General features: G+C 49.2%; 39 protein-coding genes (1 of these 39 running past the window's edge). 16 read left to right on the forward strand and 23 right to left on the reverse strand.

The window, feature by feature from the left end:
• Both QNJ26_05100 and dinB read right to left on the reverse strand, forming a co-directional pair.
• A protein-coding gene (locus tag QNJ26_05100) for a PAS domain S-box protein (protein ID MDJ0984901.1) crosses the window boundary here: on the reverse strand, positions 1-235 show its 5' portion. The gene continues 1,325 nt to the left of window position 1, outside the view; the window shows 235 of its 1,560 coding nt (coding positions 1-235); its start codon is at positions 233-235; its stop codon lies off the left edge, out of view.
• Positions 236-849: 614 nt separating this feature from the next.
• Positions 850-2,004, reverse strand: coding sequence for a DNA polymerase IV (dinB, locus tag QNJ26_05105; GenBank protein MDJ0984902.1), 1,155 nt, complete (start codon positions 2,002-2,004; stop codon positions 850-852).
• 141 nt (positions 2,005-2,145) lie between these two features.
• Here dinB and QNJ26_05110 point away from each other — a divergent pair, with 141 nt between their 5' ends.
• The gene (locus tag QNJ26_05110; protein ID MDJ0984903.1) at positions 2,146-3,669 is read left to right on the forward strand and encodes a sigma 54-interacting transcriptional regulator; all 1,524 of its coding nucleotides are present in this window, start codon (positions 2,146-2,148) and stop codon (positions 3,667-3,669) included.
• Positions 3,670-3,975: 306 nt separating this feature from the next.
• On the opposite strand, the gene glnA is transcribed toward QNJ26_05110, so the two are convergent.
• The 6 genes from glnA to QNJ26_05140 all read right to left on the reverse strand — a co-directional run bounded on the left by glnA (position 3,976) and on the right by QNJ26_05140 (position 11,068).
• Positions 3,976-5,388, reverse strand: a complete 1,413-nt coding sequence (glnA, locus tag QNJ26_05115) for a type I glutamate--ammonia ligase (protein ID MDJ0984904.1) — start codon at positions 5,386-5,388, stop codon at positions 3,976-3,978.
• A 263-nt stretch (positions 5,389-5,651) separates the two neighbouring features.
• Entirely contained in the window at positions 5,652-5,990 is a 339-nt protein-coding gene (locus tag QNJ26_05120) for a P-II family nitrogen regulator (protein MDJ0984905.1), read from the reverse strand.
• Positions 5,991-6,048: 58 nt separating this feature from the next.
• On the reverse strand, positions 6,049-7,341 hold the full coding sequence (locus QNJ26_05125; protein MDJ0984906.1) for an ammonium transporter: 1,293 nt from the start codon (positions 7,339-7,341) through the stop codon (positions 6,049-6,051).
• 80 nt (positions 7,342-7,421) lie between these two features.
• A complete protein-coding gene (gene glnD, locus QNJ26_05130) occupies positions 7,422-10,064 on the reverse strand; it encodes a [protein-PII] uridylyltransferase (GenBank protein MDJ0984907.1) in 2,643 nt (880 codons plus the stop codon).
• 321 nt (positions 10,065-10,385) lie between these two features.
• Entirely contained in the window at positions 10,386-10,718 is a 333-nt protein-coding gene (locus QNJ26_05135) for a hypothetical protein (GenBank protein MDJ0984908.1), read from the reverse strand.
• Positions 10,719-10,735: 17 nt separating this feature from the next.
• The gene (locus tag QNJ26_05140; protein MDJ0984909.1) at positions 10,736-11,068 is read right to left on the reverse strand and encodes a hypothetical protein; all 333 of its coding nucleotides are present in this window, start codon (positions 11,066-11,068) and stop codon (positions 10,736-10,738) included.
• 201 nt (positions 11,069-11,269) lie between these two features.
• Between QNJ26_05140 and QNJ26_05145 the strand changes: the two genes are divergently transcribed.
• Both QNJ26_05145 and QNJ26_05150 read left to right on the forward strand, forming a co-directional pair.
• Positions 11,270-12,727: a DegQ family serine endoprotease gene (locus QNJ26_05145; protein ID MDJ0984910.1), complete on the forward strand. Its 1,458-nt coding sequence runs from the start codon at positions 11,270-11,272 to the stop codon at positions 12,725-12,727.
• Positions 12,728-13,024: 297 nt separating this feature from the next.
• Complete coding sequence (locus tag QNJ26_05150; GenBank protein MDJ0984911.1) at positions 13,025-14,494, forward strand: sigma-70 family RNA polymerase sigma factor; 1,470 nt, start codon at positions 13,025-13,027, stop codon at positions 14,492-14,494.
• 6 nt (positions 14,495-14,500) lie between these two features.
• Here the strand turns inward: QNJ26_05150 and glnE are convergent, their stop codons facing one another.
• The 4 genes from glnE to QNJ26_05170 form a co-directional block, all read right to left on the reverse strand.
• The gene (glnE, locus tag QNJ26_05155) at positions 14,501-17,374 is read right to left on the reverse strand and encodes a bifunctional [glutamate--ammonia ligase]-adenylyl-L-tyrosine phosphorylase/[glutamate--ammonia-ligase] adenylyltransferase (GenBank protein MDJ0984912.1); all 2,874 of its coding nucleotides are present in this window, start codon (positions 17,372-17,374) and stop codon (positions 14,501-14,503) included.
• Positions 17,375-17,896: 522 nt separating this feature from the next.
• Positions 17,897-19,234 (reverse strand): M48 family metalloprotease, encoded by a 1,338-nt coding sequence (locus QNJ26_05160; GenBank protein MDJ0984913.1) that lies wholly within the window; start codon positions 19,232-19,234, stop codon positions 17,897-17,899.
• A gap of 238 nt (positions 19,235-19,472) precedes the next feature.
• Positions 19,473-19,913: a cyclic nucleotide-binding domain-containing protein gene (locus QNJ26_05165; GenBank protein ID MDJ0984914.1), complete on the reverse strand. Its 441-nt coding sequence runs from the start codon at positions 19,911-19,913 to the stop codon at positions 19,473-19,475.
• Between the two features lie 314 nt (positions 19,914-20,227).
• The gene (locus tag QNJ26_05170; protein ID MDJ0984915.1) at positions 20,228-22,747 is read right to left on the reverse strand and encodes a hypothetical protein; all 2,520 of its coding nucleotides are present in this window, start codon (positions 22,745-22,747) and stop codon (positions 20,228-20,230) included.
• 211 nt (positions 22,748-22,958) lie between these two features.
• Here QNJ26_05170 and QNJ26_05175 point away from each other — a divergent pair, with 211 nt between their 5' ends.
• The 11 genes from QNJ26_05175 to QNJ26_05225 all read left to right on the forward strand — a co-directional run bounded on the left by QNJ26_05175 (position 22,959) and on the right by QNJ26_05225 (position 38,197).
• The gene (locus tag QNJ26_05175) at positions 22,959-23,234 is read left to right on the forward strand and encodes a hypothetical protein (GenBank protein MDJ0984916.1); all 276 of its coding nucleotides are present in this window, start codon (positions 22,959-22,961) and stop codon (positions 23,232-23,234) included.
• 585 nt (positions 23,235-23,819) lie between these two features.
• Positions 23,820-24,950 carry a glutamate synthase gene (locus QNJ26_05180; GenBank protein ID MDJ0984917.1) on the forward strand — a complete coding sequence of 377 codons (1,131 nt, stop codon included), beginning with the start codon at positions 23,820-23,822 and terminating at the stop codon, positions 24,948-24,950.
• Positions 24,914-26,548: a glutamate synthase-related protein gene (locus QNJ26_05185; GenBank protein ID MDJ0984918.1), complete on the forward strand. Its 1,635-nt coding sequence runs from the start codon at positions 24,914-24,916 to the stop codon at positions 26,546-26,548. The genes QNJ26_05180 and QNJ26_05185 overlap by 37 nt, the downstream gene beginning before the upstream one ends.
• Positions 26,549-26,748: 200 nt before the next feature.
• Positions 26,749-29,097, forward strand: a complete 2,349-nt coding sequence (locus QNJ26_05190; GenBank protein MDJ0984919.1) for an FAD-dependent oxidoreductase — start codon at positions 26,749-26,751, stop codon at positions 29,095-29,097.
• A gap of 239 nt (positions 29,098-29,336) precedes the next feature.
• Positions 29,337-30,470, forward strand: coding sequence for a glutamine-hydrolyzing carbamoyl-phosphate synthase small subunit (carA, locus tag QNJ26_05195; protein MDJ0984920.1), 1,134 nt, complete (start codon positions 29,337-29,339; stop codon positions 30,468-30,470).
• 233 nt (positions 30,471-30,703) lie between these two features.
• On the forward strand, positions 30,704-33,943 hold the full coding sequence (gene carB, locus QNJ26_05200; protein ID MDJ0984921.1) for a carbamoyl-phosphate synthase large subunit: 3,240 nt from the start codon (positions 30,704-30,706) through the stop codon (positions 33,941-33,943).
• Positions 33,944-33,978: 35 nt separating this feature from the next.
• Entirely contained in the window at positions 33,979-34,341 is a 363-nt protein-coding gene (locus QNJ26_05205; GenBank protein MDJ0984922.1) for a four helix bundle protein, read from the forward strand.
• Positions 34,331-35,785: an amidophosphoribosyltransferase gene (purF, locus tag QNJ26_05210; GenBank protein ID MDJ0984923.1), complete on the forward strand. Its 1,455-nt coding sequence runs from the start codon at positions 34,331-34,333 to the stop codon at positions 35,783-35,785. The genes QNJ26_05205 and purF overlap by 11 nt, the downstream gene beginning before the upstream one ends.
• Positions 35,786-36,133: 348 nt before the next feature.
• Positions 36,134-36,643, forward strand: coding sequence for a cyclic nucleotide-binding domain-containing protein (locus QNJ26_05215; protein ID MDJ0984924.1), 510 nt, complete (start codon positions 36,134-36,136; stop codon positions 36,641-36,643).
• Positions 36,640-37,647, forward strand: coding sequence for a radical SAM protein (locus QNJ26_05220; protein MDJ0984925.1), 1,008 nt, complete (start codon positions 36,640-36,642; stop codon positions 37,645-37,647). Before QNJ26_05215 ends, QNJ26_05220 begins: the two co-directional genes overlap by 4 nt.
• A 268-nt stretch (positions 37,648-37,915) precedes the next feature.
• Complete coding sequence (locus QNJ26_05225; protein ID MDJ0984926.1) at positions 37,916-38,197, forward strand: ArsR family transcriptional regulator; 282 nt, start codon at positions 37,916-37,918, stop codon at positions 38,195-38,197.
• Between the two features lie 397 nt (positions 38,198-38,594).
• Here the strand turns inward: QNJ26_05225 and QNJ26_05230 are convergent, their stop codons facing one another.
• The 9 genes from QNJ26_05230 to QNJ26_05270 all read right to left on the reverse strand — a co-directional run bounded on the left by QNJ26_05230 (position 38,595) and on the right by QNJ26_05270 (position 51,379).
• Entirely contained in the window at positions 38,595-39,593 is a 999-nt protein-coding gene (locus QNJ26_05230; protein ID MDJ0984927.1) for a metal-dependent hydrolase, read from the reverse strand.
• A 601-nt stretch (positions 39,594-40,194) separates the two neighbouring features.
• Positions 40,195-40,566: a YdbL family protein gene (locus tag QNJ26_05235; GenBank protein MDJ0984928.1), complete on the reverse strand. Its 372-nt coding sequence runs from the start codon at positions 40,564-40,566 to the stop codon at positions 40,195-40,197.
• Positions 40,567-40,633: 67 nt separating this feature from the next.
• On the reverse strand, positions 40,634-40,828 hold the full coding sequence (locus QNJ26_05240) for a YnbE family lipoprotein (GenBank protein ID MDJ0984929.1): 195 nt from the start codon (positions 40,826-40,828) through the stop codon (positions 40,634-40,636).
• A gap of 3 nt (positions 40,829-40,831) precedes the next feature.
• On the reverse strand, positions 40,832-43,492 hold the full coding sequence (locus QNJ26_05245) for a YdbH domain-containing protein (protein ID MDJ0984930.1): 2,661 nt from the start codon (positions 43,490-43,492) through the stop codon (positions 40,832-40,834).
• A gap of 252 nt (positions 43,493-43,744) precedes the next feature.
• On the reverse strand, positions 43,745-45,286 hold the full coding sequence (locus QNJ26_05250; GenBank protein MDJ0984931.1) for a hypothetical protein: 1,542 nt from the start codon (positions 45,284-45,286) through the stop codon (positions 43,745-43,747).
• 417 nt (positions 45,287-45,703) lie between these two features.
• A complete protein-coding gene (locus QNJ26_05255; GenBank protein MDJ0984932.1) occupies positions 45,704-46,729 on the reverse strand; it encodes a DUF933 domain-containing protein in 1,026 nt (341 codons plus the stop codon).
• Between the two features lie 99 nt (positions 46,730-46,828).
• Positions 46,829-48,466, reverse strand: a complete 1,638-nt coding sequence (locus QNJ26_05260; GenBank protein MDJ0984933.1) for a hypothetical protein — start codon at positions 48,464-48,466, stop codon at positions 46,829-46,831.
• Between the two features lie 439 nt (positions 48,467-48,905).
• Complete coding sequence (locus tag QNJ26_05265) at positions 48,906-49,415, reverse strand: LEA type 2 family protein (GenBank protein ID MDJ0984934.1); 510 nt, start codon at positions 49,413-49,415, stop codon at positions 48,906-48,908.
• A complete protein-coding gene (locus QNJ26_05270; protein ID MDJ0984935.1) occupies positions 49,412-51,379 on the reverse strand; it encodes an AsmA family protein in 1,968 nt (655 codons plus the stop codon). Before QNJ26_05270 ends, QNJ26_05265 begins: the two co-directional genes overlap by 4 nt.
• A gap of 577 nt (positions 51,380-51,956) precedes the next feature.
• On the opposite strand from QNJ26_05270, the gene QNJ26_05275 reads away from it, so the two are divergent.
• The gene (locus QNJ26_05275) at positions 51,957-52,766 is read left to right on the forward strand and encodes a methyltransferase domain-containing protein (GenBank protein MDJ0984936.1); all 810 of its coding nucleotides are present in this window, start codon (positions 51,957-51,959) and stop codon (positions 52,764-52,766) included.
• An 8-nt stretch (positions 52,767-52,774) separates the two neighbouring features.
• Here QNJ26_05275 and QNJ26_05280 read toward each other — a convergent pair whose 3' ends face one another.
• Positions 52,775-54,931, reverse strand: a complete 2,157-nt coding sequence (locus tag QNJ26_05280) for a hypothetical protein (GenBank protein ID MDJ0984937.1) — start codon at positions 54,929-54,931, stop codon at positions 52,775-52,777.
• 448 nt (positions 54,932-55,379) lie between these two features.
• On the opposite strand from QNJ26_05280, the gene htpX reads away from it, so the two are divergent.
• On the forward strand, positions 55,380-56,306 hold the full coding sequence (gene htpX / locus QNJ26_05285; protein ID MDJ0984938.1) for a zinc metalloprotease HtpX: 927 nt from the start codon (positions 55,380-55,382) through the stop codon (positions 56,304-56,306).
• Between the two features lie 164 nt (positions 56,307-56,470).
• Here htpX and hgcB read toward each other — a convergent pair whose 3' ends face one another.
• Positions 56,471-56,752 carry a mercury methylation ferredoxin HgcB gene (gene hgcB, locus QNJ26_05290; protein MDJ0984939.1) on the reverse strand — a complete coding sequence of 94 codons (282 nt, stop codon included), beginning with the start codon at positions 56,750-56,752 and terminating at the stop codon, positions 56,471-56,473.
• Between the last annotated feature and the right edge of the window lie 146 nt (positions 56,753-56,898).

The raw sequence follows: 56,898 nt of genomic DNA on the forward strand, positions 1-56,898 counted from the left end.
TATCCCGTTTCCCGGATTTCAAAACTTTTTTGAAGTGCTGTTGGAAACCGTCCTGGAAGCCATCGACAATAAATTTAACAAACTTCTGATTTAATAAATCCAAGCGGTCTTCGCCAAGAAGCCTTGCCCCGGTCGAGCAAACATCCAGGATCTGCCCCTCTTGATCAAAGGTAAAAAAGCCGATGGGAACGAATTCAAACATATCCTCATACCGTCTGTTGACTTCTGTCTTCATCAATCCCCTCCTATGAATTGACATCTTAAACGCCTGCTGGGCGCAATCTGTTTCTGAACCAACTGTCAGGACTCAAATAAGATCGCCGCCTTTAACCACGTCCATTCCCTTCTGGATGGCTAAAAAATAAAAAGGCAGTCAAAAAGATCTGTCACGGATCTGTTTTGCCTGCCTTTTCATCTCTACCGTCAAATTCCTCTGCCCGTAGGTCACCAAACAAACAAATATTATCGAAAATCAGTGGAACAAGTCGGAGCGGCTAGCTGAGATATGACACACCATCTCAATGGACGACATGATGATAAGCCAATCCGCATGCCATTGATATCAAATGAAATTAATTTGTTTTATGTACTTCTGCAGCCTGGAAAGCAATATATTGAATGACATATGGCCATCGAAATAGCCAAGTTGCACAGGAAATGCTAGAGAAAAGTTAAATTTATATGTGTAAAAAATTTATGTGATATGAAGGACGTAAAATTAAAACGGCTTGTTTTATTTGCTAATATACCTCAAATTGGATTATTTTGGCAAACATTTTATTTGGATTGCCAAAATTTTAAGCACGCTTTTATAGCATTTATCCTCAAATACAGTTCAAACATTTATCGCTAATCTTTAAGGGTGGCGCGCCCGATGGCGTCTCTGCCAAACTTCTGACTGATCGAGTCTACGGCCTGATCGACTTTTTCCCAATTGTCAGAGGGTTTGGCGTTTTCGTCAAAAAGTCCCATTTGGACCGATGCGGTTACTGCTGAAAATCCGGTCGTGCCAACACCAATCAGCCGGATTTTTTCAGTAATTTTAAAATCATCCAGTAATTGGGCAGCGTGTTTGTAGATGGTTTTAGACGATTGGGTGGGAATGGCGATGGTCGTTCTCCGGGTGACTGTTTTAAAGTCGGCATTTTTTATTTTAATGACAATCGTTCTGGCACGCACCCCGGCTTGCCTGAGCTGTCGGGCCACCTCTGCCGATTGACTGAGAAGGTACCGTTTCAGCAGTTTGACATCATGGGTGTCAGCCGCCAGTGTGCGCTCACTGCTGATGGACTTATGGGGCGCATGCGGTGTTACCGGAGAATCGTCGCTGCCCAAAGAAAGCGTGCGCAGTTTCCGGCCGAATTTTCCCAAGTGCTTTAGCAGGGATTTTTCCGGCAGCCGCTGAACATCCCCCAGGGTTCGAATGCCCATTGACGCCAACTGGCCCACCATTTTTTTGCCGACACCCGGAACTTTTTTGATCGCCAGCCCTTCAATAAACTGCGCCACCTGATCCGGTAAAATCAGTGTCAGCCCGTCGGGCTTTTCAAGGTCGGAAGCGATCTTGGCTATAAATTTATTGGGTGCCACCCCCACAGAGCAGGTTAAATACAAGCTGTCGTAGATTTTTCTTTTGATTTCCCGGGCGATTTCCTCAGGCGTGCCGAACAGGCGCTGGCTGCCGGTGATATCCACATAGGCTTCATCAATAGACACCGGCTCCACTAACGGAGAAAATTCCCTGAGCAGGGTCATCACCTTTTTTGATACTTCTTTATAGCGGCCCATGCGCGGCGGCAGGAAAACACCATGGGGGCATTTCTGTTTAGCCTGGTAGATGGGCATGGCCGAATGAACCCCGAAGCGTCGGGCTTCATAGCTGGCGGCTGAAACCACACCGCGGTTGGAAGTCCCGCCGACAATGACACATTTATGCTTTAACCGAGGGTCATCCAGTTTTTCCACGGAAGCATAAAAGGCATCCATGTCGATGTGTAATATCATGGGTGTCGTGTTTCGGGTTGCGTGCTACGAGTTTAAAAAATTTTAGGTATCAGAAAAGGGTTGCTATTTATTACAAAATTGTATTATTTAAATTTGGCCTATACAAAATCGTAATATCAAAACATTGAAAAGTGCTGAGCCATGAAACCGATTGAAGAAGTTACTTTGCTGTATGAAATTACCAAGACGCTCAATGAACATCTGGAATTGAGAACGTCGCTTTACAAGGTGCTTGACATCTTGTCCAGTTCCATGAAGATGGTGCGGGGAACTATAACAATTTTAAACCCGCTGCGCAACGAGATTAACATTGAGGTGGCGCACGGTTTGACGCAAAGCACCATGAATCGTGTTAAATACAAACTGGGCGAGGGGATCACCGGCAAAGTGATTGAGACCGGAAAACCGGTTTCGATCCCTAAAATCAGCGAAGAACCGCATTTTTTGGACCGCACCGCCAGCCACAAAAAGAAACAGGGTCGCGAGCATTCTTTCATTTGTGTTCCCATCAAAAAGGGCAAACAGGTCATCGGTGCCCTCTCAGCTGATCGGCCTTACCAGAAATCATACGCGCTCAAAAGCGGCCAGAAACTGCTTGAGGTTATTGCCACCATGATCGCCAGCCATGTGATCAAGTTGGAAACTATCCGCTTGGAAAAGGAACGGTTGCACGAGGAGAACCGTCGGCTCCAAAGTGTGCTCAAAGACAAATACAGTATCGGCAACATTGTCGGCAACAGCAATAAAATGCGGGAGGTCTTTCAAATGATCTCTCAGGTCTGCAAGAGCAACGCCACCGTTCTAATTCGAGGTGAAAGCGGAACCGGAAAGGAGCTGGTGGCCAATTCCATCCACTATAACAGTCACCGGTCCAAAGCACCATTTGTCAAAGTCAACTGTGCCGCTTTGCCGGTAAATCTAATTGAAAGTGAACTGTTTGGTCATGAAAAAGGTGCCTTTACGGGTGCCATCAAACTAAAAATCGGCAAATTCGAACTGGCCCACAAAGGCACCATCTTTCTGGATGAAATTGGATCTCTGGGTTTGGATGTGCAGGCCAATTTGTTGAGAATACTGCAGGAAAAGGAATTTGAGCGCGTTGGCGGACATCGGACGTTGAAAACGGATGTGCGCATCATTGCCGCCACCAATAAAAACCTGGAAGATGCGGTTGAGGAGGAGACCTTCAGGGGTGATCTCTACTATCGCTTAAATGTGTTTCCAATTTATCTGCCACCGCTGCGCGAGCGCAAAACCGATATCTTGCTGTTGGCGGATTATTTTCTAGAAAGATATGCTAAGGAAAATCATAAAAATATCAAAAGGCTGTCGACACCGGCAATTGACATGCTCATGGAATACCACTGGCCGGGAAATGTCAGAGAGCTTGAAAACTGCATTGAGCGGGCGGTGCTGCTGTGTGAAGAGGGGGTGATTCACAGCTACCACCTGCCACCGACCCTGCAAACCGGCAAAGAATCGGGAACAGTGCCGGCTTTGTCTTTGGAAGATGCTGTTGCCCGCCTGGAAAAAGAGATGATCATCGATGCCCTCAAAAACACCCGGGGCAACATCACCACGGCTGCTGAAATTCTAAAAACGACCGTCAGAAAATTTGCTTATAAGGCTCAAAAATACGGCGTCGATTATAAATCCTATAGGTAAAATCGCCTGCCTAAAAGCCATTTCAAAAAACCTCTTATCCGCCGGTTTGCGGCTTTTGCAAAGCGCTAAGCTCGTTACGCTAATCCGCCTGAGGCGGAGAAAACTCGGGCTAGCGCCTCAGACAGTTCAAGATTTTGCGCTCCACATCGCTAAGCGCTTTTGGGCAAAAGTCCGCAAAATGGACTTCAAAGAGGTTTTGAAATGGCCTCTAACTATCAGAGTTTTCCGCTAAAAAGCCCCGCTTATTAAAGCGGGGCTTCATTTTTAACCGACAACGGGATAGCCGGCCCACGGGTCAACCGGATTTTAAATATCATAATACAGGAAAAATTCGTGGGGATGCGGCCGCAGTTTGACATCGTTGATTTCGTTCTCGGTTTTGTATTCGATCCACATGTCAATTGCATCCTGCGTAAACACATCACCCTTTAACAAAAATTCCTGATCGGCCTTCAATGCATCAATGGCTTCTTCCAGCGAGCCGGGTGCAGACGGAATTTCGGCCAGTTCTTCGGGCGGCAGATTGTAGATATCTTTATCGAGCGGATCACCCGGGTCGATTTTATTCTGGATGCCGTCTATGACAGCCATCAGCATCGCTGAAAACGCCAGGTAGCCGTTGCAGGAAGGATCCGGGGTTCTAAACTCGATGCGTTTGGCCTTTGGTGATTCCGAATACATCGGGATGCGAACCGCGGCACTGCGGTTGCGGCTGGAGTATGCCAGGTTCACAGGTGCCTCAAAACCCGGCACCAATCTTTTGTATGAGTTGGTGGTGGGGTTGGTAAAGGCGGTCAATGCGCGGCAGTGCTTGAGGATGCCACCGATGCCGTACAACGCTTCCTGGGATATGCCGGCATATTTATCACCGGCAAACAGCGGTTGATTATCTTTCCAGATGCTGATGTGGGTATGCATTCCGGTGCCGTTGTCCTCGAACAGGGGTTTGGGCATAAATGTAACGGTATGATTGTGGCGGTAGGCCACATTTTTGAGCACATATTTAAACCACATGAGCTGATCCGACATCTGCATCAGGGGTTTGAAGCGCATGTCAATTTCGGCCTGACCGGCGGTGGCCACTTCATGATGCTGGGCTTCGACCTCGATACCCAGATTCTCAAGTGTCAGCAGCATCTCGGTGCGCAGATCCTGGAATTTATCCATGGGCGGTACTGGAAAATAGCCTTCTTTGTGGCGCGGTTTGTAACCCAGGTTGGGGCCTTCATCCCGGCCGGTGTTCCAGTTGCCTTCTACCGAATCGATTTCATAAAAAGCGGCATAGCGGGTGGATTCGAACCGAATATCATCAAAGATAAAAAATTCGGCCTCCGGGCCAAAATAAGCCACATCGCCAATACCGCTGCTTTTTAGATAGGCGTCTGCTTTTTGGGCGATGTTGCGGGGATCGCGGGTATAGGCTTCCCGGGTGACCGGATCCACGATGTTGCAGATTAATACCAGGGTCGGCGCCTCATAAAATGGGTCCATTTTGGCGGTCGCCGGATCAGGGACGACCAGCATGTCGCTGGCATGAATCGGCTGCCAGCCGCGAATACTGGAGCCGTCAAAACCGTATCCATCATCAAAACTGGATTCTTCCAGCTCACTGATCGGAACCGTAAAATGCTGCCACAATCCCGGAAAATCCATAAACCGCAGATCAACGACTTTCGCGCCGTTTTCCTTTGCCATGTCCAATACTTCTTTGGGTGTCATTAGACCATTCCTCCTTTGTATTTTGGTTATATATTTTTAGTTTAAATTCATGGAACCTATGGGCTGATTGAAAGTTATTCGCTATCATTTTCAGGTTGTCCGGTTAGGCCGGTTGTGCCCGTTCAAATCGGAAACCCTGTCTGTTCTTATTTTTCGCCGGCTAACGGGCAAACGGGCAACGGGCTTAACCTGTATCGTGTTAGCATCCAGAATACATCCACCAATACAGCTTCGGATATGGGGGCATTCTGTTGTGATGGAAACTAGAGGGCGTCTGAACCGGTCTCGCCGGTTCGCACCCTCAACGCCTGCTCTACTGGGATCACAAAAATCTTACCGTCTCCGATTTTACCGGTGTTGGCGGCCTCCCGGATGGTTTCAACGACCTGATCGGCCTGGTCGGCATCGGTGACGATTTCGATTTTGATTTTGGGTATAAAATCAACCGCGTATTCGGCGCCGCGGTAGATTTCCTTGTGGCCTTTCTGACGCCCGTATCCTTTGACCTCGGACACGGTCATCCCCTGAATGCCGATTTTATTCAGGGCCTCTTTGACGTCATCGAGTTTAAAGGGCTTGATGATCGCCTCAACTTTTTTCATGTTTTGATCTCCTCTTTGGCGTTAATGAATTATTCTTTTCTGAGTGCATCAATGCGGTTTATAGAATTTCAAAACCTCTTTCTCCATGGATGGAGCTGTCGAGCCCGGCCACCTCTGTCTCTTCGGTGACACGCAAACCGCCGGTTAATAATTTGGTGACATAAATCACAATCAGGGTGCCGATGGCGCTGAATGCAGCAGTGCCGACGATGGAAACAAACTGGATCCAGAGTTGGCCGGGATTGCCATAAAATAACCCCTTGCCAGCCTCGTTTACCGCTGGATTGGCAAACAGACCGGTGGCCAGCGCACCCCAGAGACCGCACATGCCATGAACCCCGAATGCATCCAGGGAATCATCATAGCCCAGTTTGTGCTTGACTTTAGCCACAAAATAAAAGCCCAGGAGGCCGGCCACAAGCCCGATAATCAGCGCAGCCGGCAGGTTAACGAACCCAGCAGCCGGGGTAATGGCCACCAGCCCGGCCACAATTCCCGAAGCCAGCCCCAGAACCGTGGGTTTTTTGTCGATCATCCATTCGGCAAACATCCAGGCCAGTGCGCCCATGGCCGCTGACGTATTGGTCACCAGAAAAGCCGAGCCGGCCAGGCCATCGGCGGCCAGCTGGCTGCCGGCATTAAAGCCGAACCAGCCAAACCATAACAGTGCCGCCCCGATGGCGGTAAACGAGATGCTGGAAGGAAACATGGCCTCTTTGCCGTAGCCGATGCGTTTACCAAGCACCAGCGCCAGCACCAGGCCGGCCACCCCGGCGTTGATATGAACCACGGTTCCCCCCGCAAAGTCTAAAGCGCCCATGTTTCCCATCCAACCGCCCCCCCAGGCCCAATGGGCGACAGGGCAATAGATGAACGTGACCCACAAAACCGTAAAAATGATCCACGAAGAAAATTTCATGCGATCAACCACCGAGCCCAGAACCAGGGCAACCGTGATGCCGGCAAAGGTCATCTGAAAGAGTGCAAACACATAAGTGGGAATGCTTCCCGAAAGGCTGCCCACCTCGATACCGGACAGAAAAAGATGGCTCAACCCCCCGACAATGCCGGCTTTGCTGGGTCCAAAGGCCAGGCTGTAGCCCCACACCATCCAGACAATGCTGGCCAGGCAATACGCCACAAAGGTCATGGCAAAGGTATTGAGCAGGTTTTTATACCTGGACATACCCCCATAAAACAGGGCCAGGCCCGCCGGCGTCATCATCATGACCAGCGCTGTTGAGACGATCATCCAGGCCGTGTCCCCTGAATTGAGGCCCTCTGACGCAAATGCCGAGGAAAAGGGAATTGTGAGTAAAATTACAGTTGTCAGCAGACTTTTTGATTTCATCTTTAAGTATTATCCTCCTTATCCGTATTCATTCTGAATATAACCTGTTTCTGAAGTCGTTGCGGGATCTGCATTTTTAATTATGGGTGGGCCAAGTCCGGTTGTGTCGCCGGCAGCCGTTCCATTAGGGCGGCTTTGATAGCCTCGACCTGTTCCGGCAGATCGACTTTCTGCCCGTTGATATCTCTGACATAAAAAACGTCCACCACTTGATCGGCTTTGGTGGCGATTTTAGCGACCCAGATGTTCAGATCGCAGCGATAAATGGCATCGGTGATACTGTACAGCAACCCTGGAAAATCATAGGTAAACACTTCAATAATGGTAAAAAAACTGGAACTGGTATTATCCAACGTCACGCGATGGGGTTTTGTCGCCAGGCCGGCGTTCCCGTTGCGATAGGTCCGCACTTTTTTTTTCAGGGCGACGGTCAGATCCAGTTCGCCAGCCAGTGCGGCTGAAAGGTTCTCGGCAGTTCGGTTCCATTTTTCATCTTCCAGGATCGGATCGGGCGGGGGCTTGACCTTAAAAATATCCAGGGCGATATTATTGCGCCAGGTGAACACCTGCACGTCCAGAATGTCGATGTTGTTAAGAGTAAAAACACCGGCAATTTTGGAAATTAGACCAGGACGATCAGGGGCGCAAATTGTTACCGCACGGGTGTTGGCATCAGGTGCCTGATCGATTTTCCACAGAAAGTCAGAATTGTTCCGGGACAGCTTCCGGTATAATTTCATATGCCGTTGAATTTCATCGGCCGGCATATATAGCAGATAGCGCGGTGACATGACCTCCAGCAGGGCTGTCATCTTTTTTTCGGCTTTTGAACCGGCGGCAGATGTGACGATATCCTTCTTTTTCTGTGATACGACCTCAACGGCCTCAGCGGTGGCCAATTCGCCTTTTTCAAGCACATTATATACCTTGAGGAAAAAATCTCTCAACAGCGCTGCCGTCCAATCATTCCATGCTTTTGGACCCGTCGCAATTGAATCGCCGACGGTCAGCAAATACAACATTTTGAGCCGCTCAATATCTTTGACCTTGCGGGCGCAGGAAATGGCCGTCTCCTCATCATAGATGTCTCTGCGGGTGGCGGTCTTTATCAGCATAAGGTGTTCCTGCACCAGGAACATGACCGTTTTTACATCGGCAGGCTTCATCTTTTTCTCGTTGAGAATGGTCTGGACGACCTCGGCGCCTTTGGCAGAATGATCTTCAACAGATTGACCCTTGCCGATATCATGCAGCAAAGCCGCCCACAGCAATACTTTTTTCTTTTTGAGCTTACGGTACAGTTGCGCGCACAATGGCTCCAGGCTGCTGTCTTTAGCGCTACCGAACTTTTTAACCGTTTGCACAGTGCGCAGCAGGTGCTTGTCCACCGGGTAAAGATGGTATTCATCATACTGGATGCGATTGCGCACCACGCGCATTTCAGGGAGAAATTTTTCCAAAAATCCTGTATTGAGCATTTCGTTAAGGACATTAAATTTTGGCGCCGGGGCTACCAAGATGCGCTCAAATGATTTAACGACCGGCTCAGAAACACGGTAAGCCTTGGTGACCAGATGTGAAAACTCCTTGACCAATCGCTTGGCCTCCGCACTCAGTGGGATTTTCAAGCGCGCGCTTTCTTCAAATATTTTCATCAGAAGATCCGGCGACTGCAAAATCTTTTCAGGCCCTTCAAAATTCAGCATTCCCCAATCGATAACGTTGAGGCCCTCGACACCGCTTTTTTTATTTGATTTTCGTTTGCGTTTACGGGGTTTCTCGTAGCCGAGCTCATGCAAAAATACCAGATGCTGTTGTTTTAAGGCTTCCATTTGGCCGTGAAGGTCACCCATGAATCTTTCAACCGGCTCCTGCCCATTGTCGTTTTTATAGTTAAGCGCCCGGGCCAGCTTGACCTGGTTTTCAAAGTGCAGTTGGTCGCATTTGCGACCGCAAATGTGATGGATACGGTTGCGCACATTCCAGACAAAGGATACAGATTGGCTTAATGCCTGAAACTCTTCATGTGAAAGCAGGCCCAGATATTCGAGGTCTCTGAATTGTTTGGCGTTAAAAGCGATACGCGCAATCCACAACATGGTATGATAATCTCTTAATCCTCCCTGTCCCTCCTTCAGGTTTGGCTCCAGCAGGTAGGCCGAGTCCCCGAATTGGGCGTGCCGCAATTCATTGCGCTCAACAAGCCAGTTGATGATGCGGCGGGATTTAGGCATGATGATTTTGGTGCGCAACTCATCTAGTATATTGGCGTGGAGCATTGACCAACCGCAAATAAACCTCGCATCCAATATTGGCGTCAGGATTTCATAATCCTTGCCGGCCAGTGTCAGACACTCTTTCAATGACCGAGTGGCATAACCGACATCCAGACCAATGTCCCAGAGCGGATAAATGATTTCCTGGACTAAATTTTCAGCCTCCTTAGGGACTCTTTTTTTAAATAAAAACAGCAAATCAACATCAGAACGGATGCATTGTTCTTCTCGGCCGTAACCGCCCAGCGCTATGATGGCGTAAGGATTTTTGCCGATATCCATGCGGGGACCGACGCTGCTGGTTTCAAATGCCTGGAGAAAATAGTCATCCAGCAATCGGGTATGCTGCGTTAAAAAGTTGGGTTCCTTGCCCTTTAAAAGGCGTTCAATTAACCTTTCCGTTTTTTTCTGCAGCTGCTTGGCGGTTTCTTGGTGCATTGATGTCATCGTGTCGTCATCCTGATTTGAATAAACAGATCAGTTTCTATTGAGCAACTTGCATGCCACAACACAAAAATCATAAAATTTATAATAATTACAAGGTCTTTTCTGGTAGACAATTTAGATTGCGACTGTCTTGTTGTTACAAATTTGGCAGAAAACAGGGAAAATAATTACAAAAATGTAACATTCATTTTTTAAGTTTTATTCCAATATTGGAATTGAGAAACCAGGTCGGCAATCAAATGGATTGAAATTACAATACGCAGGCAATGGTGAGTTCGATTTCGCTGGAATTCAGAATAATGGTATCGGATGCATTGATGATCAGGGAACGGCCACAACGTCGAGATCATCACAACGTTTATCCTCACCGCTTCTGAACGGCTGCTCAACACCCGGTTCGGCATTATAAAAAAAGCGAAAACGGGCGTGGGTTGTTTTAATTCGTGCGGTCTGACTTTGATGTATTCTGCCTTGCCAGATGAGCGCGCCCATGTTGCCGTTGCTGTCCACATCAAAGACCTTAAGATAAACATCGTGGTCGCTGGCCTTGAGGTAGCAGGCACCTTCTTTGGTTTCAACATCGGTGGTAGCTGCACAACCGGCGGCCAGCGCGACCCAAACGACAATAGCCAAGTGTCGAAAGATTTTGTTCATATCGATTCCATTCTGTTCTATGGCACCAGGATAGTGTTCAAATTATTGCACCAGCGATCATGTCCGCCACTAAGGGGCTGGTCCTCTTCTGGCTGGTCATTATAATCATAGCGAAAACGCCCGTGGGGTGCTGTGATCTTAACTTTTTCGTTATGATTAATTCTGCCCTGCCAGATCTGCGCGCCTTGATTACCCTCATCGTCGATATCAAAGACAATCACAAAAACGTCTTGGGTTTTGGCCCTAAGGTAACATGAGCCCTCTGCGGCTGTCGCATCCTGGGCAGTCCACCAGCAGACCATGAAAAAGGCAGAAACGATCAAAAATATAATCGGTGATCTTTTTCTCATTTTCCTTCCTTTCCAAACAGTCACTTCGTATTGCAGGCCCATCCTGCCGGGCACAGCACCCCATGATAATCCAGCACAGATAAGTTGTCAAAGATAACTTTTTGGTCATATTCGCGTCATCTTGTGGCTAAACAGTTGTCCTATGATCCACGACAACAACATGAGACCAAATTTGCAAAAAAGAAAGAGGAGGTAAACACAATGAAAACCCGTAAAGCAATTCGTCAATCAATTGCAGCTATCGTAACGGCCCTTCTGGTTATGGGATCCGGTCTGCAGATAGCAGCAGCAGCCAAAAACGCTCCGGTACGGATGATTCCGGAAAATTTTAGTGAGCTTGCCAAAGATGTCAGCCCGGCTGTAGTCCACATCCGTGTGGAAAAGACCGTCAAGGGCGGCGGCGCTGAACTTCATCATTTTGGCAGCTCGCCGTTTCAGGGAGATGATCGGTCCAAAGACTTTTTTGATGAATTTTTCGGTCGGAGAAATCCCCATGAATTCAAACAGCGAAATCCGCATGAATTTAAACAAAAGGGTCTGGGCACCGGGTTTATCATCGACACCGATGGTTTTATCGTCACCAACAATCACGTGGTCAAAGATGCGGATCAGATCAAAGTGATGCTCAAAGACAAGCGTGAATTCGATGCTGACATTGTTGGGCGCGACCCGCAAACGGATCTGGCTTTGATCAAAATCGATGCCGACAGGGACCTGCCTTCGGCACAGCTTGGCAGCTCCGACAAGCTACAGGTGGGTGAATGGGTGGCTGCCATTGGCAGTCCGTTCGGTCTGGAACAGACCGTTACCGCGGGTATTGTCAGTGCCAAAGGACGCGTGATCGGTTCCGGCCCCTATGATGATTTCATTCAAACCGATGCCTCCATCAATCCCGGCAATAGCGGCGGTCCCCTGATCAATATGAACGGAGAGGTTGTCGGCATCAATACTGCCATTATCGCCAGTGGGCAGGGTATCGGATTTGCCATTCCCATCGATCTGGCAACCGGAATCATTAAACAACTCAAATCCGATGGCGAAGTGACCCGTGGCTGGTTGGGGATAACCATTCAGGATCTGAAAAAAGAGCTGGCAGAATATTACGGCGCCAAAGATGCGACTGGCGTGCTGGTGGCCAGTGTGATCCCCGGTGATCCGGCGGATGAGGCCGGTATCAAACCCCATGATATTATCGTTGACCTCAACGGTGAAAAGGTCGAAAGCAGTCGGGGCTTAACGGCTAAATCTGCTAATCTGATCGTCGGTCAGAAGGCGACTGTTAAGGTGTTGCGTGACGGTAAGGAAAAGACGATTACCGTAAAAGTAGGCAAAAGGCCATTAACCCTCGCTGCGGCTGACGCACCTCAGCAGAAAAAAGAGACCGAATACGGGTTTCAGGTAGCGGAGCTGACTCCGGAGATGGCCCGCCGGTTTAATATACCAGATGACAAAGGTGTTGTGGTTGTCGGTGTGAATGCCAACAGCAAAGCCGATAAAGCCGGTATCCAAAAAGGGGATCTTATTCTAGAGGTCAACCGTCAGGACGTCGAATCCGTCAGCACGTTTAATAAATTGATTCAAAAAGATAAAGGCACCAACGGAATTGACTTGCTGGTAAAACGCATGCAGTCCGGTTACGTGGTGATCCATCTGGCATAATGGCCAAACATGAATCCGAACCGGGCCTGTCCTTTTCAGGCCCGGTCGGATTTGTTCGACAGGCAACTGTTGGTGGAATTTTAAAATTTTCCCACTCCCTTTTATTCGCTTTGGCGCACAGGGGGAAGCTCATCTCCTCCTTCTAGTCGTGAAGCCAAACCCCTGTCGATTTGGTGGCGAATAGGGGAGTTGGGAATCCATTTGTAACATCAAGCACATATAAGGAGCCACATAGGTTAGGCAGCAATGAGCGATCGGCTGCCAGGGCCCCTGTGATGTTCAAGAAGGGGTATCATTATGAGCAATGCTTATTCCCTAAAACCCGAATTTAACGCTTATGTTGATCCGCATGTGCCTTTTACCGGGTCATCGGAATTTTCGGCTATGAAGATCGACCTGGATTTTTCCTCATCAGCCGGACGGCACGCCGCGCCAGAGTGGATGTGGCGGACAAAGACAACCGATGATTCCAGTGAATCTGGCGAGCCGGATTGGGTGACAAAACCTTTAGCCCGTTACTATCAACACATCGGTTGTTTTAAGCGTATTAATCCAGAAGAGGAGCTTGCCATTGCCAAAGCCATCGAACAGGCGGAATTAGATCTGATGCGCGTTATCTTGCAATCAGAAATCGCTGTGGACCATTTGATTAACTTTGGCCGTCAGATTGAAGACAGTCAAAGAGCACCCAGCAAGATTTTGATCAACGTTCATAAACGAGGAGATCGGCTGAGCGATAAGGAGAAGATTGATTCTTTTCGCAAGACGATCCGAAAGCTTGAGCAGATACATATTGCCGTTAAGGCAAATCGGTCCCATTTGCTTGTCACAGGCTTTAAAGCAGTTCGGCAAAAGCCGCTGCAAGCGCTGTTAAACAGCCAGCTTAATCAAATGTTTGATGTCTTAACGGAATGGCGTTTTGAACCGCCTGTATTTGATGATATCGAGACAAGCATTCGTGAGCAGCACCGTGAACCGGATTCTCAGGATTCAAAGCCGGATCGCTCCTTAACCCAAATTGGACTTTGCCGAGAACGGCTTAGTGCGCTTCGCAGCAAACTGATAAATGCCAATTTGCGTCTTGTGGTCAGCATTGCCAGACGCTATGCTCAGCGTGGACTGTCTTTGATTGACTTGATCCAGGAGGGCAACATCGGCTTGATTCGGGCAGCCAATCGCTATGATTATCGGCGTGGTACGCGTTTCAGTACCTGTGCTGTTTGGTGGATCCGGCAGGCGATTTTGCGGGCCATCTACAACCAGGCCAGAACGATTCGACTTCCGATTCATATCAGGGAACGGTACCGCAAAATTCAAAAAGCAGCAAGCAGTCTGACGGACGGAAACAATGGAGAGGAAAACCTAGCAGAACTAGCTGACCGCAGCGGGATACCTTTTGATGAAGTGGACCGAATATTGGCCATTGCCGGAGAGCCGCTTTCATTGGATGCGCCTTTGAATTCCCAGGCCACACGTTTTCTGGGTGATGTCGTTGAAGTTTGTGATGAAAGGGATCCCTTCACCTATGCGGCCAAGCGCAACCTGGCCGAGAAAACGCGCAAAGTTTTGTCTGTGCTGACACCGCGGGAAGAAAAGATTTTGCGAATGCGGTTTGGCATTGGTGAAAAGACCGATCACACCCTGGATGAGATCAGCCTGGAGTTTGATATTACGCGCGAACGTATCCGCCAGATCGAGGCGCGGGCGCTTCAAAAACTGCAACGGTCAAAATACAGCCGCAGCCTAAAAACGTTTATTGTGCGCTGACCCATATCAATGGGTTCCTAAAAAGGAGTCCCAGATTTTTCTAACTCGCTTGCGCAGGTAGCCAAACTTTTGCTCAGAAACCCTGGCCGGCTTTTCCTGCAGGCTGGCTTGATGTGCTGCGGCCCGATAAATCAGATAGGCATGTTTTAAAACATGGGCCGTATATTCATCGATAGCGCCGGTTGAGATCAACGTCTGGATCAGACGGACATTATCGGTCCAATCGAGTAATGCCGGATATTCGTGCGATTTTAGCAATACCAGATACTGTACTAAAAATTCGATATCGACCATACCGCCCGTATCCTGCTTGATATCAAACTCTCCCGCTTTGGGTTGTAACAGTTCCTGTCGCATGCGGTTGCGCATGCGGGTCACCTCCTGTTGCAGCTTGGCCTTTTTTCGTTGCCGGGCCAGAACCGACTTGCGCGTGTTTTGGAAATTATCGGTGAGCAGCGGATCTCCCAGAATGGGACGCGCTTTGATTAGGGCCTGGTGTTCCCAGGTCCAGGCCTGGTTTTGCTGATAATCACGAAATCCTTCCGCGTGGCTGACCAGCACCCCGGCACCTCCGCTGGGTCGGAGGCGCATGTCGATTTCATATAATTTGCCCGCGCGGGTATGGGCGGTCAGGATATGAATAACTCGCTGACCGAGACGGTTAAAAAATTGGGCGCTGTCGATGGGTTGTTGGCCACCCTGCGTTGGTTCACGGCTACCGGAATGCAAAAATACCAGATCCAAATCGGACCCATAGCCTAATTCCAAACCACCGAGCTTGCCATAGGCAATGACTGCAAAGCCGCTATCGCCAAGTTCGGCGTCCAATTTGCAGCTTGGCGAACCGTGCTTGGCCAGCAAATGCGCATAGGCGATTTGAACGACTTCAGATAGCACTGTTTCGGCGATATCCGACAAATGGTCGCTGACGCGCATCAAGGGCAGCGCTCCGGTGACATCAGCTGCCGCAACCCGCAGCACGTTTATTTCTTTAAAAATGCACATCTGCTCGATTTGATGTTCAAGGTCATCCGCGGAGCCGCTGCGCATTTTTCGTTCTATGTCGGCCCTTATCTGGTTGACATCAGGCGGTAAATACAATGTGCGCGGGTCCAAAAGTTCATCTAAAAGAACCGGATGTAAGGCCAGAAAAGAAGCGATCCAGGGACTGGCCTCTGTCAGCTGAACCAGATGCGTAAGTACATCCGGATTTTCAAGCAGCAGTGCAAAATAGCTGATTCGCCCGCCGATCGATTTTAACAGGTCCACAATTCGCCCCAACACCCTTTCGGGTTGTTTAGCGCGGCCAACTGTTTTGAGGACTTGAGGAATTAATCTTTCAAGTCGTTGCTGCCCCTTTGATCCGATTTGAGCCGGTCCCAGGGCATTGCCTAAATAGCTGAGGTGTCGCAAGACTTCCTGTGGTTGTCTGAAACCGGCATCCTTGAGCACGGTTTCAGCCTGTGTATCGCTGACCAGACCCTGCCAGACGCCCAGTAGCTGTTCATCGGTTTTTTGTGTATCGGTTTCAGATTCTTTAGCTTCCAGCAACATCTGAAATTGACGATGAACGTTGCGGCGATGTGCTTCCAGCTGCTGTCTAAATTGGGCGGTATCGCTATATCCCATGGCGGCTGCCAGACGGGCCTGGTCAGCAGGCGCTGAGGGTAAATCGTGGGTCTGTTGATCGGCAAATTCTTGCAGGCGGTGTTCGGTGTCTCTGAGAAAAATGTAAGCGCTTGCGAGTTCATGACCCACTTCTGGCGGGATATGGTTTTCTTGCACCAAAATACGGAGCACTTTTTGAATACTGCGCTCTTGAAGTTCAGGCGTGACGCCGCCGCGAATCAGCTGAAACATGTGGCCGAAAAATTCAATTTCGCGAATACCGCCCCAACCCAGCTTAATATTGTGCTTCATCCCTTTGCGCTGCACCTCGAGGGAAATCATTTGCTTCATTTCGCGCAGGGAATCAAAGGCGCCATAATCCAAATAACGACGGTAAATGAAGGGATTTAATTGTCTGAGCAGTTGCCGGCCGGCTTTTTTATCACCGGCCACCGCCCGTGCGCGAATCAAGGCATAGCGTTCCCATTCCCGCCCTTGCTCCTGATAATAGTTTTCCAGCGCTTCAAAATGCATGACGAGGGGGCCATTTTCACCGTAAGGCCGCAATCTCAGATCTGCACGGAACACAAACCCATCAACAGTGGGTTGGCTGAGAACCCGGATCAGCTGGCGGCCCAGGCGGGTAAAAAAATCATCGTTTGTTATGGGTTTTGATTTCCCCTGTGTTTGGCCGGCTTTTGGGTAGGTAAAGATTAAATCGATATCGGAAGAGAAGTTTAACTCACAGGCCCCCAGTTTACCAAGACCCAGAACCACCAGGCGCTGGCGGGAGCCATCCTTGGCGGTCGGCTTGCCGTATTGATCAATTAACCAACGGGTCAGGGTCGCAGCGGTCTGTTCAAGACAGGTATCTGCCATGCTGGAAAGATCGGTGACGGTTTCGGCAAGGTCGCTCCAGCCACAGAGATCCCTGAATGCAATTCGCAGCATTTCCCTGAGCCGGAAGATACGCAAGTGTCGGCTCAACGCCGCCTCATCTTCTACATTGACAAGGGACGATTTTAATTTTTGATCATAGTCTTTTGAAGCATAGCGACGCTGAAGATCGCCGCTGTCGATCAGATCGGAAATTAAAGCAGGATCGCGTGTGCAGCTATCGGCAACGAAATTGCTGAATGCAAACACGCGCTGCAGGGCGCTTAAGATTTGCGGATCTCGTGAAAGGTGGACACCGGCTTTTTTGGATGAATCTCTAAACGCCTCCCATTTTTGTCCCAGGTCCTTTTGGAGTATGTCGGGAAGGTCGTTCATATTGGGTCATGTTATACCATATCCGGCTTTGGTTCCCAAATCAATTGTATCGCCAATGGGGTCTTGCATTGGAGTGATGGCGCACTGGAGTAATGGCATACTGGAAGGCTGAATGGGTGAGCATAAGATTAGATGAATTATACAATACGCCAGCACTCCCCAAAATTGAGCTGAACGTAAGCTCCATCAGAGATATATTGACTGATAATACCTGAATCTTGCATGAAAATTAATGAGAAGTTGAGATTGCATTAAATTACAGCCAGCTAGACAAATTATAGAACTTATTCAAAATACTAAAAAGGTATAAAGGATGAAAATCATTTTATCTCATTAATCTTCACCCAGCGGGCGAGTCCGTCATAGGCGGACAAGCCTCAGGCATCCATCGGTCCGCCTCAGGCGGATTATTAAGGCCGAGGCATCCGCCTGAGGCGGATAGCCTCGGCCTTAAATGACTTGCATATGAAAGAATCCGGCTCGTGCAAAATTCAGGTAATAATTAGACAGCACCCGTATGAACTACTTGATATACCCCCAATCAACCAGGCGGCGGTAGGCGTGCTGGGCATTTGGGCCCTGCTGTACGACCTGTAGAAAACGATAATAGTAGTTGGCCGCTTGCTCCTTGTTGCCCATACCCTCCTGGCAGTATCCCTTAAAGTAGATCGTGTTCGGATTTCCCGGCAGCAATCGATCGTAGGTGCTAAATTCTTCGTAGGCGCCGGCGAATTTTTTCAGGCGGATTTTGGCAATTCCGCTCAGGTGATAGGCCTGGGCTTCCTGGGGGTAGGCTTTTTGGGCCATTTCAGCATATTGGCGGCCGACTGCATTGTTATTCTGAACCAAATTGACAATAGAGGTCATACACAGGGTAACATAATCACCGGGCGCTTTCTTCAATGCTTTGCGGAAGTGCTTGCTGGCATTGTCGTATTTGCGCTGAGCCAGCAGCTTTTGCCCCTTTTGAATCTCAATGATCGCTTTTTTCTTTGCCCGCAGGCGTGCGGTGCGGTCCATATATCGTTCGCGGCCAAGCGGTCCTTTCAAAGAAGACTGATATTGGGTATTGGCCATCTGAACAGCCGTATCATAGCGCTCCTGGCTCATCGGGTGGGTGGCAAATAAGAGGTCGACAGTCGTGGATTTATGCTTTGACATGCTGTTGAGCATATCCATTAGGCCGACAAACCCCTGGGAACCATATCCTGCGCCCACCATATACTTCATTCCGAGGGCATCGGCTTCGCGTTCATTGTCGCGGCTGTAAGATGCGAGCAATGCACCGGCACCGACTTGACCCAGCTGGTTGGCCAGATCTCCCAGGGCTGAGCTCTGTGTACCGGCGAGCACCGAAACACCGCCGACAGCTGCCTGAGCCAGCTTTCCTTTTGACATCTGCTCGGCGGAATGGCGGGCGTTCACATGACCCAACTCGTGACCCAGCAGGGCCGCCAGTTCAGCTTCGTTATCCATTGAGAGCATAATACCGCGCGTTGCGGCAATGGTACCGCCGGGAAAGGCATAGGCATTAACATAGGTGGCATTGACCACCCGAAATGAATAGGGCATGTGGGGTCGATGGGATTTAGCCGCCATTTTATTGCCCACCTCGCTGACATAGCTGTTTAATTGGCTATCCTGCACAGCACCGAAATCACTGGAAATCTGCATGGGTGCATACTGCTGGTCAATTTTAATTTCAGTGTTTTCAGATACGAGCATAAACTGCTTTTTCCCGGTGACTGGGTCTGTGGCACATCCAAACACATAGCCGGCGGCGGCCATTGAGGTTAACCACATGAATTGGCGTCGGGTTAAAGTGCCCTTCTTTGCTGTAGTTAAATGATGATTTGGCATACAGCCTCCCTTTTATAGTGTAGCTGTAAAATTCAATAGGTTTCAGGTGTTCCGCCGTAGGCGGATTCAGGTGTCAGGTTTTCTATCAGAGGACAGAGGTCAGATGACAGAAGACAGATGATAATACTGTAAGCTGAGATAGCTTATCTGTCCTCTGTTCTCTGTCTTCTGTGTACTGACACCCGACAGCTGAAACCATTTAGCAAATGTCAGCTGGACGCTCGGTTATACTGATATATTATTTTGAATCGCCCTTGCTGGACTCCAGCATCTTATATGTCTGCAGCAAGCGCTTGCCGAGCGTGGCGGCAAGCTGTTTGAAAAAGATGATCCCGTTTTCAGCATCTTCCTCTAACATGCGGGACAGCTTATCACGATCGGTTTTGAGTAATTTTGAGGCTTCCAAACATTCGGCCGAAGCCGAGTAGACGTCACCGCCGATCAGACTGGACCAGCCAAAGGCTTCGCCGTTTAGCTTGGCTTTGTAAACTACCTGCTCCGGCACACCGACGCTTAATTTGACACACCCGTTTAACAAAATAAAAAAGAATTTGGCCGGATCATTTTCTCTGAAGAGGATCTCACCTTTTTGGTGTGAGGAGGTTTCACAGATATCCATGAATTTTTTGACAAAATCCATGCTCGTGCCCGTAAAAAGCTCAGATTGTTTGATATACATGGTGGTTCCTATCTTGACGTGCGTGCAGCTGAAGAACACCAGCCAATGACTTCAAAAACAGCGTGACGATTTTTATCAATCCGTTTATGACCCGAGCAATTTTTGCCATCAGATGAATTTTCAAAGGACAGTCGCCGGTCTGATAGCAGGGCTGATGATTGGGTTGCTAGATGAGGTTTATATAAAATAAAGACGCGGACTTGTCAAAAATAATAGCGGTTCTGCAAAATTTTGCTGCCTGGTGCCAGCTATAAGCAAAAAAGCCACAACCGGCAAGGCGGTTGTGGCTTTCTGAGGCGCGTGCAATTGGCGAACTAAGTTCGTTTGCGGCGGGCAAAATAGACGATCACCAGCAGAATCAAGATGATACCGATCAACACACCGAAGATTTCCACATTGGCAGCAATAAACATGGCACGGCCGATCAATTTTTGATGTTCGGCATCGGTCGCAGGTGCCAGTCCGGTCATGCTGCCGACCTTGGAAATAATGCGATAGACAAAACGGCCGGATGGAATATCTTTATGGCAGGACAGGCACACGCCCACCCGTTCCATGTTATCACGGGCTTCTTTGGTCAACGGTCCTGATAGCGGCCAATGCGATCCCACTGTTTGCATCTGCTCGCCTTCACGCGTGATGATTTGATCCAGATCCATGGGCAGATCCGGGATCGGGCTGATTTGATATTTGGCGGTTTTGGTAACCAGCTGACCTTTTTCATTGGAAATGTCCACATAAATGCCTTTGGTGTATTGTTGCAAATAGCGGCCGTCATGGGTCCCGTAGCCCAACGCTTTGGAAGTCGCATGGCAGGATGTGCAGGTGCGGGCTTGGCGCCCGGTGGTATGCGGCATGGCCGGGGACATATCGATACCGCGCTGGCCCTTGTCGCCGCCGCCTTCGGTTCCGGGGGCTGTGCGCCAGATCTTGTTATGGATCAGGGTTTCGCCGTCAGGTGCAATAACGCTGGTGATCTGTTGACATCCGGGAATTAACGGGCTGACGCGGCCTTCACCGTTTATGCCCAGAACCGGGTTTTCCCAGCGCAGATACGAGCGGTTTTCAGAGGTCTTGCCGAAAGCCACCCCGGCGGCTTTAGGGGGCTCCACCTTGCGCCAGGATTCTGCGGTGTGGCCATTGGCAAAATGGGTGTTGCCGGCTGCGACCCAATCGGTGGCCTTTTTGTCACCTGAAAAATCCACCTTGACATGGCATCCATAACACTGCGGCGCCCAGGCTGAATGGCAGCCATAGCACTCAATTTTTTCAATATGCTCTGGAGTAGTGATTTTGGCGGCGATGGCTGCATCCTTGTTTTGCCATTTGTCTTGCAGGTGAATCGATTTGAGGGTTGGGACTTCAAAATCCAGCCCGCTGGCCGAATGCACGATGACCTTGTCGCCATCCCGCACGACATTACCAAAGGGATTGCCGCGGGCCGTTAGCATAAAACCGTCCTTGCCCGAATAAACGGTGGCAAAATCGCTCTGATTCATAAGCAATTCGGCAGTGGTGCCACGCGGTTTTGCGTTGCTCAGATCTTGGTCAAATTCATCACCCCATCCCAGCGGCAATTCCCAGGGATACTGGGTGGCGGTGCCATGGCAATCGGAGCATTCGATCTCCACATTGGCCAGCAATGTCCCGGTGATATTACCGTTGCCGTGCATGGAGGTGGTGGTGTGGCAATCCTGACACAGCAAACCGCCTTCGGGATTGCCCTCGCGCGATTTGACCTGGTGGTGGACATCGTCTTTGATAAACTGATAAAATTTGGTATGCAGCTTGGGCTGTTTTTTTCCGTCGGCGGTAAACGGGCTGCCATACGGAAATTCCATCAAACCCAAAAAGGAGACGCCAATGCGTTTGCCGCGGTTGTGGCAGGACACACAGGTCTCATGCGGGATCCCCGAATAGACAATGCCATTGGCCACCACTTTGGTCTTGCGCGTGGACTGGATCGAATGCACCATGGCATGTCCGGTCTCATCGCGTTTGACAGTCTGGTCACCGCCTTCGTACAAACCGGCATTGTTATAAGGGATGTGGCAGGCAGCACAGCCCATGCCCCGAAAATCGCCGCGTTTGTTGCGGCCTTTGACCCCCACATGGCAGCGCTGACAATCGGTGCGCAGATATGTAAAAATGGCCGTTGCCGGATTCTCTTTCAACTGTGACACATCCGTCTTGGGTACTTTTTGCAGTTTGGTGGGAAAATTGTCCGGATACTTTTTCATTAACGCCTGGGTATAGTCTTTGTATTTTTGGCTGCCGAACACCGGTTCGGGGCCATCAGGATCGTCCACATCGTAATTGCCGTATTTGGTGGCGTATCCCGTTGACACCGGTCCCCAGCCCCAGAGGGCCCCTTGTATCTTGCCGGCCTCGGTCTGCATGATCGAGCGGTATTGCGCATACGTCCAATCCTTATGGCATTGTCCGCAGATTTTTTCATTGACCCACACTGAAGCCGAATGTAGCACAAAGGTGTCCAGCGGGCTTCCCGGTGGAGCACCCGTATGTGCAATTTTAGCATCCTTTTCTTCCGCTGGATTACCGCCATGGCAGACGACACAACCATTGGGATCCCCCAGTTTGGCACCCATCTGATAAATCTGTTTGGCCATCTGTGAATTGTGCGCCCGGATGGGCTCGATACCCATATGGCATTTGCCGGCCGCCAGGCAGCCGGTATTGGGGGCCGGATACCCGGCAGGGTCCATTTCGGGCAGCGGGCTTGCAGCCAATGCCAATAGGGGTGGAACGGTCAGCAACAGAGAGGCAAAAACAAATAAAAACCGGACACTTTTTATCCATCTGTGGCAGCTCATCTTCTCCTCCTTAACGCGCAAGATTTGTACAATGAATGGATATCTTGTCTTTACCGAATATGGAAAAGCCCTTTATGGGCGCGATAACGTGAGCTGTTGACTCGAAAAAAAGGTCCGGCCTTTATAGCCCTATATGTATTGACAACTTGATAACCACATATCCATATCTAAGTCAAGATGCAATTCGACCCTTTTAGTTGCATGTATTCGCTTGGAAAACATTGCTGAATTGGGTCTGGCGGCACAAACGATTGCTATCGATTTGAGCGGCCAGGCGTCAAAAAATGTCTGCCATCGTAAACGCCAAAACTTACATTTTTGTAAAATTTTCAGACTAAATGCGACATTTATGTATGATTTGACTCGATTGACTTTTGCCCATGCGCGTCGATATTGGCATGATGGGCATTTGCAATTATATGAATCTGGCACGATCATTGCGATAGAAAAGCGTTTGAGCGGACCGCCTGGGCGCCAATTTTTTTGATACCATCTTGATTTATATCAATTTATTGTTTTTCATATTGAATTTATATGATATAAGCGATGGGTTGAAAAAGCCCGGCGGTTTAGCAGGAAGGGGGGCTTTGAGCAATTTCTAAAAGGAGGGAGACGCCACATCTAACTGTTCCCAATTGGGGTTACAATAAGGTGCTGGCTGGCATTGTAACAAACTAAAATATTCTTCTCGACCAATGATCGGGAACCAATCCAATATAATGCCCCGCATGTTGTATCGCATGTCCTGAGTTTTTGTCGTTCTGTGGGGGACATGCTGCACACCTCCGATAAACTCCCATAAAATGTCTGACTATGAAACGATTAACAACCATAACTTGAATCTATCTCAAAAATGCATCTAATCCGCCGCAGGCGGACCCGTGGACGTGATCCACTATTTTTGAGATAGGTTCTTGCAGCTTATCCTGCCCGAAGCGATAACCAGACTGCTCCGAACATTATGTCGATAACGCGCCGAATCCATCGCTAGGGCGATTTTATCCCTGTCAGGCTTTTCCCTGACAGGATTTTTCATCTTTATAATGACACCACAAAAAGGAGATGGTTTCTCATGTGTCGCTTATTTGCCATTACCAGCCAAGAGCCGTTATCACCAATGGTCGCGTTGAATGCGCTCGATGTGATGCGCGAAGGTCATGATTGCTCGGGTGTCGGGATCTTTTTGCGGGATCTGGCGGGCCCTTTTGAGGAAATCAAGGACGCACCCATATTATCGGGGATATTCAGCGATAAAGGCCTAAAGCGGTTAGACACGTTCATGATGGATATTGGCTTTATGACTAAATATAAGATTTCAGTCAAGTTACCGAAGACGCCGCCGCCCGGCGTTCCAAAGCGCGATGTCTATTTGATTCGGGCATATGAATATCCAGAAGAGTGGGAGGATATGAGCCAGCCCCAGCTTTACGAGCAATTGCTTAAAATCAGGCTTCAGCTAAGAGCGATGGGGGAAGAGAAAAAGGATATGATCGTTTTTTCCTTCTGGCCGGATGTCATTATGATCAAAGAAATTGGAGATCCGATGCTGGTTGCCGAGCATCTGAGTCTGGACCGCAAAGAGCTTTTTGCCAGAGTCATCATGGCCCAGGGACGGCAAAACACCAACTATGCCATAACCCTGTATGCTTGCCACCCATTTTTCATCCAGGGCTATGCGACTATGACCAACGGTGAAAATACCGCGTTTATACCTATCCGGTCATTTTTGGAATCCAGAGGATTTGATGGCTATACCGGCTATCAATCGGATTCAGAGGTGTTTACCCATATCCTGCATTATGCAGTCACAAAACTCGGGCTCGGCATCGAGGCCTATAAACACATCATTACGCCGCTGCAGGATGAAGATTTGCTGGATCATCCCAATAGCCATTTTTTGAAAAATCTTAAGCAAACCTGTCGCCCATTGATCACCGACGGTCCCAACTGCGTCATCGGTTGTCTTCCGGACCACAGTGTATTCATGGTGCAGGATCGCAAGAAGCTTCGGCCGGGCGTGGTTGGCGGTAAACCCGGTGTCTATGCCTTTTCTTCAGAACTTTGCGGCCTGGATGCCGCCATCCCAAATCGGGACAAGAGCAAAGATTTTCAACCGATGCATCTGGACACGGCTTTTGTCGGTCCGGGGCGTCAGGAGGTTACGTTATGGAACCAGAAAGACCCATTGCCCCTTCCACGCTGAGTGTTAAGGATTTGCCGTGGCAGATTCTATGGGACTTGGATAAATGTACCCTGTGTGGCAAGTGTACCGCGGTCTGTCCGGTCAATGCCATTGAATTGGGAGTCTTTCGTAAACGCAGTTTAGAGCCCCCGACGGATATTACCCTGGAGACGGCCACAGCATTCAAAAGCTATTACGGTATCCGGCAAAAAACAGATCCGGCTTATCGATGTATCGGCTGTGCCATGTGCACCATGGTCTGCCCCAATGATGCCATTGTGCCCTGCCGAACCGATGAGTCTGATAAGCTCAAGTTTCACATTGACCAGGGCGGCCAACCCCGCAGACGGGGCGGTCGGCGCAACATGGCCGGGGGCGTGTTGGACCGCTTAAAATTTATCCGCATATCGATGCTGACCGACCCGGCTCTGGACGCCGGGCGGCATGAATTTGAATTGCGCACTTTGCTGGGACGGGTTTTACCGCCCGAAGAAAATTTGAAGTTTCTAAGCGTCAATGGCTGGATACCACCGGTACGTGAAATTTATCCCCTGATTATCGGCGCCATGTCCTTTGGTGCGCTGTCACCAACCATGTGGGAAGGGCTGCAGATGGGGGTGGCCTACTTAAATGAAGAATTGAAAATGCCCGTACGGATTTGTACCGGCGAAGGTGGTTGCCCGCCACGTCTGCTGCGATCCCGTTTTTTAAAATATGTCATTTTACAGATTGCCAGCGGCTATTTTGGTTGGGATGAAATTATTCATGCGATCCCAGAAATGAAAGAAGATCCCTGCGCAATCGAAATCAAATACGGTCAGGGAGCCAAGCCCGGAGACGGCGGATTGCTGATGTGGTACAAGGTCAATAAGCTGATTGCTGCCATTCGCGGTGTGCCCACTGGTGTAAATTTGCCAAGTCCGCCAACCCACCAGACCAAATACTCGATTGAAGAATCGGTGGCCAAAATGATCCAGTCCATGTACATGGCCTGGGGTTTCCGCGTACCGGTCTATCCGAAAATATCCGGTACCTCGACCGCACTGGCGGTTTTAAACAACTTAACCCGTAATCCCTATGCCGCCGGACTGGCTATTGACGGCGAGGATGGGGGGACCGGTGCCGCCTATAATGTGTCCATGAACCACATGGGGCATCCGATTGCCAGTAATATTCGTGACAGCTATCTGACGCTTGTTGAGCTGGGAATGCAAAACCAGGTGCCTTTGCTGGCTGGCGGAGGCGTCGGTAAAACCGGAAATCTGGCGGCCAATGCGGCGGCCCTAATTATGCTGGGCGCCAGCGGAGTGCAGATCGGCAAGTATGTCATGCAGGCAGCCGCGGGGTGTCTGGGATCCGAATCCGACCGCTGCAACATTTGTAACATCGGTCTGTGCCCCAAAGGTATCACTTCTCAAGACCCGCGGTTGTACCGGCGGCTTGATGCCGAGCAGGTGGCCCAAAGACTGGTTGATCTTTATTTGAGCTTTGATACCGAACTGAAAAAAATTGTAGCCCCGCTTGGACGCTCGACCTCGCTGCCCATCGGTATGTCTGATGCATTGGGCATCGATGATCCCAATATAGCGGAGCGGTTAAAAGTTAAGTATGTTGTTTAACCAAAGTTGGCGAAGCTTATGGCTAACTGAGCGTTAGGCTTTATATCATCAACAAGACTAAAACCACGTAATTCAAAGTGAGCTAAAGTGACTAGAGGGACTAAAGTGATTCTAAGTTCAAATCGAATCTTTACCTTATTGAAATTTTAGGCATTTTAGGCACTTCCAACTTTAGGCACTATTCATTTTGGAGACCTCAAATGGATAACCAACAGGTTGATAAAAACAAAACGCCGCGAGTCATCGTAGGAAATCTCGGTGGTAAGCGGTTGGAATCCAGGCTTCTGGAAGAACAGATACAGGATGCAGTATCGCAGGGCCAACGCTCACTTGAAATTCAAGCCTTTGGGCAGCACGGGATCGGCGGCCGGCTCTGGCGTGTGGGTGCGGATGCCGTTCAAATCAAAATATCCGGCCATCCTGGACAGCGGGTGGGATCCATGGGTTTTCCCAACACCTTTATCGAAGTGTTGGGGCCGGCATCAGATGATGTGGGCTGGTTAAATGCCGGGGCCGAGATTGTCGTGCATGGAAATGCGGGCAATGGATGTGCCAATGCCATGGCCCAGGGCAGAATTTCCATTGCCGGCAATATTGGCGCCCGTGGCATGACAATGACCAAGCATAATCCGCGGTTTGCACCTCCCGAGCTCTGGGTGCTGGGTGCGGCCGGCGATTATTTCGGAGAATTTATGGCTGGCGGTATCGCAGTGATTTGCGGGCATGAGGCCCAGAACCCGGAAAATATACTGGGCTATAGACCTTTTGTCGGAATGGTCGGCGGCAAAGTGTTCTTCCGCGGCCCCCATACCGGGTACAGTCAGACCGATGCCAAGCTGATTCCAATCGGCGATGAGGACTGGAGCTGGTTGGCTGAGAACCTGAAGCTCTTTTTACAACGGATCGATCGCAGCGAGCTGTTGAAGGCGTTTAGCGACAGAGACCAGTGGCAACTTTTGGTGGCCCGCAGTGCCCAGGAAAAAGTATCCAGCCCGATGCGATCCATGTCATCTTTTCGATCGGATGTTTGGGATAAAGAGCTGGGTCAAGGCGGTTTAATCGGTGATTTGACCCAGCTGGATCGCTCCCCGATTGCGTTGATCACCAACAGTTTTATGCGACGATTTGTTCCGGTCTGGGAAAACCGCAAATACGCAGCCCCCTGTGAAGCCACCTGTCCGACCGGTATTCCCGTGCAGGAAAGATGGCGCTTAATACGTGAAGGGCGCGTGGATGAAGCTGTCGATCTGGCCCTGGGCTATACGCCTTTTCCGGCATCGGTCTGCGGTTATTTGTGTCCCAACCTGTGTATGCAATCCTGTACGCGACAGATTTCAGCCCTGGCACCGGTGGATGTTACCCAGCTGGGCCAGGCTAGCCTCAAAGCTGAATTGCCCGATCTTCCACAGGAAAGCGATAAGAAAATTGCGGTCATCGGCGGTGGGCCGGCCGGTATATCCGTTGCCTGGCAATTGCGTCAGGCCGGGCACCAGGTCACGATTTATGAGGTGGCCAAAAAGCTGGGCGGAAAAATAACACGCCAGATTCCCGCAAGCCGTATTCCCAAAAAGGTGATCGGCGAAGAAATGCGGCGGATCGAAAAAGTGATTCCCAGGATCAATCTGCAGCAGCCGCTGGGTGCAGAAGATATAACTCAGCTCAAAGAAGATTTTGACTTTGTTGTCATTGCCACCGGCGCTCAAAAACCCAGGCGACTGCCAATACCTGGCCATGAAAGAGCAGTTACCGCATTTGATTTCTTGGAAGCTGCCAAAGTCGACAAGGCCAAAGTGGGCAAACAGGCCGTCATAATCGGTGCCGGCAATGTGGGGTGCGATGCAGCCGCTGAGGCTCACCGCCTGGGAGCCCGCAAAATTACGCTGCTGGATATCCAGGAGCCGCTGTCTTTCGGAAAAGAAAGGCAAGCTGCCGAGGCTGTCGGCGCTGAATTCAAGTGGCCGGTTGTTACCGAGGAAATTACGGCAACCGCTGTCAAGCTGAACACGGGAGAAGAATTGCCGGCCGATACGGTTATCGTTTCGATTGGAGACATCCCGGATTTGACGTTTATTCCCAAAAGCGTGCAAACTGAAAACGACTTTGTTAAAGTCAATGACAATTACCAGACATCCGACATGCAGATCTTTGCCATCGGCGATGTGGTTCGTCCGGGTTTGCTGACCGAAGCCATTGGTGCGGGGCGCATCGTTGCTAGCACAATTTGTGACATTTTAGAGGGCAAACGACCGGCGTTTGAAAAGCGCACCATGATCGATCGCCAGCGGGTAACCCTTGAATATTTTGATCCCCGCATTACCGAATTTGCCGATTTGGATCATTGCGGTGCGCAATGCTCATCCTGCGGTGCCTGCCGGGACTGCGGCATCTGCGTAGCGGTTTGCCCCCAGGCAGCTATCAGCCGCAAAGCGCTCGAAAAAAACGGCTATGAATACGTCGTGGATGAAAATCTGTGTATCGGCTGCGGCTTCTGTGCCGGCGCTTGTCCTTGCGGGGTGTGGGATTTAATCGAAAACACCCCCATCGAATAGGTTACCAATCCCTAAATGGCTCTTTTTCCGATGAGCTGTGTTCTCCGCGGATTTCAACCTGCAACGTATTTCAAGTACGCTGCAGGCTAAAATTCTTGTGCGGCCTGGCTCATCGAAAGAACCCCTCATTTATGGATTGGAAACAATTTCAAGATATGCTTTAATTACAATTTAACAATTTCGCTTGGTCGAATACGAAACACCAAACACTAAATACCAAACACGAAACACCAATATTTATGGATGCATTACTAGCGCTTGAGGATGGCCGCACATTTGCCTGCCGCTCCTTTACCGGTCCCGGGGAAGCAAGCGGTGAAGTCGTATTTAACACCAGCATGACCGGCTACCAGGAGATCCTCACCGACCCCTCTTACAGCGGGCAAATGGTGGTCATGACCTATCCGCTGATTGGAAATTACGGGGTCAACCCCGATGATATTGAATCCGACCGCATACAGGTCGCTGCTTTTATCATTAAAGAGTATCAAGCCTATCCCAGCAATTATCGCTTAACGGCAAGTTTGGCGGATTATCTTATCGACCAGGGCATCATGGGAATTGAAGGTTTGGACACACGGGCCATTACGCGGCATATTCGCAATGCCGGTGCCATGCGTGCCGTAATCTCAACAGATGTGCTTACACCGGCTACTTTAGTGGAAAAAGCAAATGACATACCCCAGATGACGGGGTTAAATCTGGCAAAAGAGGTGACCACCCCGCAGCCCTATTACTGGGATAACGGTCTTCCGCAACATTTCGATCTCAACCAGCACCCGCTGGATCAGACGGCCTGGCAGCATCACGGGTCGAAACGTTCGGTGGTAGCATTTGATTTTGGAATCAAATTCAATATATTGCGACAACTTGAGCAGGCCGGTTTTGAGCTGATCGTGGTGCCATCTTCGACAACTGCTGAAACGATTCAAGCCATGGCGCCCGATGGCATTTTTCTGTCAAACGGTCCGGGAGATCCCGAGCCGGTTGGCGACGCCATCAAAACCATCCGATCACTATTGGATTATCGACCCATTTTTGGCATTTGTCTCGGCCACCAGCTCCTTGGGCTGGCCATAGGCGGGTCTACTTTTAAGTTGAAATTCGGTCATCGGGGTGCTAATCAACCGGTCAAAAATTTCCGAACAGGGAAGGTCGAAATTACATCCCAGAACCATGGATTTGCCGTTGATACCGAATCACTCCAGGAAAATGATGTTGAAATTACCCATATAAATCTCAATGATAACACCCTGGAGGGTTTTCGGCACCGCAAATATCCGGTCTTCTCGGTGCAATACCATCCTGAAGCATCTCCAGGTCCGCACGATGCACGTTATCTTTTTGATGAGTTCAAGGAACTGATGCGTTAGCAAGTGGCCTCTGGCCACTGGCGTCAGTGTTTCCGCCGAAGGCGGATCAGGTGTCAGCAGACAAAAGGCGAACATCAGAACATAACAAAAGCGCTGCTATCGCAAGGTTGATGAGATCTAAAGGTCCGCTACTGGTCATCGAAGGCCTGACACCTGAAACCTTTTGCTTGCCAATGACTAAAAGGAAATAGAAGTAGCCCGTACATAAAAACCTGTAAAACCGAAAACAGGAAATGCCCAAACGAACAGACATTCATCGGATTTTAATCATCGGTGCCGGACCGATCATCATTAGCCAGGCATGTGAATTTGATTATTCCGGGACCCAGGCCTGCAAGGCCCTCAAAGAGGAGGGCTTTGAAGTCATTTTGGTCAACTCCAATCCCGCCACTATTATGACCGACCCGGAAACGGCTGATCGAACCTATATCGAACCGGTCACGCCCGAAGCGGTGTCCCTGATCGTTGAGCGGGAAAAGCCGGATGCATTGCTGCCGACCCTTGGCGGCCAGACCGGTTTGAACACGGCCATCGAAGTTGCCCAGAGGGGGGTTCTGGAAAAATTCGGCGTTGAAATGATCGGTGCCTCCACGCCGGCCATCAAAAAAGCCGAAGACCGTGATCTTTTTCGCAAGGCGATGACCAACATTGGATTGCGAATACCCAAGAGTGGAATTGCTGAAAACATGGACGCGGTCCGCAAAATTGCCGATCAGATCGGATTTCCTATTATTGTGCGCCCCAGTTTCACCCTCGGCGGCACCGGCGGCGGTGTGGCCTATAATGGCGATGATCTTTTCCAGCTTTCAAGGGCCGGCTTGGATGCCAGCCTGATCGGTCAGGTGATGCTCGAAGAATCGGTGATGGGCTGGAAAGAATATGAACTGGAGGTCATGCGCGACAAACAGGACAATGTGGTCATTGTCTGTTCGATTGAGAACGTGGATCCGATGGGGATCCACACCGGCGACAGCATCACGGTGGCCCCGGCCCAGACCCTCAGTGACAAGGAATACCAGATGATGCGCAACGGGGCCATTGCCATCATGCGTGAGATCGGGGTCGACACCGGCGGTTCAAACGTTCAGTTTGCCATTAATCCCGAAGATGGTGAGATGGTGGTAATTGAAATGAACCCCAGGGTGTCGCGCAGCTCTGCGCTGGCATCCAAGGCCACCGGTTTTCCGATTGCCAAGATTGCCGCCAAGCTGGCGGTGGGCTATACGCTGGATGAAATCGCCAACGACATTACCGGTGAAACCCTGGCCTCTTTTGAACCCACCCTGGACTACTGTGTGGTCAAAGTGCCGCGCTGGACATTTGAAAAATTTCCCGAAACACCGGATTTTCTGACCACATCCATGAAATCGGTCGGCGAAACCATGGCCATCGGCAGGACCTTTAAAGAAGCCCTGCAAAAGGGGTTGCGCTCTCTTGAAATCGGCCGTTACGGTCTGGGAGCGGATGGCAAAGGCCCGGCCCGGGAAGCGGACGACAAAAACTGGCTGCCATCCCAATCTGAAATCCAGCAAAAACTAACCTCACCCAACTCGCAACGCATATTTTATCTGCGCTATGCCCTTTTAATGGGGATTCCGGTGCGCACGATTTATAGAATGACCGGGATCGACCCCTGGTTTATTCATCAGCTGGCACAGATTGTTGACCTGGAGCAGCAAATTCAAACCGCCGGTTCGGCGCTGTCGGATGTGCTGCTAAAGCAGGCCAAAGAGTGGGGCTTTTCAGACGTTCAGCTGGCACACCTGATGGGTCTTACCGAATCAGACATTAAAAAAAGGCGCACCGATCTGAATTTGAGACCGGTTTACAAACTGGTGGACACCTGTGCGGCCGAATTCAAAGCAGCCACTCCCTATTATTACTCTACCTATGAGTTGGAAAACGAGGCCCGGGTTTCGGATCGCAAAAAGGTCATGATTCTCGGTGGCGGCCCCAACCGCATCGGTCAGGGAATTGAATTTGACTATTGCTGCGTACATGCATCTTTTGCGCTACGCGAAGAAGGTGTCGAAAGCATTATGGTCAACAGCAATCCCGAGACCGTCAGCACCGATTATGATACGTCCGACAAATTGTACTTTGAACCCCTGACCCAGGAAGACGTGCTCCACATCGTGGAAAGCGAAAGCCCAATGGGGGTTATTGTTCAATTTGGCGGTCAGACGCCGCTGAATCTGTCGGTGGGGTTGCATGCTGCCGGGGTTCCGATCCTGGGAACGCAGCCCGACAGCATCGATCGTGCCGAAGACCGCAAGCTGTTTCAGGCCATGCTCAACAAACTTGGTTTGATACAACCGGCCAACGGTACGGCGCTAAACGTTGATGATGCCTTGAAGGTGGCTGAAACCATCGGTTATCCGGTGGTGGTGCGCCCCTCCTATGTGCTCGGCGGGCGAGCCATGAAAATTGTCTACGATCGGGCCGGACTTGAAAATTTTACCCGTCTGGCGATATTAGCCTCACCGGGTTACCCGGTACTGATTGATAAATTTGTCGAAGATGCGTTTGAATTCGATGTGGATGCCATATCAGACGGGCAGACGACTATTATCGGCGGCATCATGGAGCATATCGAGGAAGCCGGCGTGCATTCCGGTGACTCGGCCTGTGTGCTGCCGCCGGTTAATATTAAGCCGCAGTTCCTCGACCAGATCACCCAGGCCACCAAAGCCATGGCCAGCGAACTAAAAGTAGTGGGTCTGATGAATGTCCAATACGCCCTGAAAGATGATCAGCTGTATGTGTTGGAAGTCAACCCAAGGGCATCCCGCACGATCCCGTTTGTCAGTAAGGCCACCGGTGTGCCCCTGGCCAAATTGGCGACCAAAGTAATGCTGGGTCGCTCTTTAGCGGATCTGGGATTGACCTCTGAAATCGTTCCCGCGCACCTGTCGGTTAAAGAGGCTGTGCTGCCTTTTGATCGCTTTCCGGATGTGGATATTCTACTGGGTCCGGAAATGAAATCCACCGGGGAGGTCATGGGAATCGGTTTGGATTTCGGATCTGCTTATGCCAAAGCGCAGCTGGGTGCCGGCCAGAATTTGCCGACCAGCGGCACGGTATTTATCAGCGTGATCGACGCTGACAAAAAAACCGTATTGCCTGTGGCCGCCAAATATCGGGATGCCGGATTTGATATTATGGCCACCCATGGAACATCTCAATTTTTGGTTGATCACGGGATTCCCAATAAGGCCGTCAACAAAGTATCCGTCGGCCGCCCGCATGTGGTGGATGCCATCAAAAATTCAGAGATCCAGCTGATCATCAATACCTCCGTCGGCGGTGAAACCCGGCGGGACGGCTATACTATCCGGCGCAATGCCCTGCGCTATAAAATCCCATATGCCACCACCACCGCCGGTGGCATGGCGATCTTCAGGGCCATTGAAACACTGCGCCAAAAGAAAATGGCTGTCAAAACGATCCAGGAATATAATAGTGAAACTTGAAACTCGATACTCGAAACTTGAAATTGGGGCTATCGATGAAAGAAATATATGATCTGGATGTATATAATTTGGCTGAGACACTTTCAGATTTAATATGGTACGCATTTGACGAATGGTCTGAAAAAGTTAAAAAAACGATTGGGTACCAGATTATTAAATCAGCAGATAGTATTGCAGCCAATCTTGCTGAGGGGTATGGGCGATATATGCCTGCTGAAAGAAAGCGGTTTTATTACTATTCAAGAGGCTCTTTTGAAAAAACAAAGGCGTGGCTGCGAAAACTCATTCGAAGGAAAGTCATATCCGGTAAAACTATTGAAGAATACTCAGGAATTATAGATGAATTGGGCCCTAAGCTGAATGCTTTTATCAGGAGCACTAAAATAAATGACAGTTGAAGAAACATCTAGTTTCAAATTTCAAGTTTCAAGTTTCAGCGATGACAAGCCCCGGGAGGCTTGCGGTATATTTGGTATCTATGAACATCCGGAAGCTGCGGCGCTGACCTACTTTGGCCTCTATGCCTTGCAGCACCGGGGCCAGGAAAGTGCCGGCATCGCTGTTGCCAAAGACATGCAGATTTCCGAGCATAAAGGCATGGGCCTGGTATCTGATGTCTTCGACATGGACCACCTGGCGCATTTGGATGGTGGCAGTGCCGTGGGCCACGTGCGCTATTCAACCACCGGCAGTTCTATTTTGACCAACGCCCAGCCTTTTCGGGTGCGGCATCGCAAAAAATCCTATGCAGTGGCCCACAACGGCAATTTTACCAATGCGCATTTGCTCAAAAACGAACTCGAAGCCGCTGGTTCCATTTTTCAATCCACTATGGACAGTGAAATCTTTTTGCACCTTTTTGTTAAAAACCTGAAGTCCGGATTTGAACAGGCATTGGTTGAAACCGTCTCGCGGCTTGAGGGCGCCTATTCCATTATTATGCTGACCAGCAAAGGCGAGGTGATCGGAATAAAAGATCCTCACGGGTTTCGCCCGCTGTGTCTGGGTAAACTTAACGGTAATTATGTTCTGGCATCTGAAACCTGCGCCTTTGATCTGGTTGAAGCTGAATATATCCGTGAAATCGAACCCGGTGAAATCGTCATCATCGGCGAAGACGGCATCAAGAGCATTCAGCAGCCGACCCCGCCCAATCGGGCGTTTTGCATCTTCGAGTTTATCTACTTTGCACGGCCGGACAGCACCATATACGGTCAAAACGTCTATTCAACCCGCAAGGCGCACGGGCGCTGTCTGGCCCGGGAGGCGCCGGTGGACGCGGATTTGGTGATGCCATTTCCTGATTCCGGGACCTATGCGGCCTTGGGGTATTCGGAAGAATCCGGCATTCCTTTTGAGATGGGAATGATCCGTAATCACTATGTCGGCCGAACTTTTATCCAGCCTACCCAGAGTATGCGGGATTTCGGCGTGCGCATTAAGCTCAATCCGGTAAAGGCGCTTCTCAAGGGCAAAAATCTGATCATTATTGAAGATTCCATTATCAGAGGCACCACGATTAAAACTCGGGTAAAATCGTTGCGGAAGTTAGGCGTGCGGCAGGTGCACATGCGGGTGGCCGGACCGCCGCACCGTTTTCCTTGTCATTACGGTATCGATTTTTCAACCCGCGGGGAACTCATCGCAGCCCGAAAATCGGTTGACGAACTCAAAGATTATCTGGGTCTTGATTCGCTTCACTACCTGAGCATCGAGGGCCTGTTAAACTCCACCGGTTTTGAAAATCCTAAACAGCATTTTTGCAGAGCCTGCTTCGATGGGTGCTATCCGGTCAGTTTCGATGAAATGGTATCAAAGCATTGTCTGGAGACAGGTGGTTAGTCGACCAATCAACAGGTTTCATAGAATTAAACAACTTCATTCAATGGGCCTTAATAAGTAATAGGTTTCGGGTGTCAGGGCGCTGGATGTCACTTTATAATCCGGAATTTCACCGGAACATATTCTACTCATAGGCTTTGAGGCAAAAGGTTAGGCCCTTCGGGCCAAAGACTGACACCTAATGTACTTTAATCAGAAGTCCGCCAAAGGTAACAGTCTGAACGGCTAAATAGAAAATACATAGTTATTACAAATAATTAGAAATTCCTCCTTGCCCTTTCAGGGGGGGCGGTATAAAATAATAGAGTTAAGCCCATTTTAACATCGCCCGCCCGGCTGGAGGAGTGCATGCTTGAATCTCGCTACCTGAAGGATAATATTGAAAATATCCAAAAACTGCTGGCCATCCCGGCCCTCAGAAATTTTGAAACCAAAAGCCTGGGAAAACTGCTGCGACTCAGCAAAATCCGTGAATATGAAGATGGTGAGCGAATTATCAAAGAAGGCGATCGGGATCCCTGGCTCTATTTTTTGCTGTCCGGCAAAATCAAGATCACCAAGGAAGGGCTTGAAATCGGCAGCATGGATAAAAAGGGTGAAATCTTTGGTGAAATGCGAGTTATCGATAGCATGAACCGCTCGGCGTCGGTATATGCCGTCGGCAAAACGGTCTGTCTGGCCGTTGACACATCCGCCAAGAAAAGATTATCGCTCAGCAGCAGCTCGGATGAGAAGCTGGACTTTTTGCTGTTACTTTACCGCATTTTTGCAGAATTTATGTCCATCCGTTTGCGTGCCACAAATGAAGAGCTGATTATGGCCAAAAAGAAAGTCAAAAGACTGATACAACAATTATGAGTGTTAGAAAAACTGTCGCCTTTACGAAAGATTCCGCCAATCTTTTTTTTCATATTCTCACCGATTGCAACCTTAACTGCCGGCACTGCTACATCAACCCTGAACAGCACGGCAAGAACCGTGTGCCTCTAAAATCCATCAAAGCCTGGCTGGATGTATTTTCCGATGGCGGCCCAGCCCCCAATCTTATTTTTTTGGGTGGTGAACCGACCCTGCATCCGGATCTGGCCGCCGCCGTTAAATATGCGCGCACCCGGGGTTTTGCTTCCATTACCATTGATACCAACGGATTTCTGTTTCACGATATCCTCGCCAAGGTTAGCCCGCAGGAGGTCGATTTTTTCAGCTTCAGCCTGGATGGTGCCACCCGCCAAACCAACGATGCGCTGCGGGGTAAAGGATCTTATGACGCCTGCATCAACGGCATCCAAAAGACGGTCTCTGCCGGTTTTGCTACCAGCCTGATTTATACCGTCAGCCGGGCCAATATTTCTGAATTGGAATCGATGCCGGCACTGTTAAGTGATCTGGGAATCGACCGCTTTTTTATTCAGGTTATCGGGTTGCGCGGCAAGGCCACCCAATCAGGTCAAACAGGCACTTTGCAGATGTCGCGATCTGAATGGCTGCAAACGATTCCGCCCCTGGCTCAAAAGGTTGCCGCGGGGGGGATTGCGGTCAGTTACCCCAAAGTCTACCTGGATCCTGAAGAACCATTCGAATGCGCCGGTCGCGTGGCACAAAATTATTTCATCTTCCCCAACGGTCGGGTCTATCAATGCCCATTGTGTGAAGATCTGCCAATTCACAGCCTGGAATTAAAAGACAATCGATTGGTCCCCACCCCCAAGCTCAACGAAAGCCATTTGTTTGAACTGAACATCCCGGAGGGCTGCGTGATGAACAAACTGATTCAGCCTGACAATATCAGCTATACGGTCGGTGGTGTGCCGGAATATCAGATTGGGTGTTGCCTCTTAAAGGAGGAGTTAATAGCACAATAGGTAGTAGAAGCTTGTTAGCTGTCAATGAGGCTTTTGGGATATATTTATTCTTTAGGTGTCAGGTGTCAGGCCTACGGTGGCCGGTTTTGAATCCTTGCAACTCAGTAGCAATGACGATCGCATGTTTTCATTGTTTTCTGATTTCTGTCTTATGTTCCCTGACACCTGACACCTGACACCTGACACCTGAACACTAAAAAAGTTGCATGACCCCCAATCTTTGACAGCATATATATGAGATTGTAGTAGTCAAAATGATTGAACGAACATGCCCACCATACGTCAGAAAATAATCGCGCTCTTATGTGAGGAGGAGTTGAGTGCCCGGGAGATTTCAGCGGAAGTGGGAATCGCTGAAAAAGAAGTGGCTGAACACTTGGCGCATATTGCCCGTTCTGTCTCGTCAAGGGGTCAGCAGGTCGTCATCACACCGGCCACATGTCTGGTATGCGGCTATGAATTTGAGAATCGTAGGCGCTTCACGCGCCCCGGGCGCTGCCCGCAGTGCAAAAAATCTCATCTTCAAAGCCCGCGATTTCGTATCTGTTAAATTACTTGCAACTACACCCAGCTGCGTTGCCATTGAGTATTAGAATCAAATTCTTCTGTGCTCGGTATAGCAAATTAAAATAAAATTTTGCTTTGGAATAAATCCAGATATCCTCAAGCATATAAACAATTGGCGGTCACAATATATAGTGTCTGCCATATTTTAGTGATTAATCAATGCAGCAAAGATTAGAATTGCCAAATCAAAGTTTTTCACGAGTATCAGAAGAATAGCATCATAGCCGAAATCTAAAAATCAGCTATTTTTCACATTGCGTTAACCAATCTTAAAATATGGGATAAAAACTGGAGTCTCCCAGGTGACTAAATTATCAAAAGACGTACCCAATATTCCCGTAAAGTGTTTTAGGTTATGTGGAGATCAGACTTTTTCATAGTTACGGTGTGGAGTTCCAAATTCTTGCCCATACCAAAGCCAGACGCCGCCAATCCTGGGTGGTTTTCAGCCGTTCATCGTCAATTGGGGTAGGATGCGAATCGTTCAACCTGGCAACCTTGAATCGAAAGACATAATCGGGTTCCGAACCCATGCGCAAATCAGTCATGACTACATACTCGCCCATGGGTGAAAAGGCATAATACCCCCTGGTGAACCTTTTCAGTTTGGCAATTGGAGGGTGTTCTTCTATTCCAGCCATCAATGCCAAGTTTCTGGGGTAAAAATCAACGAACAGCGGTGTTTTCCGATCGAATAGCGAAAAATAGGTTTCGAAATACCGGTCTTTGTCGATGCCCACCACCCGCCATAGCAAAGTGTTAAAGGGCGCCGGGGAGGATATGAACTGGGAATAGGACACCCCCTGACGAGCAAGCTTTTCAGTCACCCTGCGTTCGACAAATTCCGCGGCGCTAAATGCCCAAACCAGGTAGGCCAGACTAAGAACCAGTCCAACCATATTGAGTCGATGCCCTAAGGTACTATATCTTTTTAACACCAGCGCTGCCAGTACGCCCAATAATATCGGTATAGTAAAAAAGGGGTCAATGATGAATAGAATCGGGACTGCCATAGGCGTGGTGTCAAAAGGCCAAAAGACTTGCGTCCCGTAGATGGTCAGCAGATCCAAAAGCACACTGGCTTCCAGTACAAGGAAGCACAGCAGAACCCATCGGCGATAATACCGCTTCGTGTCAGGATGAACCTTAGTAATCAGCCAGGCTATCATCGGCGATAAAAGGGCCAGGAGAATGAGAGAATGGCTGAATCCTCGATGGTAGACAAAGTCATTCACCGGCCCGCCGAGGGGGATAAAAACATCCAGATCAGGTAACGTTCCCAAAACTGCACCCCACACAAGGGCCTTCCTCCCGATCTTTTTACCAAGGACTGCCTCTCCGCATGCGGCTCCAAATGTCAGCTGGGTCAAAGAGTCCATCGTTTTCCTACTTCATGAACAGGTTGCGTTACATTGGGTACAATCACGGTTCGCATAAGGCTGTGATATTCACAGTATCGGAACGAATTTTGGCGCGATTTCGGGGCCGGAGCTTGCCATAAAACAAACTTGGGTAAAATACATGTTTAAAAGGGATATCACAATGATATTTTAAAACGTATTGCAAAGGGTTGGTGGCGGCATTTGGGCAAATATTTGCATAATTATCGAAATCGCTTCTACTGATTACTCAATGACAAATATACAAAATGTTCACCTCATCAAAATTTTGGACTTCGTGCCTTCTCCTGATATTATTGAAATATTGAGATTGCATTCAAAAATATAAGCCGTCTTAAATTTTTGGTGTTAGTGAGTCGCCATAATATATTGTGGCATCGAATACGGGTGGGAATACGGGGGATTTGGGTTGTATATTTAAATCAATTTAAAGCGTTCAAAATTCCAGCTCATGCTACCATTTCTTCAACAGGTCACCCTGTCGGATTTGTTATTTCAGCCTAAGGTTTTTCTTCCTGACACCTGAACACTGCTTGCCACGCCGTAGCTATTTTAACGAAGGCGGGACAGCTGAAACCTTTTACTTTTGAATCCAATTGCCGCCGGCATCCTGCACCCACTCACCCGGTGCGGCTCTTTTGGCAATTTGCAGGGCACGACGTTTGCCAACCAGTTCGGCGGTAGTGCCCTGCTGTTTGGCGATGGCCTGGTAGACGGTTTGACGGTCCTTGTTTTCGGCAGCCACCACATCGGCACTTACTTTTTGGTTGCCGACAAATTGCAGAAAGCCTGCGTTGTCCTCACCCACAACACCCTGTGATTTGAGCTTTTTGATGTCCGGCAGCCGATTTTTCATTCGCGCTTTGATGTCTTCTGCGAACGCCGATACCCCCAGCACAAAAAATCCAACCAGTAACACTATTATCATTTTTGTTGATATCCGTTGTTTCATACGTAGGCTCTCCTTGGTCTTCTCTTTGAACCGTTACTGTTTTATTTGACGGCTATTCAGCGACTGTCTATTTTAGCTGGTCTTCAGCCGCGTCGATATCTCCGAAATAATCATCCAGGGCACGATCAACCTTCACATTGACATCGATGGTAATGTGAATCGGTTTGACCTCCACCGGCGCTACTTCGACTTTGTGTTGGGTGCAGCCTGCTGTTGTTAGAACCAACATGGCAGCAAGTATGATCAAGATCGGTTTGGTCATTTTTTATGGCTCCCTGCTTTGTTGAATCATTTGAATGAGCTCCTGGTACTGCATCAACTTATTCAGCGGCAGCCTGAAATTGACATCCAGGCGAATGCCCTGAAAGGTCGATCCCTGCACGCCGGCTTCTACCTTGGCAAAGCTTCCAATATCTTTTCGATAAACAAAAGGCAACGATTGCGCAGGTTTTCCGTCAAGTTGCATGTTCAAGAGCAAATCTTCGCCTTCTGTGGTAAGGTTAAGTTTAGCCCAAGTGTAATCATAATCTTCCAGGGCCTTTCTGGCAAGTTCCATTTGAACATATTGCGGTGTGTCCGGTGGAATACCGGCAGTTAAGATCTCGGTGTCTTTCATGCGAATCTTACCGGGTTGACCGGGTGTCGTAAACAAAAACCCGTCTTTAAAACTGATTTGTCCGTTTGTAATTTGAATGGGGATTCGGCCGTTTAGCTCGCCTTCAGCCTCCACACTGGCCGCCCCGAATTGCTGCAGCACCTTGGCCAGATCTAAACGATCGCAATATAAGATAAGCTGGTAGTCATCGACCCCGGTTTTTAACCGAATAGCCGGTGCGTCTACATTCCCGTCACACCAAATAAAATGGCTTTTTTCGATCAAAAACGACTGGGCTGATTCGATTTGAAAATCGATTTCTCCGTTATCGATATTCATATCTCCCAATGATGCGCGGGAGAATTTGAGTTTCTGACCGGGAGCGCTGCGAACGTTGGCCAGATCCTGAATTAACAGCTCAGTCTGAATCCCGGCAACTACAATTTTACTATTGCGGTGTCGCAATATACCGTTATGCACACTTGATTCGGCGGACGCCTGCCATCCGTTAGGTCCGATGACGATATTGCCCTGTTCCCGGAGCTTGCCGCTAAAAGTAAAGCCTTGTGCAGCCGGCAGAAATTTTCCCAAATCGATTTCCGGAGCTGTTGGTGGATAAGCAATCGTAAAACGGGCCCGGGTCTCAAGACCGTCAGCGTTTTCAACAACCGAGGCGCCCGAAAATTGAACCACCAGTGCCGGCAGCATCGGATTTCTCATTTTGCCGCTGAAGGTTACCCCGGACGCCGTTTGCTGAACGTCTGCCTGAACCGATCCCAGATCCAGTTGATCAATGCGTGACTGCTTTATGGATATCATCCCTTTTTGACCTAAATTGGCAGCTGGAAATTTAAATGGAATGCTGCCCTGCGCTCCTTCGAGCACAATGTTTGCCGGGTTTGCCTCCAAACGGGTGTCGGCAAATTTTAAGCGACCGCTAATGCTTTGTCGACCCTGTCGGTCCCGAACCAGTTGGCCGCCCGCAAACAGGCGCTTTAGTCGAAGGGTCGCCGATGAGGCAGCCACAACAGAGCCTGACAAATCTAAATTAAACGTTGAAATTCCGCCACGGTTTTGCCCGGCATTCAAATTTGTTTCGCCTGTTAAGACGAGACGGGGAGAGAAAATGTTTACACTTTCAGAGACGATGCGAACAGCGGCAATTTGCAACTTATAGCGCATATCGAATAGACGCCCGGACCCTTCGGCGCTAAGTTCCACAGTGGGCATTTGAGAGGATATGCGGTGTCGAAGGTATTGAAATGCCATTTGATTTTGCGCTGCAGATCGGCGGTCTCCGCTGATCAACTTCAGCTGCCATTGGTCATCCCTGGTCACTTGGCCGGAAAATATTAGCGGCAAACTCACCGCCCGTGTAAATAACAGCCCAGGGGTGGACGTTGTTAGGTCATCCGCTTTATCAGATGACACATTTAAATGTCCTGAAAACGCCGTACCCGTTTCAGTGGTATGCAACCTTGCAACGAAATCTGACAATCGGGCTGCCAGTGGTGCGCGCAGGTCCAAATTTGAGAACCTGATATCGATTTCATCCTGGCTGTGGCGCTTGACATCTATGGAGAGTGTGGTGGCCTGATGGGGGTCGCTGGAAGAAGCTTTGAACTGCAAGCCTTTATACCCAATGTCCATTGCGGATCCCTCTAAGCGTCCGCTGAAAGATGATACTTCAAACGGCTTTAGGCGAATGTGGGCCTGTGCCGCCAGACGGGTCTCACCGGACACATGCAATCCATCAATGCGTTGAAACAGATCAGCAAATCGCAACAGTTCGACATCGGAAGCGCTAAATTCGGTTTGAATTTGGTATTGCTTTAAATCGATGTTGGCTAAAGCGGTGAACAGCTGTCCACGCGGATAAAGACGGACAGATGCAACCAAGATGTGGTCGGCACCTTTTTGCGGGGCAATATCGATTTCAAATGCCAGGCGGTAGGTTGTCTTGTCTGTCGCCCAGATGAGCATGCCATTGTTGATTTCAATACGATCCGGTAATGATTTGGCATCAATTTGAGCAGCATTGCCCTTTGCCGTGGGGCTGTTGAACTGGCTTAACCATTGTTTTAAATCAAACCCGCGCAGCCCCCATTGCCCGTTTTTATGCTCAATGTAAAATTCAACGCCACTGGCCGCGATTTTTTTAATTTTTTTACGATAAAGTTCTCCGGCTGAATAATCCACCTGAACGGACCGAACAATGACAGCCGGATTTCGGGACGACCCCAAACGCAGCGGGCCCAGATCGGCGCCTTCAAGATCCAACTGCCGAAAGTCCAGTGTGAATTCAGGAATCCCGCCATCCTTTTTCAACATAGAGATCAGTTTGGATTCCAAGAAACCGGGAAGAAGATATGAGACCAAAAAAAATAAACCCGCTGCGATGAATATCACCAGCGATATAAAAATGATGGGGTATGTTATGTTGCGTCTAACTGGCATTGCTTTCACATTGATATGATGATGTTCCTAAGGATTCGTCGAAAAGGTTTTCACCACCCAATATAATCATCCTAGCCGGCTGCTCGTTGAATAGGACGTTTCAGCTCATTTTAATGTTGACCGTGCCTATGGCTTCCTTAGCAGAAAGGAACTTCTGGTCATTCCCGCCCCAATGGAGTCGTAAAGGATGGTTTTGGCGCGCTGCAGGTTTTCAAGGTTTTGATTGATCGCATACCCCTGAATTTTGTCCGGTTGCAGCGCACCGCACTCAAGATCATAGGGCAGTCGTTGCATGCAGACAACCGAACAGTTTCCGCGTTCGTGAATATTGGTCACCATCTTGTTGGCAATCACGTCCGCAACCGCATTTTTTAAATCGGCTTTGGGCTTATCCAGCACCTGCCCTAAAGTTAACGGAATCATGGCAAAATTGGCTTGATGTTCAATCAGAAGGTCAATGTCGTCCATGTCCAGGCTGTTGGGTGTCAGCAAGGCCGCCAAATGGTATTTGGCGCCGCGGGTGGCATGCAAAAAGACGCCTTTACCGTTCATTTGTCCGAACATATCCATTTTGTCGCCAGACGGCCGGACCTCAATGTAAGGGGCAAAACATCCATGGCTTTGAGTAAAGGTGTCAACAATGCCCCATTGGGGTCTGTGGTCGAAATGTCTTTGCCCTCGGTGCAAGCGAAGCTCGACACGTCCATCACCGGCAAGATAAACCGAGGCGATGGTTTTGTATTTGCCAACAGCTGCATATGCGTTTGCGATCTTCAACAGATGATCTGGTTGACGGTCAACCGTCATCACATCAAATGCAAAGGCGTTGACGTGTTGATTATAAAATGCCAAGGCATTGCGAAAGCGGTTAAAGGTTCCTCTATCTGTCTCGGCTGGATAAGATTGTTCAACAAGGTGGTGCTGGACTCTGGTGGCCAGTGCCGGCACCCGGTGCTCGAGCCTACCCAGTTGATTATCAACAATGATGCCGCCTAATCGATGCGGGCCTTTTATTTTTAACAGCTCACTGGCGATGCTGCGTGCGAGATTTTTCCCGGATTCAAACGCTACGGTCGCCGTCAGATCAACGCCAGCGGTTTCTGGAACCTGCGCCCTGGTTTCAAGAACGGTGGCCACGGCATCATCTCCGAAGATAATATTGGCGGTGTCGTCTGGGGGGAAGACTTCAGCGCGATGCACGTTTTCGGCACCGACAATAACGGAAAGATCTCCGGCCTGAAGCATGCCGGCCAGCGACATCATAAACACCAGCTCAACAGACACATTAAAGCCCGGGCAGCCCGCATATAGATCGAACACCATGGCATCGGGGCAACTGTTTTGCACCAGTTCAAAGGGGTGGCGAACCACCGGTCCCGGATCATTTTTGTCTTCACCTATATTGGTGGCCCCGATGATCAATTTGATGCGCGCCGGGTCGATATCCGATGTTTGCAGCAGCTCCTCAAATGCCAGGACACCAATGCGCTCATTGGGTGGCGCCACAATGCGGGTTCTAACACCAATGCGTTCTTCGATGGTTTTATGGTTGACCGGTATGCCGCCCTTAAATGACATGTCCTTGTTTTCATAAATGGAATTGTCAACCAGCCGGCCGCCGTTCCAGGCCCCCTGGGCAATGATGTCCAATACCGTATCCTTTGCCAAATTCTTCTCCTTATTCGTTTAAACGCGATAGGTAAATAAGCACATGGGTTACGGTCATGTCATTTTTTTCCAGGCGATATGAATTGTGCCGTGCCGGGTGGCCTGATATTTGCGATTTGCGGTTGCGCATACAAGAACAAAAATCTTCCGTGCTTTCATCCCAAATATCTGGCCACTGTGGCCGTATTTGGAACCTCATAGCATATCGCCTTCCAGAAAAAAACATGACCTCTGATGTTTCCAGATAACCGCTTGAAAATATCTTTAATATGTGAAGTGGCTTTTAAACGTTTAGATTTTGGTCGAGGGCAAGGCGTGAGGCGTTGAAAACTGCGCAGCGTACTTATTGTACGCAAGCAGCTTTCAACGATGAGCAACACAGCCATCGGCCAAAAGATGAGGGTTTAAAAGCCACTTCTATACATTGAAGCGGAATTGAACGATATCCCCATCCTTTACTTCGTAGGTTTTGCCCTCCAATCTGACGGTTCCTTGCTTTTTGGCCTCATTGTAGCTGCCGGCTGCCATCAGATTCTCAAAGTCGATCACCTCGGCGCGGATAAAGCCCTTTTGCATGTCGCTGTGAATATGACCGGCAGCTTCCAGGGCCTGGGTGCCTTTTTTAGTGGTCCAGGCGCGAACCTCATTGCTGATGATGGTAAAAAAGGAAATCAAATCCAAAAGCGCATACGATCGTCGGATCACGCGGTCCATGGCCGATGCCGAGATATTAAACTCGGCCAGAAATTCAGCAGCCTCATCCGGAGCCATCTGGGCTAGCTCCTGCTCGAGTTTACCCCTGATCACCAGGCAGTCTTCCGCCGCAACCAGACGCCCTACATCCGGGGGACGATCATCATCATCTTCATTATTGAAAAGAATTAAGGTGGGCTTGGCACTTAAGAAGGTAAACCCTCTGAGGCGGTGGGCGGATGCCAGCTCCGGTTTGTGTCTCAACGGCGTTTCTTTTTCCAGACAGTCACGACAGGCCGTCAGCAGGTCGTATTCTTCCGGGTCCATTTTTTTGCCGCGCTGGTGGTCTAGTTGAATGCGCTCCAGGCGTTTTTCTGTCACCAGCAGATCCGCCAAGATGAGTTCCTGGTCGAGTCTGTTAAAATCCTGGGCAGGGGACGGATCCTCAATTCCGTAAACCGCATGGTTGCGAATGACATGCAACAGCGCGTCGCAATCCCTGACGGCTGTCCACAGTGATGGGTCTGCAGTGCTGTTTTTTTTAAGGCCCGGCAAAAAATATTCCACCTGGACGTAGATAATTTTTTGCGGCTTGACCATCCGGCTCAGTGCATCGACGCGGTCATCCGGCACCCGGACTGTGGCAATCCGATCCCGCCCCTTTTGTTCGGGGCCGGTAGTATTTTGGGTCAAGGCATCAAATACGGTTGATTTGCCTGCACGCGGCAGGCCAATTATGCCTAGCTTCATATCAGGCCTCAAAAGCTGTTTGGACCGATTCAGGTATGGTTAGAAACTACCATCGACAGCGGAGATGAAGCAAATAAAAAATCGTTATTCGCAGACGGTTCAGGTCTTGGCGGCGGAATTAGCAGATGGGGCTTCAATTTCAGCAGCAGCTTTGGTCGGCGAACTTTGCCGGCGGAACGGGTTGTTGAAGATCAGAACGGTGATAATTGGCAGAATAAGCGCCATGACGCTGACCGTTATCATTAAGGTGCCCAGCTCATCGTACTGACCGCGCGGGATGATAAAGATTTTATTCAAATAATTGGTGCCAAGCTGGCTGGCCGAAAGGGCCAGATTGGTGAAGGCCGCCATAACGGCAAAATAGGTGGCTTTTTTATCACGGGGTGCTTCCTTGGCAATCCAGGCCAGCATGGGGATCATGGCCACCTGGCCCATGGGCGAATCGGCCATAGTGTCGATGATGGCAATGGTGCGCGCGCCAAAGCCAAAATGGGCTTCGGTCCACTCATGCAAACCAAAATACATGCCGATAAACGGAAGGATCATAATGGTCTGGTAGACCGCTAAAAATACCACCAGATAGGGCACCGGATGGCGCCCCATCCAGCTGCGCAGGGCAAACATACCGGCGATGGCCAGCAATGAAGCGATCTGCCGCAAAGTGCCGAAAAAGGCCTCATCAAAACCCAGCACATCGATTTGCCACCACTGGGCACCGGGGCCAAATGAGGGCATGGCCCGGAAGACAAAGATGATCACCGCAATGCTGATGATTTCACGACGCTTAGCCGGCGCCATCTCCTGCACGAGCTGGAAAATGAGATAGCCGATAATCGCCAGGGAGCCCGCAAAGATGATTTCTTTTTTTAATTGCAGAGCCGACAACCCCAGCAGCAGGGTCATGATCACAAACACGCCGCTGCCCCCCAGGATATACCAGTTGGGATCTGTGCGGTTGTCGTTTGCCTGCAGCATGTCATCGATTTCCGCTGCTGAAAATCCTTCTTGCCTCAGCTGACGGCGGCGACGTCGGGTCGTCCAGCTGCCCAGGGTTACCCCCATAACTGAAATTAGGGGGATAATAAGCGACCACTTGTACATGATCTCATAGGAGAGGATGCTGGCCAGCCAGCCACCCAGCCCGGCCACCAGAGCGCTGCCGCCGATAATGGCGATGCGTCCCAGGGTCTGCATGGTGACATGCATGCGCTGCAGTTTATCATCCGCTATGCGGGTGCCGGTGTCATCGACGGTCGGCACGGCTTCAACGGTCATGGCGTCGGCCACAACATCCTGCAGAACAAACCCCACCGGGGAGAGCAGCACCGAAATGATATACCAGGTATCAACCGGTAAAAATGATGCCATCCACTGAGTATGACCGGTCAAGCCCACCATGATCAGCAAGCTAAGCGCCATCAAGGTGGCCCCGAAATAAACAAAGGCGGCTTTGCGGCGCCAGAACAGATCCACCAGGTGTCCCAGCGGCATCTTTAAGGCCCAGGGCAGGCCGGCCCAAAAGGCCAGACCGGCCAGAAAGGCAGCCGATAATCCCAACTGCTCTTTGACAAAAAATGATTCGATAATGCCGGTAAATGCCGAAATACCGGCTGCCAGATAGACCATCAGCGGCGGCAGATAACTCCAGCGCATTTCGCGAAAAATGCCTAAAAAGTCCCTTGTAAACCAGGTCCAGATGCGGCTGGTAATGGGGGTGCTTTTGCTATTGGCAGTCATTTTATCCTTCAGTCAGAGCCGTCCAGGTGGCTTTTTTTATCGCTTCAGCCCAATCAGCTAAAGTTTGGCGCTACTCAAACAAACGGGTTTGAATCCGTTTTGAGCCTCAGGTGCCATTTATATTTTACAAAATTCAGATTGTTTTCACAAGACCGGTCAGGTTACGGAATTGAAGAAAATCCAAACACCCAAATTCAAAATCACAACTGTTGGGGTCATTGAAATTTGAGATTTGGAATTTGTTTGGCCTGCGACGAGCCGTTCGGCCCTGCCTTCGACATGAGACTTTAACGTGAGCTCGGTCGAACGTTCAGACCGAATGTAGCTCACGGCCGAAGGGCTCAGACCGAGTCGATATTTGATGCTTGAATTTTGGGATTTTGTTTATTTGGGATCTAATTGATTACATTATAGAAAGTTAAACATTTTTGGGCGGCGATTATTCAGTAAGCTGACGGCGCTCCATTAATTCGGGGATGTCCGGTAGGGAGATCTGGCCTTCGGACTCAAAAGGCAGGACTCCGGGAAAAGCGCCTGCTCCCAGGCGCAGCTTGCCCTTAATTCGATATTGCAATTGTTCCTGTTTTTGCATGCCCACAGCACTTTTAATGATGTCAATGACCGATGAATATACGCGTAGCGTCAAAAGCTCAGTGCCATAAGCCGGGATCTGAACATCGGATTCTGAAACCCCGAAGGCAAAATCTTTGCCGTTAATTTCAATTTCACTTTCGATGCCTTTGATGATTAAGGGTGTATCATTGGTGTTGAATACGCGCAGCTGTACCTCAAAGACGGTTTCAAGGAAGTTAAACGACTCCGGACGAATATTGGCGAGTTTGACTCGCGGCTGTTCCATGCGCTTACCCACGCCGGCACAGCCGGTCAAAATAAATGACAGTACCACAGCGATGATCAAGGTGCTGCCTGGTCTGAGGGTTTGTCTCATTGATTGAGTATTCCTTTCAAAAGTCCTTTGCCTTTTTCTTCAAGCTTCTCTTTATCCATCAATTCTTCGGGTTTTTCGGTCCCCTCTAACACACCCTGCAACTGCTTTTTGGCGACGCCGGCAAGGTCCGGTGCAAACTTGGGATCGGAAAATGTTCCGGATACGATGACCGGAACCATCAGTCCGCTGCGATCCGATACATCCCCCTGTCCTTTGATTGTGCCGACCACTTTGGGCTCCACCCGGAAGTCCAGCGTTTCTGTGACCAGGTTGGCATCACCGGCTGCCAGAACCCTAATCAGCGGTGACTTCAGACTGGTTTGCGGGGTGTTGAACAGCCCATTGGTAATGGTGAAGGGCGCACTGAGTTCTGCAAAATCGGTGCGCGGTCGCTCGGAAGGTTTTTGGGCCAGGCCAAATGCGGCTTTGGCATTGCGAACCATTCCGGCCAGATCGATACCGACGATGGCACCGTCGTTAAATTGCAGCTGACCCTTACCGTTGAGGGTCTGCTTTATCTTATCCGGATTATCGCCGGTCATGGCCAGGTTGAGTTGCGCATTTGTGACGCCTTCAAGAATATCTTTTTCCACAACATCGCGCAGCAAAGGGCCAACCTGAACGCCGGCCACATTCAGGCTCATGTTGCTTTTGGGTGTTTGGGTCTGCACATTGAAATTGCCTTTGCCGTTGACGTTGCCCTGATACATAGTCAATTGCAGCGGATCAAGATTGAAAATACCGTTTTTGGCCTTGATCTGAACCAGCAGGTCGCTGATTTTGGCTTTGCTGGCCACCAACTGACCGATTTTAAGACGCCCGTCCAAAATCATTTTGCGCAGGGGCTCATAATCGGTGGCTTTTTTGGCAGCTGTTTTTTCAGCGGGAGCGGGTTGTTCGGATTTTGGCGGCAGATAGCGATCCAGATTGATCTGGTCTAAATTCATATCAAATGCCAGATTGGGTCTCGAAAAATCGGAGGCCTTGAGCGAAAAATTAAGCGTTGATTCGTCTAGATTCAAAACCCCATTGGATACCGAAACCCGGTTGGCGTCTCCTTTGAGATTCGCTTTTAGCGCCACACTGTCCAAAGCTTTGGGATCTGAAGTGGCCACCGGAAATGGTTGATCCAGGGCGGCGACCAGCTTGCGCGGGGAAAACGGCTTCATCTCAACGGCCAGATCGAATCCAGGTGTTGACCCCGGATTCATGACGCTGCCTTTTAGCTGCAGGACAAGCTCCTTCAGGGCATTGATATCCAGATCCACGGGGATGGTGGCTTGCTTGAAGTCTTTGCCGACGGGTCCTAAAGCGCCTACCATTGATATGGGTTGTTTATCGAGTTGTGCTGCAAAAGACAGTTTGATCGGCCGGTCCAGGGAGACATCTTTTAAATTTAAATTAACGGCTGTTATTTCCTTGCGGCTCTGGGTTGAGTGGTCAATCCAGATGATCGAACCATTTTTCAATAAAAACTCACCAACGGTCAGGTCTTTGATGGGCAGACCGGCGCTCGACGGTTCGGGTTCTTTTTTCTTTTCGGTTGTTGTTTTATCCTTGGTCCCCTCCATCTGAGCCCAGTTACCGCGCCCGTCCTTGTTTTTCACTAAGGTAATGAAAGGTTCGTTTAAGACAAAGCGCTTGACTTGAATGTCTTTGGACAGCAGAGGCAACAGCTTGACCCTGACCTCAAAGGACTTGACCGAAACAAACTCTTTTTCAGCAAATCCGGCCAAATTTCCCAGTTTGGCCTCGGAAAAAGAGACACCGGCCCACGGAAAAAGCGACAGGCTCAGATCATCTCCCATGCTAAACGGCCTGCCGGTCTTCTCGGCGACAAGCTTTTCTATTTCGGGTTTATAGTCCTTAATGTCGATAAAAGCCGGCGCTATTAGTAACGTGGCAACAACCAGCACAACCAGCCCGACACATATGATCAATCCCCACTTGATCGCTTTGTTCATTATCTTCCTCCTTAGATTATACGCAACAATTCATTTTTGTGTAAATCTACTCACCGTATGTGGCGGTGTCAACAAAAGGGGTCTAAGAAGAAGTCAGACGTGCCCATCCTAATCTTCTTTCTGCGATGGTTCACTCTTCCCGGGGCGCCTTCACCCTATTAACTTTTCATTTATTGTGCCAATTGTTCTGAAAACGGCATGAATGCGTTAACACTTTAAGATATTTCTTAATTTCAATAGGGCGGATAGCCGAAAGGTGCGCCTTCCGATGCCGAAAAAGGGGTAAATCCCCAAAGTCTGGGGCATTTAACTGGGTGGCAGCTCTATTTCCGATGGAATCGCCCCGTTAGCATCATTCCGGCGGCAGGCGAGAACTACCCCTTTAAGGGCCGCCGCCCATGGTTGGTGCCCACTGCATAAGGCATTCGGCAAGATCGCTTTTTAACCGAAAAATGAGGTATTGTTGCCGGATCTGTTGACTTTTTTTACTTTTGTCATCAATATAGCATTTTTGTAAAACAAAGGCCCTTTTGCGACTTCGGTCAATGATAATTTGGGAGGTTGAGGAATCTAAATAATGAAGCAGCGTAATTATTTAATGGAAAGTGCTGAAGAATCTGTTCGTCTTGATATGAAAACAGATCCTGTGGCGGTTGAAAAACAAGCGCTCTGGGCGGGTATCAAACCGGGGATGCGCGTTGCTGATTTGGGCTGCGGGTCAGGGAAAACCACTTTTTACCTGAACAAGCTCGTAGAACCGAATGGTTCAGCTGTTGGGGTGGACCTGTCGCCGCAGAGACTGCAATATGCCAAAGACCATTATGCCCATGAAACCATTGAGTATATATGTACCGATATACGCCAACCGCTGGCTGATCTGGGGATGTTCGATTTTGTCTGGGTACGGTTTGTGCTTGAATACTATCGTCAGGAAAGCCCGGATATTGTCAAAAATATCTCAAAGATTTTAAAACCGGGCGGAATTCTATGCCTGATCGATCTGGACTGCAACTGTATGCGGTATTTCGGTCACACCAGTCGACTGGAAAAGTATTTAAATGCCATTATGGATATTATCCAAAATGAGTTTAACTTCGATCCGTATGCCGGAATTAAATTGTATTCATACCTTTATGACACAGGCTACCGGGATATTGACGTTAAGGTCACACCCCATAACCTCATTTTCGGTGAATTAAAAGACGTCGATAATTTTAACTTTACCAAAAAAGTGGAAACCATTGGGAAGCATTCGGGGATTGAGTTTGATGCCTATGAAGATGGTTTCGACGGCTTTTTTAAAGAATTTGTCGAATTTTTCAGTGATTTCAGAAGATTTACCTACACCCCCCTTATTTCCTGCTGCGGGCGTAAGCCTGTTTCCTGAGATTGATCCTAAAAGAATCGCAGCAGCCGATTGATATACTTGAAATACTGATCCGAGAACTGCAGGCTGAATGCCCATAAATTATAGTGCTTTTCGTAGGCAATGCCCTTTTCATCGGCATAGGCGGCAGGATATAAAAGTGCGGGCATGTCTGATTTTTCAAATTTTATGGCCAGGGTGTCGAGGGTGGTGTTTAAGATTTTTGGCGAAAATGCTTTCGAGTCGATAACAAAAACTTTGATGCAATTGGTTAAATCAGACAGATTGAGGCCAAGGTTGGTTAAATTCACCATAACCACCGCTTTTAACTGCTCTTGCTGCCGCACTGCGAAGAGGTGACGGTTGCGATTTAAGCCCATACGATTGTATTCTTTAGAAAGTGCATCAATGTTAAGGCAGTCGGGTTTCAAATCGGTGGCATCCAGCATCAGCCCTCCGGATACGTGCTGGTAAAAATTTTCCAACTCCAAAAGATCCATCTCTGATATCTCATCAAGCTGCCATGTTTCCGGCAGATGTGCCTTGCGGGCTAGATCGTGCCGATGATGATAGTAGGCGAAGGCATCTATTGAGCATCCTTGAGGATCATGAATTGACTGGGCAGCTCCCCCAAAGACTCGGCTCGGAAATTTATTTTCAGGGCGGTAATAACAAATCAAATAGTCCATGTTCAGCGAATTGAGTCGGTGGGAATTGTTGCCCATGCGGCCAATTTGGTCGAGGACGATCAACCCGGCTTTGTTGAGAGCTGATTTGCGGGCGGCATGATGGTGAATTAACCAGGTAGTATTGTAATAGCGAAGCATGGCCATATGCCCCAGGATACGGCCATTGTCCTGGTAGATAAAATGTCGTGTAATGTTGGAGTCGCGATTGTAAAGTTTTTCGTAAGTCGCTTTGATCTGATGTTTGTTTTTTTCAATATGCTCATACTTGTCAGGATAGATAAACCCTGTTTCAAAAAAGAAATTCCAGAGCTCATCAAGGCTGACACGATTGCAAAAGTAGGAATTTTCATTCTTGGCGTGTTGCAGAATAGAAATTAGTTTGGCGTGATCTTGGATATCGATGTCGAGCAGCGCCAGACCGCATTTTACTTTGTTTTCCGCAACTTCAGTGTCGATGCTTTTACGATAAACGACCTGAGCGCGACATTTGATTTTAAAACTGTTGGCAACACTTAACTCCAATTCAGGCAAAATCATACCCGGCAAAAGTACGGAATTTGTGTGGCTTTCTTCAACCGCAAACCCCGATCCTGACAAATTGATGACTTTAAGATCAAACCGTCTATGGGTTAAGGGGTGTCTGAAGAAAACATTCGGTGAAGGTGTTAATTGGTAGCGGTTACTTCGAAACTCTTTATTCTTGAAGCGTTGAATTTCATAGACGATAGGTTTTAATATGTAAACGCGATTTTTTTTATCTGCGTCATGTCGAATGATTTTGCATTCACCGGAATAATACGTTTCTTTGGAATCGGATAAGATAAGGCTAATTGTAGATTCTGAATTAATCCACTCAAAAGTTTGGGGTGGCTCAGCCTTGAGCTTTATCTTAAGAGAACAGGCATTAAAATCTACCAGTGTGCCGGAAAAAATAGAGCTGTTTTGTATGAGTTGCGCCGTTATTCCTATGCTGGCATGGCGCTGCATCTTCCGTGAACTGACTTCAACACCATGTTCCGGTAGCAATAGCCGAATGACTTTTTTATCCATGCGGATCAGCTCGGGTTCCAAGCTGATGAGGTTTTGACCATCTGGGATTAAAAGATTTTGAAATTCATATGCGTCCAATGACTGTAAGTCGTTTTGCGAATCTTCCCAGGAACAATCCAGCTCATCGCCCATGCATGGTTGAGGCCTGGCCAAAAGTGTTTTAAGACTATGATAGGAACGGTGTTTAAGATTGACCAGAAGCGTTCTGTCCTGAAAATTAATGAAGTTGATTTTATTGATCAGCTGTGCCTTGCGAATTCTGACGGCTTGCGCAGCCTCTTCTTCCGTATGTCTGCGCGTTACGGCGTAGAGTGCTTTTTTTTCGGCTGGACTGATTTGTGAATCAGCGACGGGTGGGTTTGCGGATGGGATACGCTGTGAATCGCTGGATTGGCTGTATGGCTCCACGAGCTGCAGCGAGTCTTGCGCGGTTTTCAATTTCTCCATTCTGCTCACCTAATTTCATCCGTCAATGCAGCACCAAAGCGTTGGGTTTATCTCGCATTTTCGGTCAGGGGGGCATCTAACCGGGTGCAGATCATGGATTTGATTAACGTATATTTGTTGGCATGACGGCCTGCAATTGCTCTCTTCGGCAATACCTTTGCGTGTAGCATATTAACCTAAGGCAAACAACAAGTATTTTTACAAAAGAATAATTATTTTTTTGAATTTCATTTAGTTATTGCAAATCGACTTTTATGAATAATCCGGCCTAGAGCGTCAGACGCCACTTTAAAATTGGATGCGCGAGCTTGCCAATTTTAAGTACCGCTTTATATTCTGGCAGTAAAGTTCAACATGATATCAGCAACAAAGGCTGGACATAAAGGCGAACTGATTGTGCTTAATGCACAGCCGCTATCCATGGGCAGAATGAAAGGAGTTAAGAGCGATGGGAAACCGGATAAGAACTACGATCCTCCTGGCTGTGATGACGGCCTTAATCATTTGGATCGGGCAGTATTTTGGCGGGCAACAGGGAATGATCCTTGCGCTTTTGATCGCCGCGGGGATGAATTTTTTCAGTTACTGGTTTTCGGATAAAATTGTTTTAAAAATGTACCGTGCCCAGGAAGTCAGTCCTGAGCAGGCACCGGGAGTATATGAGATGGTCAAGACGCTGGCCGATAATGCCCAGCTTCCGATGCCTAAGATTTATGTCATACCTAAAGACACGCCGAATGCCTTTGCCACCGGCCGCAACCCGGAGCATGCCGTTGTGGCTGTTACCCAGGGTTTGCTCAATATAATGGAACACGATGAGGTCAAGGGTGTGCTGGCGCATGAATTGGCGCATGTCAAAAATCGTGATATTTTAATCGGCAGCATTGCGGCCACCATGGCCGGTGCTATTATGGTCCTGGCGAATATGGCGCGATTTTCAGCCTTGTTTGGCGGAAGGGGCGGTGATGGCGATCGGGGAGGCGGCGCCATCGGACTGATTGCCATGTCGATAATGGCGCCGTTTGCAGCCATGATTATTCAAATGGCCATCTCGCGATCACGCGAATACTTGGCGGATGCGACCGGCGCGCGTTTTGCGGGCAGCCCGGAAGGATTGGCCCGCGCGCTTGAAAAATTGGGCCAGTATTCGAAACAAAGACCGATGAATGCGAGCCCGTCTACCGCCCATATGTTTATCGTAAATCCTTTGTCAGGCAGAAGTATGATGAGCTTGTTTTCAACGCATCCACCCCTTGAAGAGCGCATCGCGCGACTGCGCGGAGGCAATGCCGCAAACGAGAAAAAAGCGGAACGACCATCTGGTGACCATCGGCAGGCGCAGGGTAAAGCTTTCTGGGACCGGCTTTCGAAGTGAGGGTCTTGGGTGAGTGGCATAGAACCTATCTCAAAAACAGTAGATCACGCCCAAGGGCGCGACGTAAACCGATTCAAAAGTGGAGCATACACGATAGTATTCGAGCATTTTGAATCGGTTTACAACAATGCCCCTGGGCGTTAGATGCATTTTTGAGATAGGTTCTAATTGCCGCAGCACACAGCGGTGTTCCTGCCCTTGATCCAGGTCTGAATAATATAGGACGCACAGCCCACACCCGGTGACACCCCAATGGCGTCCGCGGGGCAATTTTTAGCACAGGCACCGCATTCCATACAGGCGTCCAGATCATCGATGCGGGCCTTTTTGTTGTGCATTGAAAAGATGGCATGCGGGCAGACAATCTCACACATACCGCAACCCACACAGGCTTGGGGATTCAAAGTCAATGTGGTCACACCAGGCAGATATCTAAACGTTTCCATTTACAAATCCTAAACTAAACAGGCCATAATTAATTACGATATAACCACGAAGTTCACGAATAACACAAAGATTGATCTCCTCAAAATTGCTATTGAAACGCTTTCTGAACTTCGTGTCATCCGTGGTGAACAAAGCATAATAACAA

The organism is Desulfobacterales bacterium (assembly GCA_030066985.1).
GTDB lineage: Bacteria > Desulfobacterota > Desulfobacteria > Desulfobacterales > JAHEIW01 > JAHEIW01.

Bases quoted from the DNA above. Each gene is read 5' to 3' on its own strand.
- dinB (MDJ0984902.1), bottom strand. From the start codon at position 2,004: ATGATATTACACATCGACATGGATGCCTTTTATGCTTCCGTGGAAAAA.
- QNJ26_05110 (MDJ0984903.1), top strand. From the start codon at position 2,146: ATGAAACCGATTGAAGAAGTTACTTTGCTGTATGAAATTACCAAGACG.
- glnA (MDJ0984904.1), bottom strand. From the start codon at position 5,388: ATGACACCCAAAGAAGTATTGGACATGGCAAAGGAAAACGGCGCGAAA.
- QNJ26_05120 (MDJ0984905.1), bottom strand. From the start codon at position 5,990: ATGAAAAAAGTTGAGGCGATCATCAAGCCCTTTAAACTCGATGACGTC.
- QNJ26_05125 (MDJ0984906.1), bottom strand. From the start codon at position 7,341: ATGAAATCAAAAAGTCTGCTGACAACTGTAATTTTACTCACAATTCCC.
- glnD (MDJ0984907.1), bottom strand. From the start codon at position 10,064: ATGACATCAATGCACCAAGAAACCGCCAAGCAGCTGCAGAAAAAAACG.
- QNJ26_05135 (MDJ0984908.1), bottom strand. From the start codon at position 10,718: ATGAACAAAATCTTTCGACACTTGGCTATTGTCGTTTGGGTCGCGCTG.
- QNJ26_05140 (MDJ0984909.1), bottom strand. From the start codon at position 11,068: ATGAGAAAAAGATCACCGATTATATTTTTGATCGTTTCTGCCTTTTTC.
- QNJ26_05145 (MDJ0984910.1), top strand. From the start codon at position 11,270: ATGAAAACCCGTAAAGCAATTCGTCAATCAATTGCAGCTATCGTAACG.
- QNJ26_05150 (MDJ0984911.1), top strand. From the start codon at position 13,025: ATGAGCAATGCTTATTCCCTAAAACCCGAATTTAACGCTTATGTTGAT.
- glnE (MDJ0984912.1), bottom strand. From the start codon at position 17,374: ATGAACGACCTTCCCGACATACTCCAAAAGGACCTGGGACAAAAATGG.
- QNJ26_05160 (MDJ0984913.1), bottom strand. From the start codon at position 19,234: ATGCCAAATCATCATTTAACTACAGCAAAGAAGGGCACTTTAACCCGA.
- QNJ26_05165 (MDJ0984914.1), bottom strand. From the start codon at position 19,913: ATGTATATCAAACAATCTGAGCTTTTTACGGGCACGAGCATGGATTTT.
- QNJ26_05170 (MDJ0984915.1), bottom strand. From the start codon at position 22,747: ATGAGCTGCCACAGATGGATAAAAAGTGTCCGGTTTTTATTTGTTTTT.
- QNJ26_05180 (MDJ0984917.1), top strand. From the start codon at position 23,820: ATGTGTCGCTTATTTGCCATTACCAGCCAAGAGCCGTTATCACCAATG.
- QNJ26_05185 (MDJ0984918.1), top strand. From the start codon at position 24,914: ATGGAACCAGAAAGACCCATTGCCCCTTCCACGCTGAGTGTTAAGGAT.
- QNJ26_05190 (MDJ0984919.1), top strand. From the start codon at position 26,749: ATGGATAACCAACAGGTTGATAAAAACAAAACGCCGCGAGTCATCGTA.
- carA (MDJ0984920.1), top strand. From the start codon at position 29,337: ATGGATGCATTACTAGCGCTTGAGGATGGCCGCACATTTGCCTGCCGC.
- carB (MDJ0984921.1), top strand. From the start codon at position 30,704: ATGCCCAAACGAACAGACATTCATCGGATTTTAATCATCGGTGCCGGA.
- QNJ26_05205 (MDJ0984922.1), top strand. From the start codon at position 33,979: ATGAAAGAAATATATGATCTGGATGTATATAATTTGGCTGAGACACTT.
- purF (MDJ0984923.1), top strand. From the start codon at position 34,331: ATGACAGTTGAAGAAACATCTAGTTTCAAATTTCAAGTTTCAAGTTTC.
- QNJ26_05215 (MDJ0984924.1), top strand. From the start codon at position 36,134: ATGCTTGAATCTCGCTACCTGAAGGATAATATTGAAAATATCCAAAAA.
- QNJ26_05220 (MDJ0984925.1), top strand. From the start codon at position 36,640: ATGAGTGTTAGAAAAACTGTCGCCTTTACGAAAGATTCCGCCAATCTT.
- QNJ26_05225 (MDJ0984926.1), top strand. From the start codon at position 37,916: ATGCCCACCATACGTCAGAAAATAATCGCGCTCTTATGTGAGGAGGAG.
- QNJ26_05230 (MDJ0984927.1), bottom strand. From the start codon at position 39,593: ATGGACTCTTTGACCCAGCTGACATTTGGAGCCGCATGCGGAGAGGCA.
- QNJ26_05235 (MDJ0984928.1), bottom strand. From the start codon at position 40,566: ATGAAACAACGGATATCAACAAAAATGATAATAGTGTTACTGGTTGGA.
- QNJ26_05240 (MDJ0984929.1), bottom strand. From the start codon at position 40,828: ATGACCAAACCGATCTTGATCATACTTGCTGCCATGTTGGTTCTAACA.
- QNJ26_05245 (MDJ0984930.1), bottom strand. From the start codon at position 43,492: ATGTTGAAAAAGGATGGCGGGATTCCTGAATTCACACTGGACTTTCGG.
- QNJ26_05255 (MDJ0984932.1), bottom strand. From the start codon at position 46,729: ATGAAGCTAGGCATAATTGGCCTGCCGCGTGCAGGCAAATCAACCGTA.
- QNJ26_05260 (MDJ0984933.1), bottom strand. From the start codon at position 48,466: ATGACTGCCAATAGCAAAAGCACCCCCATTACCAGCCGCATCTGGACC.
- QNJ26_05265 (MDJ0984934.1), bottom strand. From the start codon at position 49,415: ATGAGACAAACCCTCAGACCAGGCAGCACCTTGATCATCGCTGTGGTA.
- QNJ26_05270 (MDJ0984935.1), bottom strand. From the start codon at position 51,379: ATGAACAAAGCGATCAAGTGGGGATTGATCATATGTGTCGGGCTGGTT.
- QNJ26_05275 (MDJ0984936.1), top strand. From the start codon at position 51,957: ATGAAGCAGCGTAATTATTTAATGGAAAGTGCTGAAGAATCTGTTCGT.
- QNJ26_05280 (MDJ0984937.1), bottom strand. From the start codon at position 54,931: ATGGAGAAATTGAAAACCGCGCAAGACTCGCTGCAGCTCGTGGAGCCA.
- htpX (MDJ0984938.1), top strand. From the start codon at position 55,380: ATGGGAAACCGGATAAGAACTACGATCCTCCTGGCTGTGATGACGGCC.
- hgcB (MDJ0984939.1), bottom strand. From the start codon at position 56,752: ATGGAAACGTTTAGATATCTGCCTGGTGTGACCACATTGACTTTGAAT.